Source organism: Sinorhizobium sp. CCBAU 05631 (assembly GCF_002288505.1).
GTDB classification, from domain to species: domain Bacteria; phylum Pseudomonadota; class Alphaproteobacteria; order Rhizobiales; family Rhizobiaceae; genus Sinorhizobium; species Sinorhizobium fredii_C.
Map to the genome: position 1 here is coordinate 398,409 of NZ_CP023064.1, position 56,882 is coordinate 455,290.

Below are 56,882 nucleotides of genomic sequence, written 5' to 3' on the forward strand. Positions count from 1 at the left end.
CCCTTCGGCAGCACCATCCGGACTATTTCGCATAAGATTTCCTAGTGTGCGGAGGAACCGGCAGAGACGTGCGGCGCAGTTGGGGTCATGCAAATGCCACAAAACTGGGGACCCTCGGAACCGGATCGAGAACGATCTTAGCCGCCCGTTGGCAAAATACGCCGATCGCTCCGTCGCGCCGATATTGGTTGCACCTTCGGAACGGGCATTCTCCAAGGACCTGAATGAGAAGGTTCGCCGCGACCAAAGCAGATCTGCGAGGTTTATGCGATGCATTCCATCCAAGACTGTCTTCCAGTCTCCATCATCATCGCCAATTACAACTATGCCCGTTTCCTGCGGCACGCGATCGACAGCGCGCTCGGCCAAGACTACGGCGAGGTGGAGGTGATTGTCGTCGATGACGCGTCGAGCGACAATTCCGCCGAGGTCATCGCTTCTTACGGCCCCCGCATCAAGGCATGCTTGAGAGAGGCGAACGGCGGTCACGCCGCAGCGTTCAACACGGGCTTTGCGGCAAGTCGCGGAGCGATCGTTCTGTTCCTCGACGCGGACGACTATCTCTACCCGAACGCCGTTTCGGAAATCATCGGTCAATTTGATGGCGACGTGGTGCAAATGCAGTTCCGCCTGCACATCGTAGACGAGCGGCAGCGTGTCCAGGACGTTTTCCCGCCGCCGGAAGTGCCCTTCGATTCCGGCGACGTCATCCCGCAACTCTTGCGCCGGGCCCGCTACCAGACGACGGTGACTAGCGGACTGGCCTTCACCCGGTCGGCGCTCGAGAGCATCATGCCGGTACCGGAACAGGAATTCCGCCAGGGTGCGGACGGTTACCTGGTCACGCTGGCACCACTTCACGGGAACGTCGGGTCGATCGATACCTGCCTTGGTGCCTACCGCATGCATGGAAGCAACCATTCGGTCTTCGCCGAGAAGCTTGGCCAGAGGGCCCGGTGGCGCGTCGAGCACGACTTTCACCGCTTGCACGCTCTTTCGCACCAGGCCGAGGAGGTTGGCCTCGAAGTCCCGCCGGACGCCAATCTGCGCGATCCGACGCACATCGAGGAACGTCTGGCGTCGCTCTGCGTGGACCATCGGCGCCACCCGGTGGCGGAGGATTCGCGGCTTTCGCTTGCCGCAGCCGGTGCTGCCGCCAGCATGGAAATGAATGTCTCGCTCCGCCGCCGCGCCATGCTGGCGGCCTGGTTCCTGTCGGTCGGGCTCCTGCCGCGGCGCATGGCGCAGGCGGTGCTCTCCTGGAAACTGGTCGCCTCATCGAGGCCCGCTTTTCTCACCCGGTTGTCGAAAACCATTCGCTATGTGATGGGATAGTTCGGTCCCCAGCGCGGAGCGCAGGCTGGATCTGCAACAAAAGCAGTAGCTAATACAACCCTCTCTTAATCGAGCGCAATGTGGTAGATTGCGCTGGGAGCAACGTCGGCTTGTGGAGAAGCCCGATGACGCCGGGCCTGCCCGAGCTCATGCACGTTGCATCAGCCTCTCCGCCAGCCGATCGGGCGGGACCTCCATGAGGAGGACTCGTCAAGAGCTCGGATTGGGAGGTGTTCAATGGTGCGCAAATTCTGTCTGGCCTTCGCCGTCACGGCATCGGCACTCGCGATCAGCGCGTCAGCCTGGGCCGACATCACGATCCTCGTGCCTTCCGGCAGTGAGGGTGACGGCCTCAGGGCCGCAGCCGCCGACTATGCGAAGCTGAAGAATACGAAAGTTGAGACGGTGCAGGCGCCCTATGCCAATGTCTTCGAACAGGGCGCCAATGCCGGAGCGACCAAGTCCGGCGTTTTCGATATCGTCCTGATGGACGATCCGTGGATTCCGTTCTTTGCGGAGAACGGCCATCTCGAAGACCTGACGTCCTATTTCAAGGGCGCCGGGGTGGAGGGGCCGGACAGTGATTTCCTCTCGAAGTCGCTGGCGATCTGCCGCAACCCCTATAATTCGGGGCCTTACGTGTGCCTGCCCTATGTGGGCAACGCCCAGATGTTCTTCTATGACGCCGCCAAGTTCAAGGAAGCGGGCGTCGAAGCCCCGAAGACCTGGGACGACGTGCTGAAGGCCGCGAAAGCGCTCACCGAGCAGGGCGGCGGCCGCTATTTCGGCTATGTCTTCCGCGGCGGCCAGGGCAATCCGGTCGTTGCCGACTTCATGCCGATCTTCTGGTCCTACGGTGCCGACATGTTCAATGCGGACCGGACCAAGGTGACGATCGACACGCCGGAAGGCGCTGCCGCCATGAAGGTCTTCATGGCGCTCCGCGACGTCTCTCCCAAGGGCGTCGAGAGCTATAACGCCAACGAGGTCGGCACGGCCCTTGCGGCCGGCACTGCCGCCTCGTCGATCAACTGGCCCAACTGGGTAGCGACGTTCGAGGATCCGAGCCAGTCGAAGATGGTCGGCAAGATCTCCTACAGCCCGATCCCGGCCGGCACAAAACCGGGCAGCTCGGAGATCGGCCACTGGACGATGGGTATCATGGCGGCGTCCAAGAACAAGCAGGAAGCCTTCGACTTCATGATGTGGGCGACCACGGCCGAGCAGATCAAGATCTCCGCCGAACGGGGGAATCCGCCGGTCCGCACCTCGGTCTTCACCGATCCGGAACTCACCAAGCAGGAGAAGTTCCGCCACTATCCGGTGCTGATGGAGGCGATCCAGGCTTCGACGCCGCGACCGCGTCACCCGAAATGGCCGGAAATCGAGAATGCCTTCGGCATCGAGCTTTCGAAGGCGGTCGCCGGCACGATCACGCCGGAGGAGGCGCTGAATAACTCGCAGGCCGCGGTCGAGCAGATCACCGGCCTCAAATAGGCGGTTTGCCCGCTCGAGCGGCCGCAAAAAAATCACTGCGGCAGCCGGTGTCGAGGTATGCAGGGAGAAGGTCTGCGGAGGGACCGATGGTGCAAACCGGCAAAAGCGCGTCGGTTCGACGGAGAGGGCCGCTGGAGCAATGGACGGAGCGCCATCTGCGCTACCTGATGCTCGCGCCGACGGTGCTCATCCTGCTGGCCCTGACGATCTTTCCGAGCGTCTACATGTTCTATGCGGCGGTCCACCGGATCAGCCCCAATCCCGACCTCCCCTGGGAATTCGTCGGCATCGGCAATTTCGCGCGGCTCATTTCCGATCCGCAGTTTCACGTGGCGCTCCGCAACACCGCAGTGTTCACCATTGTTGCCGTGACGCTCGAATTCCTTCTCGGCCTCGGGCTCGCTCTCCTTCTCGATAGATTCATCCGCCGACTCAGCTTCTTGAAAACGGTGCTGATGATCCCGATGATGCTGCCGCCGATCGCGGTCGCGATCACCTGGAAGCTCATCTACGAGCCGCAATTCGGCGTTCTGAACGAGATCATGTTTCGTCTCGGTCTTCCATTGCAGGCCTGGGCCGGCGACGTAAACCTCGCCATGTTCTCGATCATCGTCGCCGATGTCTGGCAATGGACGCCGTTCATCTTTCTTCTGATGCTGGCGGGGCTCGCAAGCCTGCCGGTCGAGCCGTACGAGGCGGCCGCCCTCGACGGCGCCTCGTCCTGGCGGCAGTTCTGGGATCTGACGCTACCGTTCCTCAAGCCGGTCATCGCCATTGCGCTGCTCCTGCGCGTCATGGATGCGCTGCGCCTTTTCGACCTCGTCTTCATCCTGACGGGGGGCGGCCCAGCAGACAGGACTAAGGTTCTGAGCCTCTACATCTACCAAGTCGCCTACCGCTTCGCCGATCCCGGCTACGCGGCGGCGATGTCGCTCTTCGTGCTGTTCGTCACCATCATGCTCAGCACCTGGTTCATGAAGCGCATGCGGCTGGCGGAGTGAGAGGATGGCGACGATCAGAACACGCAGCCGCACCCGGGAGATGCTTCTTCGCCTGTCGGCCTATCTGGCGATTCTCGTCGCGCTAATCCTGACGCTGTTTCCGGTCTACTGGATCGCAGCGAACTCCTTCAAGTTCGACATCGACATCTTCGCCGTGCCGCCGGAATGGGTGCCGCGCAACCCGACCCTGAAGCACTATGACGAAGCTTTCGTCCAACGCCCCTTCCTGCGCTATGCCCTGAACAGCTTCCTCGTCGCGATAGGCACGACCGTGATTTCGGTGACCTTTGGCACCATGGCCGGCTATGCGCTGGCGCGGTTCAGCTATCCCTGGCAGTGGCGCAAGCAGATTTCCTTCTGGATACTTTCGACGCGCATGATGCCGCCGATCGTCAGCATCATTCCGCTCTACCTGTTCTTCAACTATTTCGACATGCTCAACACCAAGTCGGCACTCGTCATCGCCTATACCGCCTTCAACCTGCCGTTCGCGACCTGGATGATGAAGAGCTATTTCCAGGATCTTCCGGTCGAGCTGGAGGAAGCGGCGATCGTCGACGGCGACACGCGCTGGGGCGCCTTCCTGCATGTCGCCCTGCCGCTCGCCCGGCCCGGACTTGCGGCGACTGCTATCTTCTGCCTGATCATCTCGTGGAACGAGTTCCTGCTGTCACCCGTCATCACGCTGACAGAGCAATCACAGACGCTGCCGATCGGCATTGCCGGCCGGGTGACGCAGTACAGCACCTATTGGGGCGAGATCAGCGCCGCGGGCTTCATGGCCTGCGTACCGATCGTCATCTTCGCCTTCCTCGTCCAAAAGCACCTCGTCCGGGGACTTTCCCTCGGCGCCGTCAAGGGTTGAGACCTGTGGCCTCCGTCCGGTTCGACAATGTCACAAAGAAGTTCGGCGAGTTCGTCGCCGTCCACGATTTCAACCTCGAGATCCGCGACAAGGAATTTCTCGTGCTGCTCGGACCCTCGGGCTGCGGCAAGACGACGACGATGCGGATGGTCGCGGGCCTCGAGGAGGCGACAACCGGGGATATCTACATCAACTCGGACCGGATCAACGACGTGCTGCCGAAGTATCGCGACGTCGCGATGGTCTTCCAGTCCTATGCGCTCTATCCTCATCTCTCCGTCGAGGACAATATCGGCTATCCGTTGAAGATCCGCAAAGTGCCGCCGGAGGAATATAAGCGCCGCATCGGCGAGGTGGCGCGGCGGGTCGAGCTCGATACGATGCTCAAGCGACTGCCCAAGGAGCTATCGGGCGGCCAGCGCCAGCGCGTGGCGCTCGCCCGCGCCATCGTGCGCACGCCGCGCGTCTTCCTCATGGACGAGCCGCTGTCGAACCTCGATGCGAAGCTCCGCACCCAGATGCGCGCCGAGCTGAAACACCTGCAGCACGAGCTGCAGGTCACGACGATCTACGTGACCCACGACCAGATCGAGGCGATGACGCTCGCCCATCGCGTCGCCGTGATGAACCGGGGCGTCATCGAGCAGCTTGGCACGCCCAGGGAAATTTATAACGATCCGCGCACCCTCTTCGTCGCCGGCTTCATCGGCTCGCCGGCAATGAATCTTATCCCAGGCGAGGTGAAGGATGGTGTGTTCGCCAGCGCCGGCCTGAGGGTCGGCGGGGCGGGCCGCATCAGCATCGCGCGCGCCGTGCTCGGCGTGCGCCCGGAGGACGTTCATGCGGCGAGCGCCGAAGATCCGGACGTCAATCTTGTCGCGCGGATTTATTCGGTGGAGCTGACCGGCGAGAACACGCTTGTCAGCCTGCAACTCGGCGGCCGGCTCATGACGCTGCGCGCCGATAAGAACTTCGCCGGCCAGATCGATCAGCGCCTCGGCGTCAGGATCGAGACAGACCGCATGTTCCTGTTCGATGCGGAGACAGAGCGACGTGTCGATTTCTAGACTCATAGGACATTGTAAGGGAGGTGCCGCGATACGTCGCCTTCGCCTTGCGGGAACCGCGGCAATCGCTCTCCTCACGGCATCCGCAGCGCTCGCGACCGGGGCCGGGCCTATCGCCGGCAATCCGCTCATCGCGGTTTCGGCTGGTCCCTTCGTCTTCGGCCGCGACGACGGCCCTGACAACGAACGCCCGCGGCGCGTGGTGCAGGGACGGCCATTCGCGATCAACCGCACCGAGATCACCAACCGGCAATATGAAGCCTTCGTGGCGGCGAGCGGCCACCGTCGCGCCTTTTATGCCGATCACCCGCTCCTGGGACTTCCCGATCGGCCGGTCGTCGGCGTCAGCTGGGGCGATGCGATTGCCTTCTGCCGCCACTACGGCCTCGCTCTGCCGTCGGAGCAACAATATGAGAGAGCGGCGCGGGGCGTGGAAGGTGATGCCTTTCCCTGGCAGGAGGGGCCTCGCGACGAGGCGCGGGCCAATGTCGGTGCCGATGTCTGCTGCTCCGGTGATGAAAGGGATGGCTATCCGATGACGGCGCCGGCAGAGTCCTTCGCCGCGGGCGCCAGCCGGGAAGGCGTGCTCAACCTCGTCGGCAATGTCTGGGAATGGACGAGCGACGTTTATGCGCCTTACGTAGGCGTATCGACTACCGCTGCGGGACGCCACCGCGTGCTCCGTGGCGGATCCTGGAACAGCGACGCACGCCACCTGACAACCACTTACCGGCTCGCCTATGATCCCGACTTCCGTTTCGCAGCCAATGGCGGCTTCCGATGCGTCCGCTCCTCGCCCTGATCATCGCTGCCGGGGGCCTGCTTCTGGCACATAGCGCGGTTGCCGAGCCTGTGGCGGCAGCGGGCTACCGCTTCGAGACGGTTCATGTCCCCGGCGCCGCCTTTGCCGGTCTTGCGCGCGACGGCGATACGTTGCTCGTCACCAATCTTGCGAAGGGCCGCCTTTATCGCCGCGACGCAAACGGGTACCTTGTCGCCTTCGGTCCCGTCTTTCCCCATGGCCCCGACGTGGTGGGCGACCCGACGGGGCCCTATCGTGCCGTTCGTGTCGGTGGCGAGTTCATCGTGGCCCAGGGATGGACGCCGACCAACGCCGATCAGAACCCGCTCGATCACAGCCTGGTCGCGATCGATGACGCAGGCAAGACACGGGTCATCAGCAATGATTTCTGGAACCCGTTCGATTTCGTCGCCGTCGACCAAGGCTTCTACGTCGTCGACGCGGCGCGCAACAGCGTCGAGCATGTAAGACGCGATGGTCGAAGGAGGACGCTTATCAGTTTCCGCCGATTGCCTCAGGCGGCAGGAACCTTGCAGAGCCTTTCGCCGACGGAATTCGCGGCGGGCAGCGGCTACGAGGTCGATGCCGTACCGACCGGCATAGCTCTTCACAGAGGGCGCCTCTATGTCGCGCTCTTCGGCGGCTTTCCCTTCCTTGCCGGGGCAGGGAAGGTCGTTTCGATCCCCACCGTGGGCGCCTCCGAACCGCGCCTCGAGGCTGACGGACTGAACGCGCCGGTGGCGATTGCCATTGCGGGTGACGGAGGCATGCTCGTGCTCGAACACGGGACCTACGATCAGAAGCAAGGCTTCGCAAAAGGCAGCGGCCGACTGCTGAGGATCGATGCTGAAACGAAGAGCAGAAGCACCATCTTCGACGGCTTGACACGGCCGGTCTCGGTGCTCGTGTTGGACGAGCGGCAAGTTATCGTTTCCGATCTTGCCGGCAACCTGCACCTTTTGGCGCGTCAGTAGCGCGCCGACAGCCCTGTTCTTCCCCCGATGCTGCTCCATATCTCCAGCGGCACCACAGGAAAGCAGGAGAGAAGACATGCGCATTGAACCGGCCTTCCTGTTCGATCTCGACGGCACGCTCGTCGACAGCGTCTACCAACATGTGCTTGCCTGGAAGGAAGCGCTCGAGGGCGAGGACATCGACCTCTCGGTCTGGCGCATCCACCGCAAGATCGGCATGAGCGGCGGCCTCTTCACCAACCAACTGCTGCGCGAGACGGGCGTGGAGATCAGCCCGGAACGGGTGGCGCGTCTGCGACAACGCCATGCCGAGGCTTACAAGCGGCAGGCGGATCGCATCCGGCCGCTGCCGGGCGCGCTCTCTCTTTTGCAATGGCTCACTGACACAAAGATTCCCTGGGCGATCGCCACCAGCGGCCGGATGGAGACGGCTGCCGTCAATCTCGCTGCTCTCGGCGTCGACCCGGCCGTCGTGCCGGTTGTGACCCGGGACCTGGTCAAATACGCCAAGCCCGATCCGGATCTCTTCGTTGCGGCCGCCGAGCGGCTCAGCGCCCCGATCGAGACGGCGGTCGTCGTCGGCGACAGCATCTGGGACATGCTGGCGGCGGTTCGCTGCCGCGCCTTGGGCGTCGGGCTATTGAGCGGCGGCTATGGGCTTGAAGAGTTGCGGCACGCCGGCGCGTTCCGCATCTATGAGGATCCCGCCGACATGCTCATGCATATCGACGAGGTCGGCGGGCGTCGGTGATCGACGCCTGGAGCTCAGTGTTTGGTGGTCGTTTCCTCGCGGACCGCTTCCTCGTGGTACCAGCAGCCGTCAATGGCAGCCGCGCACACGTCCGACGAAGCGAGATCCGCTTGGCGCTGTGCTTCGGAACGACGATCTTCGGCCTTGCGCGAGATGCGTGTCGGGAACTGATAGATCGTCGCACTCTTGCCGTGGAAACTCGTGGCCATGCTCTGGTCTCCGGTGAGTCCTGTCGAGAAAAGATAGTACGCCGCGGCAGAAATTGCACATCATTTACGCGAATTGCCGAAAAATCGTTCAATTGAATGCCGGAATCGCAAGCACAGCACCCTCATTGCGCTTGAGGGAGCGTATTCAGTGCGATTTTTTAGGCAGCTGCGCGCAACTGACGCATTTTGGAGCAGGTGGTCCTTCGCCGCTCATGGCGGACCCTTGAACGTCAAGCGCAGGAGAGGCGCGGGATATCCAGCAAAATCAAGGCGGTGGAACGAAGTCAGCGCCTCGGGGGTCGATTTGTCGTTCGCCGCGACCCTGACCGGCAGCCACTTGGAATCCAGTTTGAGTCCCCTGCGGGTCAAAAAAAGATTCGCACCCACCACCGAGTTGGCACGCTTGATGCTTGAAGGGAGTCGATCCCTGGTGGTCTGGCACGTTTTCCGTGCAAGGCCGCGCCAGGAATTGCTCAAACCTCGCAGCACCACGTTAGAGAGATTCGCTAATGACCAAGTATAAGCTCGAGTACATCTGGCTCGATGGCTACACGCCCGTACCAAATCTCCGCGGCAAGACGCAGATCAAGGAATTCGACGCGTTCCCGACGCTCGAGCAACTGCCGCTCTGGGGCTTCGACGGCAGCTCGACGAAACAGGCCGAAGGCCGCAGCTCCGATTGCGTGCTGAAGCCGGTCGCCGTCTACCCGGATCCGGTCCGCACCAATGGCGTGCTGGTCATGTGCGAGGTCATGATGCCGGACGGCAAGACGCCGCATCCGTCGAACAACCGCGCCACCATCCTCGACGACGAAGGCGCCTGGTTCGGTTTCGAGCAGGAATACTTCTTCTACAAGGACGGCCGTCCGCTCGGCTTCCCGGAGCAGGGCTACCCGGCACCGCAGGGCCCGTACTACACCGGCGTCGGCTACAAGAACGTCGGCAACATCGCGCGCCAGATCGTCGAAGAACACCTCGACATCTGCCTGGCCGCCGGCATCAACCATGAAGGCATCAACGCCGAAGTGGCCAAGGGCCAGTGGGAATTCCAGGTCTTCGGCAAGGGCTCCAAGAAGGCTGCCGACGAAGTCTGGATGGCTCGTTACCTGCTGCAGCGCCTGACGGAAAAGTACGGCATCGACGTCGAGTACCACTGCAAGCCGCTTGGCGACACCGATTGGAACGGCTCGGGCATGCACTGCAACTTCTCGACCGCCTACATGCGCGAAGTTGGCGGCAAGGACTATTTCGAGGCGCTGATGGCCGCCTTCGAGAAGAACCTGATGGAACACATCGAGGTCTACGGCCCGGACAACCACTTGCGCCTCACCGGCAAGCATGAGACGGCGCCGTGGAACAAGTTCAGCTACGGCGTTGCCGACCGCGGCGCGTCGATCCGGGTTCCGCACAGCTTCGTTAACAACGGCTACAAGGGCTATCTCGAAGATCGCCGCCCGAACTCCCAAGGCGACCCCTACCAGATCGCTTCGCGCGTGCTGAAGACGATAGCGTCCGTTCCGGCGCAAGTCTCGAAAGTAGCTTAAGCGTAAGACTCCCAAGACCTTGGGCGCCGACCTCGGTCGGCGCCTTTTTTCGTTCGGCTATGATAGATTCATTCGGTTCCGCCGCGCCTCGCAAGGATCCAGTCCACCGCCGCCGCAACGTCGGGCACCGTGGCGCTCGGCGCCGGCGCGAAGCGCGTCTCGTCGCGCTCGCGATATTTTCCCGTACGCACGAGCAGCGCGTGAGCGAGACCGGCGCTCAATGCACCGGCGACGTCTGTTTCCGCATCGTCCCCGACCATCACCGCTTGCGTCGACGCGCAGGGTATGGTGGCAAGGGCTGCGTGGAAAAAGCCGGGTGCTGGCTTGCCGAGGACGATGGCATGCTTCTGGCTGGCGAATTCCAGCGCGGTAACGAATGGGCCAGCATCGAGGCTCAACCTGCCGTCGGCGTCCCGGAAAGAGCGGTTCGGCGCCAGCGCCACCAATTCGGCGCCATCGACCAATTGCCGGAAGGCTGCATTCAGCGCCGCATAGTCAAAGGCGTCGCCGGCATCGCCGACAACGACCGCCATGCGGCCGCCGGCCGGCAGATGCTGGAACTCGCAAACGAGATCGGGATGGACGAGAAGATGAGCGTCGCGCTCGTGCCTGCGAAGCCAGTCGCAAGCAGCCGCGGCCGGGGTGAAGAGCTCGTCGTCTGTTACTGGAAGGCCCAGTTTCGCGAGCCGGGCAAGGATCGCCGGCTTGCTTGAACGGGTCGTGTTGCTGACGAAGCGTATCGGGAGCCCGGCCTCGCGCAGACGGGCCACGGCCCCTGCCGCGCCAGGCACGGCCTTCTCGCCATCGTAGATGACGCCGGCAAGATCCAGGAGCACAGCGCTGATCATCCGATGAGGATGACATGGGTGCGCTGCGGGTCAAGCTCTGGTGGCTTTGCCGCCAGCGACGGTCCCGGTGCTCCAGAAAGTTGCCGTGACAGCCGGACGACTGCTTCCGCCTGAAATTGGTTGTGTTTCTCCGAGCCTCAACTCACCGAGACATTGACATTCGTCCCAATCTCCCAGCATTTTAGCCGCGGGGATTCATCAGACACTTCATCAATGCACAAACTGAGACTAGCGGTTGCAGCACTTGTGTTGCTGGCAAGCGGGCTGCCAACTGCGGCCGAGCTATTGCCGCGCGCGGCGTCTGCCGAGGGTTCCGTCATTTCCCGCAAGTCCGGTGAGGAAATTAGCTTCATCGACATCGAAGGCTGGCGCAGCGTGGAGGTCAGTCAGGACCTTCTTGCGGGCGACATACTGCGCACGAACGCCGCCGGTAGCCTTGCTCTGTTGTTCTCCGATGACACGCAGATGCGTATGGGGCGCAATACGACGCTTCTCGTCAAGAAAATCGGTCAGGGCTCCGACAGCGAACTTGAACTCAAGTCCGGGACCGTGTGGGCGCGAGCCAAGCGTGGGGGCAGCGGCCTCACAGTCGACACACCCTCAGCTGCCGCCGCGATCCGCGGGACGGATTGGACGCTTAGCATAGGTGAGAACGGCGCTACCACTCTCTCGGTGCTTGAGGGAAGCGTCGAACTCAAGAACGCGCAAGGATCGGTCGTCGTAAATCAGGGGGAGGGCGCGTTTGCGGCAATCGGACAAGCGCCCCGCAAATATGTCCTCGTCAATCTCAAGGAGCGCGAACAGGTACTTCTCTATTCGGAGCTGCGTGGCGTCTTCGCAGGTTTGCCGACAAGCGGGATGAGCGGCCGCCAGACTCGTGCCGAGCGGGCGCGCGTTCTGGCCATTCCTCCTGCTCGACGGAGCAGCGAGGATTGGGTCTCACTTGCCGAGGCCTCGCTATCGCATGACGGCCGGGCAGCTGCCAGAGAGGCTCTAGTTGGACTGAGGCGGCCCTTGCCGGCCCAGTTGGAGGCGCGTGCCAAGCTGGTCGAGGCGATGATCGCCGGACTGGAGCAACGCTATGGTGATGCGAACCGGCTGTTCGCCGCCGCCTTGCCAGCGCTGCCGCGCAATCGCAGAGCATCTGCGATTTACGGTCGCTGGTTCGCGGAATCCTTGGCTGAACCGGACCGCGATCGACCACCGCCGGCGGACAACGTCTATAGCGACGATCCGACGACGGCGCTGATGCGGGCTGCAACTGTGTCCCATGCGCTCGGCGCGGCCGAAGCGATCGAGATATTGAAGGCGGCCGAGCGCCGTTTTCCGAACGACGCGCGCCTGCCGGCAATGCGCGCGGATCTCGCCTTCCAACTCGACCGCCGCGACGAAGTGAAAGACGCGCTCGCCCGCGCGAGCGCCATCGATCCCAACGAGCCGGCCTATCTGCTCGCCAATGCGCGCTTCCGCGCAAGCATTTCCAGCGACCTCGATGGCGCACTTCGGGACCTGAAACACGCCGCGAAGATCGCTCCTGGCAACGATGCCATCTGGAACGAACTCGGCATCGTCCTAAGCGATCGCAATGCTATAGTGGAGGCCGATGCCGCCCATCGGCGCGCGGTCGAACTGAACCCGGAAAATGCCGCCTTGCACGCAAACTATGCGCGCTTCCTGATGGACAACGATCAGATCGCAGCGGCAAAGGCGGAGGTCGAAAGGGCGGAGGCGCTTGACCCGCAATCCTATGCGGTTTTGGCGGCCAAAGGCCGATATCTCTTGCGAATAGGAAAAACCGAGGAGGGCGAGAAAACGCTACTCGAAGCCTCCGCCGTCAACCCGACCTACGGGGACAGCCTCATCGGTCTGGCGATCGGCAGCTATCAACTGGGGGCGGAGGAGGAGGCCGCCCAGGCGCTCGACAATGCCGACCGGTTTGATCCGGAAAACCCGTCAATTCCCTTGATCCGCTCCGGCATCGCCCTCGACCAGTATCGCGCCGACGATGCGATCGTCGAGGCGCGCGAGGCACTGCGGCGCCGCCAGGCTCGCGGCGGGTACTACGGCGGTTACGATGCCAATCGCCAGGTCTCGTCCTTCCTCGGCATCGCCCTCGACAATGTCAGTCTTAACGAATGGAGCCAGTATTACGCGGACCGCTCCTATGATCCTTTCAGATCGACCACCTATCTCGACGAGGCAGCGTCCGGCCGGATCAGTCCTTTTGAGGGATTTTCCCCTCTGCTTTCTCCGAGCCAGCGGACCGAGGCAGGCAGTTCAAGCGCTTCGTCGAACTTGCAGGCGCTATTGCTCGATCCTCTTGCGGTGGCGTCCGCCACCACCCGCAACTCACTCGAACGAACCAGCTTTTTTGAAACGGCCATTGGGGGCGGCCTGATCTTGCAGGATGGCGAGCTTGGCTGGAAGAGCGACATGCTCGTCCAAGGTACGACCTTTGCACCGCTGCCGATAAGCTATTATCTGCAGGCGGAGGCACTGCGGCCGGATAGCCCGCGCGCGAACGATCGCGATGATATCACCGGCGCAAATTTCTCTGTCGGCATACATCCGACCTTGGAGGACAATGTTTACCTGTTCGGCGGTTTCGTCGATCTCGAAACGGGGTTTCCCGGGCAGACTTGGTTTCCGACGCCCTTCGACATCAGAGAAACTCGATTTTCCGACCTTGGGATCGCGTGGAGTCATACCTTCGGCGATCGCAATCTGCTGCAGGCGTTCGCCGTCCTCGGCGACACGCATGTGGACCAGAGTATCGATCTGGTCGACGATATCGGACCATACCGCGTTGAGCAAGAAACGGAAAAGGAGACCGCAACGATCGGCGTCAGCCATCTGTACGGGATCGGACCCGTCACGCTGCGATACGGCGTCGAAACCGGCCGGTTCTATACGCGCGACTCCGCAATCTATACGGATCTGCTCACGGGAGGCGTGTTCTTCGTCGATCGACTTTCCGAGAAGGGCAATGCAACGCGCGGCTATGGCGACGCCATGTGGGAAATTTCCGAGGATCTCACATTCCAGGGCGGTGTTTACCTCAATTGGTTGGACGACGTAACCGATGATTGTCCCTGCGTCGATCCGCGTGTCGGCGTCGCCTGGTCGCCGGTAGAAAATCACTGGCTGCGCGCATTTTATCGCGAAGATACGCAGTCTTCATCGAATTACACCCTCGCCCCGGTGTCGACCGTCGGATTGACGCCACTGGAACTGCCGTTGTTCATCGGCGGCAGCGCAAGGACAGCGGCGCTGCGTTGGGAGGCGGAGTGGTCGGAGCGGCTCTTCACGTCGGTCGAGTACCAGCACCAGCGTTTCGACGGGCTTTCGTTGGATGTCCCCGAGTTGCTCGGCAGCTTCGACACGACGACCGGCGAGATCGACCGCATCAATATCAGCGGCAACTACTGGATCGGCGAAGGTCTCGGTGCCTTCGGATCGTTCACCTGGAACCACAGCGTCGACTTGACGCCCGGTAGCGGCGGGGAGTTCGGCGTGCCACTTGTGCCGGATTATCGGGCGCAGGTCGGGCTGACGATCGTTCACCCTTCGCGCGTCAAGGCCACTATAGCTCAGACCTTCGTCGGGGAACGGGTTGGCGCGCCCTTTGGCATCGAGCTGTCATCATACACGACAAGCGATGCTGCGATTAGTTGGGAGTCGCCGGGCGGACACCTGGAACTCGGTCTGCAATTGCTAAATGTGTTCGATGACGACTTCGATCTGGCTTTTGGCATTCCCGGCCCAGGCCGCACTGTCCTGGGCACCGTCAGGGCGAAGTTTTAGCGACTCGATCACCCGGAGTCACGCACGGCGTGTCGATCAAGCGTAGTTCGGCGTCATCAGCCGCGGCGGGTGTCCGGGAAGTTGGCCGGGTTGATGCCGAGGGTGTGGAGGTCGCGGGCGTTCGGGCGGCGGTGACCTTCGACTGCCGCGGCTGCGGCGGTCGCTGCGCCGAGGACGGCGAAGGCGCGACCGATGAAGCCCATGCGGTTCTTGCTAGTCATTGTCTTTGCTCACTTTCTTTCTCAATTCGATGAGCAAAAGATGGGGCCCGTCGGGCTTTTTTGCAATGCACAAATCCTCACCCCAGCCATGCAACGAAAGCAGGCCCGGCTGGCGGTCTGCCAACCGGGCCCGCGCCAAAGCGCCTTGGGAGGCGAAAGCGATCAATCTTCGCTGGCAGCAAGCTGGGCGAGTACCTCGCCGCGGCCGCGGGCTCTGAGGATCAGCGGCACGATGAAGGCCAGCGCCGCAATCACCAGCAGGACAGCGGCGATCGGCGAGGTGAAGAGCACGGTCGCGTCACCTTGGCTGATCGACAGCGCCCGGCGCAGCTGCTGTTCGGCGAGCGGCCCGAGGATCAGGCCGACGACGACAGGCGCGATCGGATAGCCGAAGACGCGCATGACGTAGCCGAGCAGGCCAAAGGCGAGGAGCATGCCGAGTTCGAACACCGAGGGGTTGGCGCCGATGGTGCCGAGCGTCGCGAACAGCAGGATGCCGGCATAGAGCCAGGGTTTCGGGATCGTCAGCAGCTTCACCCAGAGGCCGACCAGGGGCAGGTTCAGGACGAGCAGCATGAAGTTGGCGATCAGCAGGCTGGCGATCAGGCCCCAGACGAGCTGCGGGTTGGTGGCGAACAGCAACGGCCCCGGCTGCAGGCCATATTGCTGGAAGCCGGCCAACATGATCGCCGCCGTTGCCGACGTCGGCAGGCCGAGCGTCAGCAGCGGCACGAGCGTACCGGCTGCCGAGGCGTTGTTGGCGGCCTCCGGGCCGGCGACGCCCTCGATCGCGCCATTGCCGAATTCTTCCGGATGCTTGCTCAGCCGCTTTTCGGTCGCATAGGAGAGGAAGGTGCCGATTTCGGCGCCGCCGGCCGGCATCGCGCCGATCGGGAAGCCGATAAAGGTGCCGCGCAGCCACGCCTTCCAGGAGCGCGCCCAATCCGAGGCGCTCATCCAGACCGAACCGCGCACCGCCTCGACCCTGTCGGGACCCTTGTCGCCCTGGGCGGCGATGTAGAGCGTTTCGCCGATCGCGAACATGGCGACCGCGAGCGTCGTCACCTCGATGCCGTCGAGCAGGTCCGGAACGCCAAAGGAGAGACGCGCCTGGCCGGTCAGCTGGTCGATGCCGATGCAGGCGAGCGTCAGGCCGACGAAAAGCGAGGTCAGGCCACGCAGCGTCGAGTCGCCGAAGGCGGAAGAAACGGTGACGAAGGCGAGCACCATCAGCGCGAAATATTCGCGCGGGCCGAAGACGAGGGCCAGCTTGACGATGTAGGGGGCGACAAAGGCGAGGCCGAGTGTCGCGATGAGGCCGGCGACGAAGGAGCCGATCGCTGCCGTTGCCAGAGCGGGGCCGCCGCGGCCGGCGCGTGCCATCTTGTTACCTTCGAGCGCGGTGACGATCGAGGAGCTCTCGCCGGGCGTGTTCAGCAGGATGGACGTCGTCGAGCCACCATACATGCCGCCGTAATAGATGCCGGCGAACATGATCAGCGAGCCGCCGGGGTCGAGCTGATAGGTCACCGGCAGAAGGAGCGCGACGGTGAGCGCCGGGCCGATGCCCGGCAGCACGCCGACGGCCGTGCCGAGGGTGACGCCGATCAGCGCGTAGAGCAGGTTCATCGGTTGCGCAGCAACCAGCAGCCCCTGCAAAAGGAAGTCAAGAGTACCCATAATTGTCGGCCTTTCTAGAAGAGCAGGCGTTCAAGCGGTCCTGCCGGCAGCGACAATTGCAGGACTTTGGCGAAAATCGTCCAGACGAGGAAACTGGCGACGATGCCGAAGGGAATTGTCAGCCAAAGTTGCCGTTTCCCGAAGCCGCGCGCCGTCATGGCGAAGAGGATGCCGGTGGCAATCGAAAAGCCGAGCGTGTTGAGCAGCAGCATCTGCGCCGCAAGCCCGCCGACTACCCAGGCGACCGGTCCGAACTGCTGCGGTTCACGCTCGGCAAAGTCGCCCCTGAAACCCTCGACGGCCGTCCAGATGGCAAGCACGATCAAACAGCAGGCGATCGCATAAGGCACCGTGGTCGGGCCGACCTGCGAGTAGCCGGCAAGGCCGGTGAGCCGGGAAACGTCCCAGAAGATCACGCCGGCAATCGCAGCCAGCACAACGGCGATGATGAGCGCCGCCCGATCGGGGCGGCGCGTTTCGACGGAAGGGCTATCTCCCCTGCTCATTTGACCAGTCCGATGTCCTTGAGGACGGCTTCCGTGGCCGCGACGTCCTTGGCGAGCTGCTCGTTGAAGGCGTCGCCAGCGAGATAGGTGTCCTGCCAGCCCTTGGTCTTCAGCACTTCCTGCCAGCCAGCGGACTTGGCGAGCTTCTCGATATCGGCGGAGACGGCAGCCTTCTGCTCGTCAGTGAGGCCCGGAGCGGCGGCGACCATGCGCCAGTTCTCGACGACGACGTCGAGGCCGGATTCCTTCAGCGTCGGGGCATCGATGCCGGGGATGCGCTCGGCGCTCGTCACAGCGAGGAGGCGGAGCGTGCCGGCCTTGACCTGCGACTCGAATTCACCATAGCCGGAGATGCCGGCCGTCACCTGGCTGCCGAGGATCGCGGCAAGCGCCTCGCCACCGCCGGAATAGGCGATGTAGTTGATCTTGGTCGGATCGACGCCGGCCGCCTTGGCGATGAGGCCTACGGCGATGTGGTCGGTACCGCCGGCCGAGCCGCCGCCCCAGGATACGGCGCCCGGATCCTTCTTCAGGGCTTCGACGAGATCGGCCATCGTCTTGATCTCGGAAGCGGCCGGAACGACGATCGCCTCGTATTCGCCCGTCAGGCGAGCGATCGGCGTGACGTCCTTGAGGGTGACCGGCGAGTTGTTGGTGAGGATGGCGCCGACCATGACATAACCGCCGACGAGCAGCGCATTCGGGTTGCCCTTCTGCTGGCTGGCGAACTGGGCGAGGCCGATCGTGCCGCCGGCGCCGGGTACGTTCTGCACCTGGACATTGCCGGAGATGCCTTCCTGCTGCATGACGGTCTGCAGCGAACGGGCGGTCTGATCCCAGCCGCCGCCGGGATTGGCCGGCGCGATGATCGTGTAGTCGGCGGCATAGGCCGGAAGCGCCAGCGCGCCGGCGAGAATGGATGCGAGGAAGAAGTGTTTCAAGGTCGGTCCTCCGTAGGCGCGGTTCGTCCGCGCGTTGATCGTTGTCGCGAACGGAAGAAACGGGCGGCTGACCTTGAAAGCGGCAGCCTCCGACCGGATTGGCAATTTCCTCCCGATGCGCTGCTGGCATTCCGCCTCCACGGGTCGCCAGCGGCCCTAAACCAACATAGAAAGCTGACATTAACCTGACATCAACCGGCTGGCTCGTAAACGGTTTGTTTCGGCTCCACAAATATCACTGGAGGAAGAATATTCACTGGAGTCTGAGCACCTCGTTCCAGCGGGCGATCAGCCGGGCGCGTTTGACTTGGTCGAGATAGACCATGAGTCCCGGACTGACCGGCACCGGCTTCAACTGGCCGCCGAGCATTTCGTGCATGGTGTTGGCGGTGTTCTCGCCGGCGACCTCGGGACTCACGGCCGGGATCTCAAGCTCGCGCGCCATGATCGTCTGACCTTCCTTCGACATGAAGAATTCGAGATAGCGGCGGCCGAGATCTGGAGAGGCGGCGGCCTGCGGAACCAGGCCGATTCGCGACATCACCACGGTATAGTCCTTCGGCAGCACGATGCCGACATCCGGATGCCTGGAGGCCCAGTCGGCGGCATAGGAGCCGAGGATATTGTAGCCGAGCACGAAGCGCCCGTCCGCCACCCGCTCGAGGATCGCCTGGCTGGTCGAATAGAGCTTGACGCCCGCAGCACCCATTGCCTGGATGACGCTCCAGATGTCGCCGAACTGTTCCTGGTCGCGCGCCATGAACAGGAAGCCGACGCCGGATCGCTCGATATCATAGGTGCCGATCCGGCCGAAGATCTCGCTTCCCTGACGCTTCAGATAGTCGACGAATTCGGCGCGCGTCGCCGGCGGCTTTTCTTTTGAAAAACTCGGTTTGTGATAGACGAACACGGCCGGCTCGAAGGTTAGCGCATAGGCCGTGTTGCGCCAGTTCGCCCAGGCCGGCCAGCGGCCGCTCATCGGCAGGTCGCTGCGCTGGGCATAACCGTCATTGCTGAGCTTCACCTGCAGGTCCATCGCGGAGGAGAAGGCGAAATCGGCTGTCCTCTGGCCGGCATCGGTCTCCTTGACGATCCGGTCGTAGATCTCGCCGGTCAGCATGTCCTCGTAGCGGACAGCGACATCCGGATTGGCCTTCTGGAAGCCGACGATCATCGGGCGCGCCAGCGGCTCGTCGAGCGAGGAATAGACGACGAGAACGGGCGCCGCCGCATCGCCGGAAACGGCCGGGAAGAGCACCGGCGCGGCGCAGGCGAACCCGACGAAAAACAACCAAAAAGCGAAGGAAATCAAGAACTGCATAATTTCACAATGCCTCACCCGCACGCCGTTCACAAGCAAGGTCGCGGCCGATAAGGTGAAGCGGGGGAGAGTGACGATTTGCGTATCTTGCTTGTTGAAGACAATCAGGCCCTGGCAGAGGGTCTCTCGGCGCTTTTGCGCGGCAGCGGCTATGCCGTCGACGTGGTGAACGACGGCGCCTCGGCGCATGCCGTCACCGCCGCCGAGAGCTTCGATCTGGTGATCCTGGACCTGAACCTGCCGGAGATGGACGGGCTCGACGTGCTGCGCGCCATGCGGGCCCGGCAGAACCGGGCGGCCGTCCTGATCCTGACGGCCCGCGGCTCGCCCGAAGAAAGGATCAAGGGCCTCGATCTTGGCGCTGACGACTACCTGATCAAGCCTTTCGACATCGGCGAGTTCGAGGCGCGCGTGCGAGTCCTGCTCCGCCGTCAGGCCGGCCTGCGCAGCTCGATCGTCAGCTACGGCAATGTCTCGCTGGATCTGAACGCCCGCAGTTTTTCCGCCGGCGGCGTGCCGATCGAGATTCCGGCGCGCGAGCTCGGGCTGCTCGAGCTTCTCTTCATGCGCGCCGGCAAGGTGGTCGCCAAGGACGCGATCGTTCAGTCGCTGACCGGCCTCGATGACGATCTCAGCCCCAATGCGATCGAGCAATATGTCAGCCGGCTGCGCAAGCGCCTGGCGCCCTACGGGCTGACGGTGCGCACGGCCCGCGGCATCGGTTACTACCTCGACAAGGCGGCGGGCCCCGAATGAGGACGGCCGTCTATTCGCTGAGAAGAAGGCTGCTCGGCTGGCTGCTGATCTCGACCGCGGTGATCGGGGTCATCGCCTTGATGGATACCTATCGGGAAGCGGTCAAGACGGCGAATGTCGTTTCGGACCGCGTGCTCGCAGGCTCGGCGCTGGCGATCGCCGAGCGTGTGGTCGTCGCCGAGGACGGCACGCTTCAGGTCGACATACCCTATGTGGCGCTGGAAATGCTGACCTCGGCCGCGCAGGACCGCGTCTTTTACCGGGTGGATGGCCCTCCGGGGGAGTTCATCACCGGCTACCAGACGCTGCCGTCGCTTCCCGAGGCCGCCGGCCAGTCGACGAGCTTTGCCGATGCGGTCTTCCGCGGCGAGCCCATCCGGCTGGCGGTGCTTCGCCGCTCCGCCTCCACCGGCGTCAATTCCGTTCCCTTCGTCGTCACCGTCGCCGAGACGACGATTGCGAGACGCCAGCTGACGCAGACGATCCTGCTGCACTCGGCGCTCCGCCTCGGCTTGATGATCGCCGGTGCCGCCCTGATCGTCTGGGTGGCGGTGACCTTTTCCTTACGGCCGCTCTACCGGCTCGGCGACGCGATCGCCGAGCGCAGCCCCGACGATCTCCATCCGATCGGCGAGCGTGTGCCGAGCGAGGTGCAGGGGCTGGTCGACACGGTCAATTCCTTCATGGTGCGGCTGCAGTCGGCGCTCGATGCGCTGCGCCATTTCACCGGCAATGCCAGCCACCAGCTGCGCACGCCGCTGGCCATAATCCGGACGCAGCTGGCGCTCGCCCGCCGGGCGGCGACGTTGGAAGAAGCGCTCTCGGCCGCCGCGAAGGCCGATGAGGCGGTCGCCAATGCCGAGCGCATCCTGGCGCAGTTGCTGCTGATGGCGAAGATCGATGCGGCGGCCAAGGAGGAGGCGCGCGGATCGGAGCGGATCGAACTTGCTCGGCTGGCACGCAGCGTCACCGCCGAGCACGTGCCGGCGGCCGGCGAGGTGGGCATCGATCTCGGTTTTGCCGGCGAGGGGGAGCATTGGATCCGCGCCGAACCGCTGCTTGTCGGAGAGCTCCTGAAGAACCTCATCGGCAATGCGCTGCTCTATGCCGGGCGCGGGGCGGAGGTGACGGTGCGCGTCTCAAGGTCGGATGACGAGATTGCGCTTGAGGTGGTAGACAACGGGCCGGGTATCAGGCCGGAGCTGCGCGAGGCGGTGCTGAAGCGCTTCCGGCGCGGCGGCAATGCGGCGCCCGGCACCGGGCTCGGCCTGCCGATCGTCGAGGAAATCGCCACGCTTTATGCCGGAACGATGCGCCTCGAGGACGGCGAGGGCGGTCGCGGTCTGAAGGTGGTCGTGACTTTTCCGGCAGGGTGAAGAGCCGCAGCCGCGAAGCCGTTACGAGCGCTCTTCGCTTTCCTCGCGGTCGCGGGCTTCGAGAAGAGATGCGGCGTCGCGGGTTTGAACCCGCAGCAGCTCGTTCCAGAGCTGGCGAGCGAAACGCGATTGAACCTGGTTCGCAGGCTTGCGCTGCGATGACATGACAAATCTCCGATAGGTTTGGAATGCCGTTCATATAGTCTATCGACGAGCCGATGGCCACGGCAGAGTCTACCGAGCTGCTTTGCAAGGGAAGCATATGTCGAGTAGCAAGAATATCGATAGATCCGCGTAGCAGACAACAAAAATGCCGGGATGAATTTCTTCATCCCGGCGAGCGGCTGCACTGGGAGGCAGTTTCTTTACGTCTTTTTCCGGCCTTTCTGGCGATAGACGTCGACGACGACGGCGGCAACGATGATCACGCCCTTGACGATCTCCTGGTAGTACGCGTCGACCCGCAGAAAGGTGAAGCCGGAGGTCATGACGCCGAGGATGATTGTGCCGATAACGGTGCCGGTGATGCGGCCGACGCCGCCGGTCAGCGACGTGCCGCCGATGACCGTCGCGGCGATCGCGTCGAGTTCGTACATGACGCCCATGCCGGCCTGGGCGGTCTGTGCCCGGGCTGCGGTGACGACGCCCGCAAGGCCGGCCAGCATGCCGGCGATGGCGTAGACCTTGATCAGATGCGCTTCGACATTAATGCCGGAGACGCGTGCGGCCTGGACGTTGGCGCCGATCGCATAGGTGAACTTGCCGTAGCGGGTGTAGCGGAGCGCAATATGGAAGATCAGCGCGACCACGAGGAAGACGATGACCGGCCAGATGCCCGTGCCGATGAAATTGAACTGCTCGGTAAGTCCGGAGACCGGCTGGCCCTTCGTGTACCACTTGGAGATGCCTCGCGCTGACACCATCATCCCGAGGGTGGCGATAAAGGGCGGGATCTTGGTCTTGGCGATCAATTGCCCGTTGATATAGCCGGCGACGAGGCCGATGCCGACACCAAGCCCGATCGGCACGATGGCCGGCAGGTCGGTCAGCGAGGGATAGAGCGCTCGCGGCCAGGTGGAGGCTTGCGCGACGCTCGCCGAAATCATTGCCGTCATGCCGACCACGGAACCTGAAGAAAGGTCGATGCCGCCGGTGATGATGACCTGCGTCACGCCGACGGCGATGATGCCGATTACCGATACCTGGAGGATCATGATCGTCAGGCGCTGCGGGTTCATCAGGAAGCTCTGGCCGACGAGAAGCCAGCCGAGAACTTCATAGACGAGCGCGATGCCGATCAGCACCAGGAAGATGTTGAACTCGGGCGGCAGGCGCCGTCTCGACCCGGCAATCGGCGAACCCGCGCCCTGTGCAGCGATATTGGTTTCCATTGTCTTTCCTCCCTGCGGTCGGCATCCGCGCTAGCGCGCGGCAAGTTCCATGACCTTGATTTGGGTGGCTTCTGCCCTGTCGAGGAAGCCGGTGACTCGGCCCTCATGCATGACCATGATCCGGTCGCTCATGCCGAGCACCTCGGGCATTTCCGACGAGATCATGATGACGGCGACACCGTTGCGGGCGAGTTCGGTCACCAGGCGGTGAATCTCGGCCTTGGCGCCGACGTCGATGCCGCGGGTCGGCTCGTCCAGGATCAGAATATGCGGATTGGTCAGCAACCAGCGGCCGATCAGCACCTTCTGCTGGTTGCCGCCCGAGAGGTTCTCGATGCGCTCCTGCAGGTTCGGCGTCTTGACGCGCAGCTTGCGGCTCATCTCCTCGCAGGCGGCGGTGACGTCCTTCTCGGAGACGAAGCCGCGCTTGACGAACTTGTCCTGCAGCACGGCGATCTGCATGTTTTCAAGGATGTCGAGGATCAGTAGGCAGCCGGTGTCCTTGCGGTCCTCGGTCAGGAACGCCATGCGGTTCTTGATCGCCGTATTTGGGTTGTCAATCACCACGTCCTTGCCGTCGATCGAAATCGTGCCCGAGCTTGCCGGGGTGACGCCGAACAACGTCTCGGCGACATTCGATCGGCCCGAGCCGACAAGGCCGGCAACGCCGAGGATTTCGCCGGCGCGCACGTCGAAGGAGACGTCGTGGAAGACGCCGTTTAGCGTCAGGTTCTTGACCGACAGCACGACGTCGCCGATCGGCACCTCTTCCTTCGGGAACATCTGGGTGATCTCGCGGCCGACCATCATGCGGATGATGTCGTCACGGGTGACCTGGCTGGAGGCGTGCGTGCCGATATATTTGCCGTCGCGGAAAACCGAGAATTCATCGGCGATCTCGAACAGCTCGTTCATCTTGTGGGTGATGTAGACGATGCCGATGCCTTGCGAGCGGAGATCCCGGATGATTTCGAAAAGATGCGCCACCTCGCGTTCGGTGAGTGCGGAGGTCGGCTCGTCCATGATCAAGACGTCGGATTCGTAGGAGACCGCCTTGGCGATCTCGACCATCTGCCGGTTGGCGACCGACAAGTGGCGGACTTCGATTTCCGGATCGATGTCGATCTTCAGCCGCTCGAAGAGCTTGGCAGTCATGCGGCGCATCTCGCCGTGGTCGACGAAGCCGAAGCGGTTCTTCGGCTCGCGGCGGATCCAGATGTTCTCGGCGACCGTCATGAACGGCATCAGGTTCAGTTCCTGATGGATCATGGCGATGCCGTTTTCGAGCGCGTCGAGCGGCGATTTCAGCTGGACGTCGGCGCCGCGGAGCTTCACCTCGCCGCGGTCTGGGTGATAGATGCCGGCGAGGATCTTCATCAGCGTCGACTTGCCGGCACCGTTCTCGCCCATCAGCGCGTGCACGGTGCCGCGCTTCAGCTTGAACTGAACGTCGTCGAGCGCGACGACGCCCGGGAATTCTTTGCGCACGCCTTCGGCGGCCAGGAGATATTCGGCATTGGGTACGGCACCGCTGGCGCGCACGGCTGCCATCGTTGTGGGACTGAGCGTCATGGTCATTGCCTCCCCATCTTCCGGCCTCGACCGGAACGTCCACGCAGCGGGCGGAACAGCCCTCTCATAGGCCCAAGCGGGCTTCAGGCGGGACTCGCCTCGAATGGGAGCGCGGCCGAAGCCGCGCTCCCACGACGAACGATCAGTTCTTGGCCTGGTACTTGGCTAGGTTTTCCTTGGTGACGAGCTCGAAGGGGATGTAGACCTTCTTCTCGACCGGTTCGCCCTTGGCGAGCTTGAGCGCGGCATCGACCGAGCCCTGGCCCTGGCCGGCGGCGTTCTGGAATACGGTCACGTCGAGGTCGCCGGCAGCCATGGCGGCGAGCGCGTCCTGGGTGGCATCGACGCCGGCGATGACCACCGAATCCATCGACCGGCCGGCAGCCTTCAGCGCCTGAATGGCGCCGATCGCCATTTCGTCATTGTTGGAAATGACAGCGTCGAACTCGAGGCCTGCGGAAAGCCAGTTGGTCATCAGGTCGGCACCCTGGGTGCGCGACCAGTTGGCGGTCTGCTCTTCGACGATCTCGATGCCCTTGCAGGCGTCGGTGGCGAGAACGTCGTGAACGTCCTTGGTGCGCATGCGGGCGGCCTGGTTGGAAAGTTCGCCCATCATGACGACCGCCTTGCCTTTGCCGCCGAGCATCTTGCAGACTTCCTGCGTCTCCAGCGTGCCGGACTCGACTTCGTTCGAGGCGACGAAGGCTTGCTTGTCCGGGAGCGAATCGACGTTCACCGGCTCGCGGTTGACGTAGACGAGCGGAATGCCGGCGTCTGCGGCGATCTTCGACATGGCGGCGGTCGCATCCGTGTCGACCGGGTTGACGATGATCGCATCGACGCCGGCAGCGATGAAGTTCTGGATCTGGCTCTGCTGCTTGGCGACGTCGTTCTGCGCGTCTTCGATCTGCAGCTCGACGCCGTTCAGCGTCTTGGCATAGTCCTGCATGCCGTTGCGCAGGACCGTCAGGAAGTTGTCGTCGAACAGCGCCATCGAAACGCCGATCGTCTCCGCATGCGCAGCCGTCGACATCATGACAGCGATCGCAGTGCCCAGAATGAATTTCTTCATGTCTACTTTCTCCTCCACTCCGGTGCCGGCCACACCCTTTCTTGCCGGAAACTCGATTTTCGTTGATCGAGCTCATCTCTTGTCGGAAGTAGCACTCCCGCTGCGCTTCCGATGAAAACGGAACAAACCAACCAGTAGTTTGCCAAGACGGAATATGTATTCCATTTTATCCGGACGCCGTCAAGTGCATCTTGCGGCGCCCGGGCCAATTTCCGCGCCCTCTCTCCCGTCAAGCGATCAGGCGCGAGATTGCAGGTAATCCATGCTCTTACGAACGGCCGTGGCCGGCTCGCTCAAGGCATGGACGGAAGGCGCGAAGGGCTCGAACGAGAAGGGACCTTCGTAGCCTTCGGCGCGAAGCCGACGGATCTGTCCCGCATTGTCCAGCCGGTCTGCAGCGTCGACTAGAATCCTGTGCGGGTCGCGCATTTCGGAGACCGCAACAGCCTCGTCGCTGACACCGGAAATGTGGACGAGGCCGGTCAGTTCCGGGAAGAAAGCGTCCTCGCCGGCGAGGTGATGGTGGAAGGTATCGTGGACGAGCCGGAAGGTCTCGCCGCCGATTTCCCGAATCGCCTCGGCGGCCTCGGTCTTGGATCGCAGCGAGCAGATTTCGAAGCCGAGCGGCTCGACAAGGCCGATGACGCCGGCCGCATCGAGCAACGGCTTCAGGGCTCGTAAAGTCCTGCGAAGGTTGGCCTGGCGCTCGCCGTCCGTCTGACCACTGCCGTCATTGACAGGCACCAGCACCAGAGCCTCGGCGCCGCAATCGCGCGCATAGGAAATGAGCTCGCGCGCCTCCGCCTCCCGTGCCTCGTTCCATTCGTTGAAGCGCTGCAGGGCGTTGATCGAAATGATCGTCAGTCCGTCTCTTTCCGCAAGCGCCTTCACCTTAGAGGGCGTCGTGCCGTCGAGAATGGCATTGCCGAAAAGGTCGTTGCGAATTTCCACCGCCGAGACTCCGAGCGATCTCGCCAGCGCGAAAAAGGCATCGAGCGGCAGCGCCGGAGCGGCCATATGGTTGAGGGCGAAGGGAAGGGCGGTCAATGGATGTCCTCCAGGAATGTTTGGAATGGCTGTCGCCGTTGTTCGGAACGTTTGTTCCATTTCGGCGACAACATTCCCCGTGAAGACGCGTCCAGTCAAAGTCCTAGTCGTGCAGCGGCATTGCATTCCTGCAAGATTGCGCCGCGGCGATGAGAGGAATCTGTCAAAGCGCCGGAGCGATGCGCCGGCGATCGGTTTCAGGCTTCGACAGTCAAGCCTAGATCGAACCAGGCAAATTCCGCCCGCGTGGGTTCACTTGACCCCGTTGGCCTCGGCAACGAAATCCGAGAGCATCGGCACATAGTCCTCGCCCCGCCCGGCCCCGACTGCCTGGGCGAAGGCGTTCCTGACGGCCGCGCCGATCGGATTGGCGACGCCGGCGGCATTGGCGAAGGCGGCGAGATAGCTCATGTCCTTGAAGCCGTTGCGGATGGCGAACTTGTGGGCATTCGGGTCGCGCTCCAGCACCCAGCGGAAGAAGGTCTGGTAGAAGGGGCAATCCATGCGGCCGCCGCGGATCACGCTGTCGAAGATCTCCGGCTCGAGGCCGGCCTTTCGCCCGAGCATCAGCGCTTCGGAATAGAGCGCCGCATAGCCCATCGACAGGAAGTTGTTGAGCAGCTTCATCGTGTGGCCGGTCCCCGTCGGGCCGGTGTGAATGATGCGGCCCGCAAAGCACTCAAGCACCGGCCAGACGCGACGCACGTCTTCGTCCGCCCCGCCGACCATGATATCGAGCGTGCCGGCGGCGGCGTCCGCCGGGGTGCGGCTCAGCGGCGCATCGACGAGCGTAATGCGCCTCGGGGCCAGGTCCGCAGCGAGCTTCGTCGTCACCGAAGGATCGGAGGTCGAGCAATCGACGATCGTCAGCGGCCTCCCCGCGGCGGCAATGCCGTCCGCGCCTTCGACGACGGCCAGCACTTCAGGCGAGCCGGTCACACAGAGCACGATGACTTCGCAGTGCTCCGCCATCTCGCGCGGCGTCCTCACCTCCTTCGCGCCTTCTGCAACGAGCGTCTCGACCGGCGCGCGGTTGCGGTACGCCATGACCGAGAGCGGCCAGCCCTTTTTCAGGATGTTGGCGGCCATGCCCTGGCCCATCAGCCCGAGCCCGATGAAACCCACATTCGCCTTTGTCATGTTCGCCTCCATGGTGCTGACGCCATGGTGCACGATTGGCGCGGGATCGCCAGACCGAAATTCTGGCCGCTCCGCCTGCTAATCTCTCAAGGTGACCCACACCGGCGCGTGGTCGCTGGCATTTTCCCACGCGCGCACGTCCCGGTCGATGCCGGCGCCGGTCAGCCGGCGCCTGAGTTTTCGACTGAGCAGGATGTGATCGAGCCGCAGGCCGGCGTTTCGCTGCCAACGATTGCGGCGATAGTCCCAGAAGGTGAAAAGCTGCTCGTCCGGGTAGATCTTGCGCAGCGCATCGAGCCACCCCTGCTCGCGCAATTGCCGAAAGGCGGCGCGGCTTTGCGGCTGGACGAGGGCGTTGTCGTCGTAGGAGCGGGTCGGATAGATGTCGCGCGGTTCCGGGACGACATTGTAGTCGCCGGCAAGCACGACCGGCAGGCCGGTCTCGAACAGCTCGGCGGCGTGGCTGGCGAGGCGCTGGTGCCAGGCGAGCTTGTAGTCGAATTTCGGCCCCGGCTGCGGATTGCCGTTCGGGGCGTAGAGCGAGGCGATCAGGATGCCGTTCACGGCCGCCTCGATATAGCGGCTCTGCGTGTCGGATCGATCCCCGGGCAGGTCCGTGCGTGTCAGGACCGGTTCGCCGTCGCGGGCAAGGATTGCCACGCCGTTCCAAGCCGATTGGCCTCGCCACACGGCGCCATAGCCGGCGGCCTCGATCGCCTGCTTCGGAAACTGCCCGTCCGTTGCCTTGAGCTCCTGCAGGCAGACGACATCCGGCTCGGCCGCTGCGAGCCAAGCCAGCAGGTTGGCCAGCCGCTTGTTGACGCCGTTGATGTTGAAGGTGGCAATCTTCATGCGGGCTCAGCGGACCAAGTCGCCGGCCCAGCGCGTGACAGCGTCAGCGAGCGTTTTCAGATGATCGGCCGCGGAGAAGCCGGAGATGCTCTTGCGCGGTTTCAGGTCATGGTCGCCGTCCTCCAGCCAGAGAACTTCGATCTGGTCGGACAGCGTATAGCCCCGAACCTCTTCGCGCGTGCCGAACTCGTCGCGGGTTCCCTGGCAGATCAGCGTCGGCGTCTGGAGCCCGGCGAGATGCCTGGTGCGGAGCTGCTCGGGTTTGGCCGGCGGGTGGAAAGGATAGCCGAGGCAGATGAGCCCGGCGACTTTACCCCCGGCATGAAGCTCGTCGGCGACCATGCTGGCGACGCGTCCGCCCATCGACTTGCCGCCGATGATTAGCGGGCCCTTCGCGCCGAGTTCGGCGACCGCGGCGCGATATTCCGGATTGAGCGTTTCGGCGCGGGGCGGGGGCTTGCGCTCGCCGGTGCGCCGCGCCGCCATATAGCCGAATTCGAACCGGACGACGCGGAAGCCTGCCTCCGCGAGCGCCCTGGCCGTGGCGCTCATCGAGGCCGAATCCATCGGCGCGCCGGCGCCATGGGCAAGAAGAATGGTGACCGGCGCGTCCTCCGGTCCGTCGAACAGGAACTTTCCGACCATTCAGGCAGCCGTCCTCTGGATGATTCCGTTTATCAGGCGATCTCAGGATAAGATCATGCGGCGATCCAAAGCGCCACAGGCCGCACCTGTTCAGGCGCTGGGCGCCGTCGGGAGAAGGTGAAGGTTCACGAACTGCACGCCGCGCTCGGCGGTTCGCGCCCATTCGGAATCCCTGTCGAGTTCGAGATAACGCTTCCACCAACGGCGTGCCTCGCCGAGATCGCCGGCATCGAATTCGAGCTTTGCCAGGTTGAAGATCGCATCAGCGTAATCGCCGCCGACGTCGATCGCCTTTTGAAGGTATCTGCGGGCGGTGTCGATGCGGCCGCGCTCGCCCATGAGCCCGGCGAGGTTGAACCAGGCCTCGGCAAATGAGGGGTCGAGCTTAAGCGCCCGGGCGTAGTCATGCGCGGCATCCAGTTCGTGGCCGGCAGCGCGAAGGCAGTTGGCACGGTTGAAGGCGGCGACGGAGTCGGTGCGGTCGATGGCGAGGTAACGCTGATAGATGGAGGCTGCTTCGTCATATTCGCCTTCTTGCTCGGCCTCCTCGGCTTGCGCGAAGAGCTCCTCGAGTTCCGCCTCCTCGACGGCGCCGAGGTCGAGCAGCAACTGCCCATCGAGTTCGCTCAGGCCCTCGGCCCGCCGGGCATAGATCGTCCTCGAGCCTTCGTGATGGAGCGACAGCGCCGTCAGCGAAGCGACATGGCTGGATCGCTGGACGGAGCGCGCGATCGTCCCCCAGCCAGCGCCGCTTGAGATCAGTCCGGCATACTTGCGGGCGAGGATCACGTCGCGGAAGGAGTAGGGTTCGCTGTCGTGTTCGAAGGCGTCGAACAGCGACAGCAGGTCGAAGAGGCGAGGCGCGATCTTCGCGTGGTCGATCAGCGATTGCCGCGGCAGCGCCGACGTTTCCGGCGCGGTCGCCAGGCCCAGGAGCCGAAGGAAGCCGTTTTCGCTGAGCAGGCGCCGTCCGAAGACGGCCTCCCGTTCGAAACGCGCCTCGATGTCCGCATCGGTTGCCTTCAGGAGTAAGCCGCGGCCGAAGACCACATGGGTAGTTTGCCGGGTGACGCCGCGTCGCAGATGTCCGCCCTGGCGTTCGACCTCCCGTGCGATTAGCCGCCGCGGATAAGCGGCGAGCGGCCCGACGATGCCGAATGTCTTGCCGGCGACCGCCATCAGGCCTTCTTCTGTGCTGTCGTCTTCTTTCCTGTGGCGGGCTTGGCGGCAGCGCTCTTCGCTGCGGGCTTGGCAGTCGGCTCGGTTTTGCTCTTGCTTTTGGCCGGCGGCTTCGCCTGTGACAGGCTTGCCTTCAATGCATCCATCAGGTTGATGACGTTGCCGCGGTCAGGCGGCGCCGCGATGATCGGCTTGTGACCCTTCAATTTTTCGCGGATCATCTGCATCAGCGCGATCTCGTAGCGATCCTCGTAATTCTTCGGATCGAAGGTCGTGGTCTTTTGCTGGATGAGCGCCTCGGCGAGTTGCAGCATTTCCGGGTCGGGACTGCCGACCGGAATGTTGCCGAAATATTCGGCCGTGCCGCGCACCTCGTTCGGGTTCCTGAGCGTGCAGACGAACATGCCGGTCTCGCGTGGGCCGATAGTGATCACTCGTTCACGGCTCGAGAGTACCAGGCGGGCGATGGCGAGCTTGCCGCTCCGCCGCAGGGCCTCCCGCAGGACGATGAAGGTCTCCTCGGCCATCGCCCCGTCCGGCGCCAGATAATAGGGCGCATCCTGGTAGATCACGTCGACGGAGCCTTCCTCGACGAAGGCCTCGATGTTCATCGTGTGGTTCGATTCGATCCTGACGCTGTCGAGGTCGGCCTCGTCGATGACGATGTATTTCTTGTCCTCGTATTCGTAGCCCTTCACCAGGTCGGATCGTTCGACAAGGCCAAGCTCCGGATCGACCGGCTTCATGTTGATCCGGTTGTGGGTATCCTTGTGCAACTGATTGAATGTAATGCGTTCGCTGCTGCTGGTGGCCGGATAAAGCCTAACCGGGCAGCTCACGAGACTGAGTCTGAGATATCCCTTCCAACTTGCCCTGGGTGCCATGGTGGTCTCCTACGCGGCACTACGATTACTTTTCCGTCCCGGACTGAGGCGGCAGTTCCCTGGCGAAGTCGCCGATGTCGGCCCAGGGATCGCCGGATGTGGCCAGAAGGCCTGGCAGCGAAGAATAGTTCAAATCCCCCGGAGCGTCGATAGCTTCGAGATCGGACCAACTGAGCGGCGTCGAGGCCGGCAAGTTGGTACGGGCGCGCAGCGAATAGGGTGCGGCCCAGGTGTGGCTGCGCGCATTGCGGTGGAAGTCGATGAAGATGCGCCTTACGCGATTGCCCTTGCCCATGGTGGTGGTGAAGGTCTCCGGCGCGGTCGCCGCCAGGCGGGCGGCGATCGCGCTTGCCGCCTGGTGGAACTTCTTCCAGTTAAACTTCGGTCTGACCGGCAGGACGACATGGAGGCCGTTGCCGCCCGAGGTCTTGACGAAGGGGACGAGGCCGACCGCCTCGAGTTCGGCCTTGATGTGAATGGCCGCTTCGACCACTACCCGCCAGGCGACACCTTCGCCGGGGTCGAGGTCGAAGACCATGCGATCGGGCTTGTCGAGCAGCATGCGCGTCGTACCCCAATTGTGGAATTCGACGACGCCGAACTGCGCCAGCGCCAAATAGGATTTCGTATCCTCGACGGAAAGATAAGTTTTGGTTTCGCCGTCCGAGTTGGCGGTTTGGAAGGTCGCGACCGAAGGCGGCATGCCGGTGAAGGGGTGGCGCTGAAAGAAGCAGTCCGCCGTTTTTCCCGTCGGGCAGCGCACCAGAGAGACGGGTCGGCCGAGGATGTGCGGCAGCATGAAATCGCCGATCATGGCGTAGTAGACGGCGAGGTCGAGCTTGGTCGGGCCGGACTTGCCGAACAGGCGCCGGGTCGGATTGGTGATCGAGATGCTGGCCAGGTCCGCGTCGGAAATCAGCCGTTTTTGCCGCGGTGAAACTGGCGTCGAGAGGTCGACGTCACGGAGGCCCCGGAACACCGCATGGCGCAGAATATTGTCGGCTGTTCGATTCCCGTAGTGAATGCGCGCCCTCAATACCGGTCGGACCCAGATGATCTCCTTCGGAGCACCCTCGAGCTTCGCCGCACCTGCCCTCAGCGGCTCCAGCCGCGCCAGCAATGGTTTCAGCGTTTCGGCGTCAAAGCCGGTTCCGACCTTGCCGCGATATTGCAGTTCGCCGTCGACCCATTCGCCGAGCGCGAGCGCGGCAAGGCCTTCGGCGGCTTCCGACATGGTATAGCCGGCGATGACGAAATCTTCCGCCTTCAGCGCCTTGGTCTTGGTCCAGGTCTTGGAGCGGCCGCTCTGGTAGGGCGCCGAGGCGCGTTTGGAAATGACACCCTCGAGCCCCAGTTCCGAGGCCTGCTGGTAAAAGGCGCGCCCGTCGCCGATGACGTGATCGCTCAACTGGATGGCGGAGCGGCTCGACAGTTGCGCCGCGAGCACCTGCTTGAGCAGAGCCTTGCGCTTCTCGAGCGGGACAGCGGCGAGGTTCCAGCCGTCGAGATGCAGAAGATCGAAGGCATAGAACACCAGCCGGTTGCCTGCGCCGGCGGAAAGCGCCTCCTGAAGGAGCGCAAAACGGCTGATGCCCTCCTCGTCGAGCACGACGATTTCGCCATCGATGACGGCTTCGGGGCATGGCAGCCGGCGAAACGCCTCGGGCAGATCGCCGTAGCGTCGCGTCCAGTCGAGGCCGCCGCGGGTGATGAGGCGGACCTCGCCGCTGGATAAGTGCGCCATCGTACGGTAGCCGTCGAACTTGATCTCATGCAGCCATACCTCGCGCCCGGGGGCACTGTCCGGCGGTGCGGCGGTTGGTATTGCGAGTTGCGGTTCGATGCGTGTCGGCATCGGCGCCTTCGTCGCGCCGGGAAGAGCGCCCGGCTTGAGCTTCACCGTCTTGGCGGCTGGCGTCGGCTTTTCAACGAGCTCCTCGATCCGCCGCCCCGATTTGGCGCTTTCCGGCCGGGCGGCAAGAATATCGATGGAGGGATCGGCGGCCGGATCGCGTTCCTTAAAGAGAAGCCAGTTGCGATCGTCCTCTTCGCCGGGCCTCGCCTTCAGCCGCGTCAGCATCCAGCCGCCGTTGAGCTTTTCGCCGGCCAGGCGAAACTTGAAAGCGCCCTTGCGCAGGCTCTCCTCGACATCGTCCATCGGCGCCCACACACCGGTGTCCCAGACGATCATCGGCCCGGCGCCATATTGGCCCTCCGGAATGACGCCTTCGAAGTCGATATAGTCAATCGGATGGTCCTCGGTCTCGACCGCCAGGCGCTTGTCGGCCGGGTTGAGCGAGGGGCCCTTGGGGACCGCCCAGCTCTTCAGCACGCCGCCGACTTCGAGCCTCAGATCGTAATGGTCTGCAGTCGCATGATGCTTGTGCACGACGAAACGGTTGCCGCCGCCGGCCGGGCGCCCGGCCGGCTCCGGCGTCTTCGAAAAATCGCGCTTCTTGCGGTAGGCCTCAAGCTTCGACGTCGCCATGCGACCAAGCTATGGCTTATCCATCGAACCCGCAATATCGGCTGACGCGAGCCGGAACGAAGTGCCCCGGCTCGCGTGGCTCAGCTCAAGCGCACCGACCCGGCGTGCCGAGCGCCATATGGCGGTTGACGTCCTTGTAGAGCAGATAACGGAACTTGCCCGGACCGCCGGCATAGCAGGCCTGCGGGCAGAAGGCCCTGAGCCACATATAGTCGCCGGCTTCGACCTCGACCCAATCGGCGTTGAGGCGGTAGACCGCCTTGCCCTCGAGAACGTAGAGGCCGTGTTCCATCACATGGGTCTCCATGAAGGGAATGATGCCGCCCGGCTCGAAAGTGACGATCGTCACATGCATGTCGTGGCGCATGTCGGACGGATCGACGAAGCGGGTCGTCGCCCAGCGGCCGTCCGTATCGGGCATCGGCGTCGGGGTGATTTCACGTTCGTTGGTGACGATCGGTTCGGGGAGAGGGATTCCATCGACCTTTTCGTAGGCTTTGCGGAACCAGTGGAATCGGGCCGGCGTGGAACCGTCATTGTGGAGGCTCCAGTCGGCGCCGGGCGGGATGAAGGCGTAGCCGCCGGGCTGCATCCGGTGGGTCTCACCGCCGATCGTCAGCCGGAACTCGCCGTCGACCACGAACAACACGGCTTCTGCGCGCGGATCGCTTTCAGGTTGGTCGCTTCCCCCAGAAGGCCCGACCTCCATGATGTATTGCGAGAATGTTTCGGCGAAGCCTGACAGAGGACGCGAGAGGACCCACAGACGGGTATTCGTCCAATGCGGCAGGTAGCTGGTGACGATGTCGCGCATCACCCCCTTCGGAATGATCGCATAGGCTTCGGTGAACACCGCCCGATCCGTCAGCAGGTTCGTTTGCGGCGGATGCCCGCCTTCGGGGAAATAGTAGTTGCTCTTCATCTTTCTCGCCTATCGGGGTGGCTGGTGAGCCGGGCTCTGCCGATCCCGGCGGTGGTAAATCGCTGTGGCGCCGTTTGTCGGCAGGCCAGGGGGTTTTACTAGCGCTCCTCCGGTCTGTGCCCGCCGATGGCGTGCGTCAACGCGTCGGCTGTCCGGCGGACGACAGGCCCGATGATCGTGAGCTTGGCGTCGTCGATGCGGACCGTCGGGCCGGAGATCGAGATGCCGCCGATCGCCTCGCCATATTCGTTGAAGACGGGCGCCGCGATGCAGCGCATGCCAAGCGTATGCTCCTCGTCGTCGATCGACCAGCCGCGAAAGCGGATCTCCGTGATATCGGCGAGGAGCGCCGGGAGCGTATCGAGTGTGCGCTCGGTGAAGTGCGCAAGCGTTCTGCCGTTAAGTGCCTTGGCGATCTCGGTGTCCGACCATGTGGCGAGGATCGCCTTGCCGATACCGGATGCATGGATCGGCCCGCGGCGGCCGGGGCGGAAGAAGGCGCGCATCGGCGCGTGGCTCTCGACCTGGGATATGAAAACCACGTCGCCGTCGTCCTCGATGCCGATATTGGCCGTCTCGCCGCTCTTCTCCATCAGTTGCTTCAGGAAGGGCCGGCTGATCGTGCCGAGCTTGCGGAAGCGCAGGAAAGCATTGCCGATCTCGAAGGCCTTGACGCCGACGGTCCAGGTGCCGGTGTCGCCGTCGTTCGTCACCATGCCGTGACTGGCAAGCGAACTGAGCAGCCGGTGCACCGTCGAGGGCGCCATGCCGGTCCGCTCCGAGAGAGAAGTCAGGGTCGAGCCGTCACCCTCGGCGACGATGGCAAGCAGCGACAGGCTCCGGTCCAGAACCTGGACGGAGGAGGGGGCGGCATTCTCTGCCGCCTTGCGCCCGCGCTTGCCTTTGGCTGTCGACTCCATCAGTCCGACTCCAAATCGCTTCTCATCATCAATGCTCTATCGCGATTGCGTCTGATTTTCTCATATTTGTTGAAGATGTTTATTTCCACATGATGGGAATGATTTCCATAAATTTGTTGATCGCCGCGGCATATGGGTTAGCATCCCACTCAACAGGAGGAGTTCCCATGGCCAAGATGCGTGCTGTCGATGCAGCGGTTCATGTTCTGGAAAAGGAGGGGATCGATTGTGCCTTCGGCGTCCCGGGGGCGGCGATCAATCCGCTCTATTCGGCGCTCAAAGCGCGCGGATCGATCCGCCATATTCTCGCCCGTCACGTCGAAGGCGCCTCCCACATGGCCGAGGGCTACACGCGGGCAAAGCACGGCAATATCGGCGTCTGCATTGGCACGTCCGGCCCGGCCGGCACCGACATGATTACCGGCCTCTACTCGGCCTCGGCCGATTCGATCCCGATCCTCTGCATCACGGGACAGGCGCCGCGGGCGCGTCTCGACAAGGAGGATTTCCAGGCAGTCGACATCGCCAAGATCGCGGCGCCCGTCGCCAAGTGGGCGGTCACGGTCATGGAGCCGGCGCTCGTTCCCTTCGTCTTCCAGAAGGCGTTCCATCTGATGCGCTCCGGCCGTCCCGGTCCGGTTCTGATCGACCTGCCGGTCGACGTCCAGCTTGCCGAGATCGAGTTCGATCCGGAGACCTATGAGCCGCTCGCGCCCTACAAGCCGGCCGCGACGCGCGTCCAGGCCGAAAAAGCGCTTGCCATGCTGAACGCGGCGGAACGGCCGCTGATCGTCGCCGGCGGCGGCATCATCAATGCGGATGCGTCGGACCTCCTCACCGAATTTGCCGAGATCACCGGCGTTCCGGTCATCCCGACGCTGATGGGCTGGGGCGCGATCCCCGACGACCACCCGTTGATGGCCGGCATGTGCGGTCTGCAGACCTCGCATCGCTACGGCAACGCGACGCTGCTTGCCTCGGATTTCGTCTTCGGCATTGGCAACCGCTGGGCCAACCGCCACACCGGTAACGTCCCGATCTATACGGAAGGACGCAAGTTTATCCATGTCGATATCGAGCCGACGCAGATCGGCCGCGTCTTCGCGCCGGATTTCGGCATCGTCTCGGATGCAGGCGCCGCCCTCAAACTCTTCCTCGACGTTGCGACCGAATGGAAGACTGCCGGCAAGTTGCGAGACTGGTCTGCCTGGGCGGCGGAATGCCGCGAACGCAAGCGCACCATGCTGCGCAAGACCCATTACGACCAGACGCCACTGAAGCCCCAGCGCGTCTACGAGGAGATGAACAAGGCCTTCGGCCGTAACACCTGCTACGTCTCGACCATCGGCTTGAGCCAGATCGCCGGGGCGCAGTTCCTGCATGTCTACAGACCGCGCAATTGGATCAACTGCGGTCAGGCGGGTCCGCTCGGCTGGACGCTGCCGGCAGCGCTCGGCGTCCGCGCCGCGGACCCAAACCGCCCGATCGTCGCGCTTTCGGGCGACTACGATTTCCAGTTTCTGATCGAGGAACTCGCGGTCGGGGCGCAGCACAAGCTCCCCTACCTGCATGTCGTCGTCAACAACTCCTATCTCGGCCTGATCCGTCAGGCCCAGCGCGGCTTCGACATGGACTTCGAGGTAAGCCTCGCCTTCGACAACATCAATGCCAACGGCGACGCCGAGAAGGGTTACGGCGTCGATCACGTCGCCGTCGCCGAAGGCCTCGGCTGCAAGGCGATCCGCGTCAGGAACCCCAATGAGTTCGCCGATGCCTTCGAACGGGCGCAGGCGCTGATGGAGGAACACCAGGTGCCGGTCGTCATCGAATTCATCCTCGAGCGCGTCACCAACATCGCCATGGGCGCCGACATCAATGCGGTCGTCGAGTTCGAGGAGCTTGCCGAACGCGGCGAGGACGCGCCGACCGCAATCGCCGCCCTGCTCGATTGAAACCATCAACAGCAGGATGAGGGAGGTCTTCCGGCCGCATCCTGCTTCCCCTTCCAGAGGAGTAACCGCATGCCGAGATTTGCGGCAAACCTGACCATGCTGTTCAATGAGGCGCCGTTCCTCGACCGCTTTGCGCTCGCTGCGAAGGCAGGCTTCGAAGGCGTTGAATTTCTGTTTCCCTACGAATTCGAGAAGATGGCCTTGCGTGCCGAGCTTCAGCGTTACGGGTTGACGCAGGTTCTTCACAACCTTCCTGCCGGCGACTGGGCGCGCGGCGAACGCGGCATCGCCATCCTGCCGGACCGGATCGACGAATTCCGCCGGAGTTTGGCCAGCGCCATCGACTATGCGACGGCGCTTGATTGCAAGCAGGTCAATTGCCTCGTCGGCATCGCGCCGGACGGCGTGCCGGACCGCGTGCTGCGCACGACCCTTGTTGCCAATCTGAGGCTCGCGGCGAGCGAACTCGGCAAGCATGGCATCCGCCTGCTGATCGAACCGATCAACCGCTTCGACATTCCCGGCTTTTATCTCAATACGGTCGGGCAGGCGGCCGCGATCATCGAGGAGGTCGGCAGCGATAACCTGTTCATACAGTGCGACCTTTACCACCAGCAGCGGACCGAGGGCGAACTGATCGGCACCTATAAGCGCTATTCGGACCGGATTGCGCATGTCCAGCTCGCCGATAATCCGGGCCGCAACGAGCCGGGCACCGGCGAGATCAACTACCCCTTCGTTTTCGATGCGCTGGAAGCCGCCGGCTACGAGGGCTGGATCGGTTGCGAATACAAGCCGCGCACGACCACGACGGAGGGGCTCGGCTGGCTCGGGGCCGAGCGCAAGCGCAACCGATCCGCAGACATCATCAAGATCAGGAGCTAAGCAAAAATGGCATCTATCGGCTTTATCGGACTGGGCATCATGGGCACGCCGATGGCGCGCCACCTGCAGGATGCAGGCCACACCATCATCACGTCGAAATTCGCGATCCCGCCGCGTCAGGAACTGCTTGATCATGGCCTACAGTTCGCCGAAACGCCGAAGGCGCTCGCCGAGACCGTCGACACGATCATCCTGATGCTGCCGGACACGCCGGAAGTGAAGGATGTTCTCTTCGGCGAGAACGGCGTTTCCTATGGCCTCGGCAAGGGCAAGCTGGTCATCGACATGAGCTCGATTTCGCCGATCGAGACGAAGGAGTTCGCCAGGCGGATCCGCGAAACCGGGGCGGAATATATAGACGCGCCGGTTTCGGGCGGTGAGGTCGGTGCCAAGAATGCTACGCTCAGCATCATGGCCGGCGGCACGCCGGACTCCTTCGAGCGCGCCTTGCCGCTGTTCAAGCTGATGGGCAAGAACATCACCCTCGTCGGCGATTGCGGGGACGGCCAGGTCACCAAGGTTGCCAACCAGATCATCGTCGCGCTGACAATCGAGGCGGTTTCCGAGGCGCTGGTCTTCGCCTCCAAGGCGGGCGCCGACCCGGCCCGCGTCCGCGAGGCGTTGATGGGCGGCTTTGCCTCTTCGCGGATTCTCGAGGTTCACGGCGATCGGATGATTAAGCGGACCTTCGAGCCGGGCTTCCGCATCTCGCTGCACCAAAAGGATCTGAACCTGGCGCTGCAGGGGGCGAAGAGCCTTGGCATCTCGCTGCCGAACACGGCGGCGACGCAGGAGCTCTTCAACAACTGCGCCGCCAATGGCGACAGCGGCCTCGACCATTCGGGTCTGGTTCGGGCGCTTGAGCGCATGGCGAACCACGAGGTCGCCTGAGATCCAAAGAAAAGCGCATGATCGGCCGGGCGGGCGTCCCCATCCACTGCGGCAATCATGCATCCGGGCGGCGGAAGGAGGAGCCGCCGCCCGGGCCTTTGCCAACGGGAGGAAAAATGGCCCCCATCGCCGATCCGCGTCGATTTCTGGAAGCGCTGTTCACATCGGCCGTCGCCGCCGCCGATCCGGCGCGCGTCCTTGCCGCCAACCTGCCGGAACGGCCAAGAGGCCGCACCGTCGTCATCGGCGCCGGCAAGGGTGCTGCACAGATGGCGCAGGCCTTAGAGGCGCTGTGGCAAGGACCGCTCAGCGGCGCCGTCGTGACGCGTTACGGTTTCGGGGTTCCTTGCAGACACATCGACGTGCTCGAAGCCTCGCATCCCTTGCCGGACGCAAGCGGGTTGCAGGCCTCGAAACGACTGCTTTCCGAGGTCAGCGGCCTCACCATGGACGACCTCGTGATTGCGCTGATCTGCGGTGGCGGTTCGGCGCTGCTGCCTGCGCCGCCGCCCGGGCTCTCGCTCGAGGACGAGATCGCCGTCAACCGCGCCTTGCTTGCTTCGGGCGCGCCGATCCGGGCGATGAATGCCATGCGCAAGCACGTCTCGTTGATCAAGGGCGGGCGGCTGGCCGCCGCGGCCCATCCGGCACGCGTCGTGTCGCTCGTCGTTTCCGACATTCCCGGTGACGATCCGGCATTGGTGGCCTCCGGCCCGACGATTGCCGACGGAAGTACGCGCGCGGATGCCCTGAAGGTCGTCGATCGCTATCGCCTGGCTCTGCCGGAAAAGGCAATCGAGTGGCTGGCGAGCGAAGCGGCGGATGCGCCAAGACCCGCCGATCCGCGCTTCGCCCGAAACGAAGTCCGGCTGATCGCATCGGCGGGCGTCTCGCTGGAGGCCGCTGCGGCAGAGGCGCGCGCAGTCGGCGTCGAGGCGATCATTCTTTCGGATTCGATCGAGGGCGAAGCGCGCGATGTCGGGCTCGTCCATGCCGCGATCGCCCGAGAGGTGGCGACCCGCAGCCGACCATTCAGCAAGCCGGTCGTCGTGCTTTCCGGCGGCGAAACCACCGTCACGGTGAGAGGCGAGGGCCGAGGCGGCCGCAACGGCGAGTTCCTGCTGTCGCTCGCACTCGGCATCGACGGCATCGGCGGTGTTTCGGCGCTCGCTGCCGATACGGACGGCATCGACGGTTCGGAAGACAATGCCGGCGCCTTTGCCGACGACACGACGATCTTCCGGCTGCTGATGCGGCGGATCGATGCGGCGGCGTTGCTTCAGCGCAACGACAGCTGGTCGGCCTTCGATGCGCTCGGCGACCTCTTCAAGCCCGGGCCGACCGGCACCAACGTCAACGACTTTCGGGCGATGCTGATCCAATGAGCGCGGCCGGGAGCAAACGACAACAAACGGGAGGAAATGCGATGAAATCCCTGCCGATCCGGCCCCTGTCGCGGGCCGAATTCGCCCCCTTCGGCGACGTGATCGAAGTCGACGAGGCAAAAAGCTTCCCCATCAACGCGGGCAAATGCATGCGCTACCACGATCTCGCAACGGTCGAGACGACCGGCCCGGGGGCGCGCGCTTTGATCAGCCTGCTGCGCGGCGAGCCTTACGAGATTCCGCTGCCGCTCAAGATGGTGGAGCGCCACCCGCTTGGCAGCCAGGCCTTTGTGCCGCTGACGGAGAACGCCTTTCTTGTCGTGGTCGCTCCGGATGAGGGCGGCAGGCCGGGCGAACCGATCGCCTTCGAAACGGCGCCCGGCCAGGGCGTCAACATCGCCCGCAACGTCTGGCACGGCATTCTGACGCCGCTCTACGGCGTCTCCGATTTCGTCGTCGTCGACCGCGGCGGCGAAGGCTGCAACCTCGAGGAACATTTCTTCGCCACGCCCTACCGGCTCGAATACGCGTAGCGGCCATTGTCGCCTGCGCCCTTGTTGCGGGGCCATCAAGCTCTTAGGTTCGGGCGATCGAGTCCGTGATCCATTGAGCAATGCTGCAGACGGCCAGAACAATGTGGGGAGAAACCGGGTGGGGCATTCCGACCTCGGTCGCCCTGCATCTGGCGCTGGCCTTCCTGCTTCTCGTTCGGCTGCCGGAGCATGCGCCGCCTGCAAAAGAGCAAAGCATCAATGTCGAGCTTGTTCCGCCGCCGAAGCCTGAGGAAAAGCCACAGGAAAAATCGAACCAGCCAAGGCCTCAGTCATCCCGGGCGCAGCCACAGGTGTTCGAATCCGCTTCGTCTGAGGTTGACAAGGAAAAGCCGCCGCAGCCGCAATTGCCGCCCACCGCGCCAAGCAGGATCGAGAGGCCTAAGACACCGGCTGGGCAGGCAAGTGCTCCCTCTGCCAGGAAGGACAACGCCGACAAGCCATCCGAAACTAGAACGGCATTGGCTGAGTTGCGCGTCGAAGCCAAGGACGCGGTAAACAAGTCGGACGAGGCTGCTCCAGCGCGTCAAGGAGCGCCTGTTCCCAGGGAGAAGCCGCTGCCGGAAGAAGCGAAGGCGGATGCGGCGCAAAAGCCGGCAGAGACCGCCTCCGAGCGCCAGTCGAGCAATCTGGTCGAGGCGAAGGAAATCTATTCCAAGGATGCCCTGTCGGACCCCCGCGTTAAACAGGCGATGGGACGGCTGCCGCCGAAGAGGCGGATCGTGCAGCTTTGCACCATCGAGGCGCTCGAACAGGTGCGCCGAGAGAGACCTGATGCCTTTCCGGACATGCTTGTCCCGTTTGGACCGATCGGCGGTATGGTTTCGGCTTCGGGTCTCAATGCCAGCGGCGGCGCCTTCCGCAGCCGGGGAAAATGGTACACGATCGACTTCAAATGCGAGGTCAACTCGGAGACGACGTCGGTCGCCTCCTTCAGCTTTGCGATCGGTAAGGCGATTCCCAGGGGCGAGTGGAGCACGCGCCAACTGCCGAAGGAGTGAGAGCGCGGTGCGTCTTTCAGATAATGGCGAAATGAGCTTGACGGATTCCTTCCACCCGCACCCATCTACCACAGATCATACACACAGCATTCCTGTGACGAGCACAGGAATGAGGATCGAGGAAGGCCTGCCGGGTGGTTGCGGGCCTCAGCGCATCATCGCCAGCGCCGTGGCGAAGAAGTCGTCGCCGCCGAAATTGCCGGACTTCAGCGCCAGCAGCATGTCGCCCTGGGCATTGCCGACGGTGCGAAGAACCGGCACGCCGGGAGCGATCTCGGGGCCGATCAGGAAGGCGGGGATGGCCAGCCGGTCGACCGTTGCGCCGGAGGTCTCGCCGCCGGCGACGACGAGGCGCTTGACGCCGCGCGCCACCAGTTCGCTGGCGACGGTTGCGGTCGCCGCTTCGATGGCGTGACCGGATGCCTCGCGGCCGTATTGCGCCTGCAGACGTGAAACCACATAGGGCGAGGCGCTTGCGGCGATGACCACGGGCCCATCAGAAATCCGCCCGCCGGCCCAGGCGATCGCCGCGGCAATTTCGTCGGACCCTCGCAGCAGTTTCTCGGTGTCGAGCCGCAGCACCGGCAGGGAGCGTTCGGCAATATCGAGCTGCCGCAGCGTTGCTGCCGAGCAGCTGCCGGCGACAATGGCGGCCAGTCCCCCGACGGGGCGCACGGCATCCGTCATGGCTGTGCCTGCCGAAGAAGCGCGACCGGAGCGCACGATGGCGCGGGCGAGGCCGAGCCCAAGGCCGGAGGCGCCGGTCGATACGGGCGTCCGCAGCGCCACCTCGCCGAGCGTTTCGAGGTCGCGCTCCGAGATCGCGTCGGCAAGGGCGGCGGAAGTTCCTTCCGCTCCCAGGGCATCGAGCCGGGCCGTTACGGCGGCGGGGCCGGCCATGATCGTCGCCAGGTCGACGAGGCCGATCTTGCCCTGAGACTGCCGGCCCATGACGCGAACCAGATTGGCGTCATGCATCGGATTGAGCGGATGGTCCTTGAGGGGGCTTTCGTCGAGCGGCTGTCCGTTGACGAAAAGATGGCCGAGATAGACGGTCCGGCCGGTTTCCGGAAAGGCCGGGGTGACGAGCGCGATGCCGCCGCCCGCGGCTTTCGCCAGCGCCTCGGTCACCGGGCCGATATTGCCCTCATCGGTGGAATCGAAGGTCGAGCAGATCTTGTAGAGAACATGGGCGGCGCCGCGGTCGCGCAGCCACCGTTCCGCCCTGCTTGCCGCAACAACAGCCTCGTCGGCGGCAACAGAGCGGATTTTTAGCGAGACGACGACCGCATCGACATCCGGCAATGCGAGCGCCGGATCGGGAATGCCGACCGTCTGCACCGTGCGCAGGCCGTTCTTCGTCAACGTATTGGCGAGGTCGGAGGCGCCCGTGTAGTCGTCGGCGATCGACCCCAAAAGGATAGTCATTGGTCAGCTCCGTGCAAAGGGTTTGAGCCAGGCAAGGCCGTCGAGCGTTCCGCCGCGCGGGGTGTATTCGCAGCCGACGAAGCCGGTGTAGCCGAGCCGGTCGATCTCGGCGAAGAGATAGGGGTAGTTCAGCTCTTCGCCGTCCGGCTCCTGCCGCGACGGCACGCTGGCGATCTGGATGTGGCCGGTGATCGGTATGAGACGTCGGAGCGCCATCGCGACATCGCCATGGATGATCTGGCGATGGTAGATGTCGAACTGGAGCTTCAGGTTGGCGAGGTTCAGCTCGGTGATCAACCGTTCGGCGGCGCCGAAGTCGTTGAGGAAATAGCCGGGCATGTTGCGGCCGTTGATCGGTTCGAGCAGCAGGTCGAGATCTTTCTCAGCGAGGCGCTCGGCGGCGTAGATCACGGAACGCTGATAGCAGGCTACGGCCTCCTCGTCGGAGGGATCTGCGAGACCCGCCATCAGATGCAGCCGCTTGACGCCCGTCGCTGCCGCATAGTCGAGTGCGCGCTCGACATCGACTTTCAGCGCCTCGAAGCGGCCGAGAAGGGCGGCGATGCCGCGCTCGCCCGCCGCCCAGTCGCCGGGCGGCAGGTTGAAGAGTGCCTGCTCAAGCTTGTTGCGAGTCAACCGTTCGGCGATCGCCTCCGGCGGTGCCTCGTAGGGGAAGAGATATTCGACGGCCGTAAAACCCGCTTCCGCGGCGGCGTCGAAGCGGTCTAGGAACGACCACTCGTTGAACATCATCGTCAGATTGGCGGCGAAAACGGGCATGTCGAACGTCCTTTATCCCTTGTCCATGCCGGGCAGCTTGGCGCCGGAAAGCTGGGCGTAGAGCCGCGCAAGCGAGGAATCGTCGTCGCGCCCCATGCCGGCGCCGGAAGCGGCGAGATACATTTGCAGGGCGGCCGCCACCAGCGGCACCGGGTAGCGCTCGGCGCGCGCCATGTCCTGGACGATGCCGAGGTCCTTGACGAAGATCTCGATGGCGCTGAGCGGCGTGTAGTCGCCGGCGAGCACATGCGGGACGCGGTTCTCGAACATCCAGGAATTGCCGGCCGAGGCGGTGATCACCTCGTAGACCTTGGAGAGATCGAGGCCCTGCTTGGCGGCAAAGGTGATCGCTTCGCAGGCGGCGGCGATATGCACGCCGGCCAGAAGCTGGTTGATTATCTTGAAGGCCGCGCCGGTACCCGCAGCGTCTCCCAGCTCGTAGACCTTGGCGGCCATTGCGTCGAGCGCAGGGCGGGCTGCAGCGAAGGCGTGCGGCGAGCCCGACGCCATGATCGTCAGCTCGCCCTTCGCGGCGCGGGCGGCGCCGCCGGAGATCGGCGCATCGAGATAGTGCAAGCCGAGCGCTTCGAGCTGCTCCGCCAGGCGGCGTGCAATTGCCGGATCCATGGTCGCCGACGAGACGAAGACCGCGCCGGGCTTCATGGCCGCTGCGATGCCGTCTGCGCCGAACAGGACGGCCTCGGTCTGGGCGGCATTCACGACCACCGAAACGGCAATATCGGCATCGGCCACGGCTCCGTGCAGCGTATTCGCACCGCGGCCGCCTTCGGCGGCGAAGCGTTCGACCGCTGCTGCAGCAATGTCGTAGCCGACGACATCGAGGCCGGCGCGCTTCATGGACTGGGCCATTCCGAAGCCCATCGATCCGAGACCGATCACCGCCGCGGTGACGCGTTCGGGACTTTCAGCATGCGATGACATGAATAGACTCTCCATCCCTGATGTGGCAGGCGGGCACCGCCGGACCGAATCCGGCGGCGCGGTTGGAGCTTACCGGTTCACGGTCTTTGCGGGAACCGCCAGCACAGCCAGCGAACCGATGACCAGCGCCGCGGCAAGGAGATACATGCCGGCGCTGTTGCTGCCGGTGAAGTCCTTGAGATAGCCGACCAGGAATGGCCCGAGGAAACCGGCGAGATTGCCGACCGAGTTGATCCAGGCGATGCCGGCCGCTGCTCCGGTGCCGGCGAGAAATGCCGTCGGCAGGGACCAGAAAAGCGGTGCGCAGCTGATGGCTCCGGCAGCCGCGAGCGACAAGCAGACGATCGCGAGCGTGGTGCTCGTCGCCGTCGTCGCCGCGACGAATCCGCCGGCGGCGATGAGGGCCGGGACGACGAGGTGCCAGCGCCGTTCGCGCAAGCGGTCAGATGAGCGCCCGAGCGCAAGCATGGCGATGAAGGTGCAGATATAGGGGATGGCGGAAATCAGGCCGATATTCAGGTTGCCGGTGACCCCGGTCGCCTTGACGAGGGTCGGCATCCAGAAATTTAGGCCGTATTGTCCGAGCACGAAGCAAAAATAGATGAGGCACATCAGCCAGACGCGGCGGTCGGTCAGCGTGCCGGCGATGCTGTGTGGGCTCGACAATTTGGTCCGGTTCTCGGCGTCGATATTGGCGCTCAGCACCTTCTTCTCTTCCTTCGTCAGCCACTTGGCGTGGCCGATGGCGTCATCGAGATAGAAGAACGTGGCGACACCGAAAACGACCGCAGGAATGGCCTCGATCAGGAACATCCACTGCCAGCCGGAAAGGCCGTGCGTTCCGTGGAAACTGTCCATCAGCAGGCCGGAAAGGGGATTACCGAAGATGGAGGATATCGGGATCGCCGACATGAAGGTGGTGATGATCTTGGCGCGACGATGCGCCGGATACCAGGCCGTCAGGTAGAGAATGATCCCAGGGAAAAACCCTGCTTCGGCGACACCCAGCAGGAAGCGCAGGATGTAGAACACGGTTTCCGAGGTGGTGAACATGAAGGCAGCGGAGATGACGCCCCAGGTGATCATGATGCGGGCGATCCAGACCCGGGCGCCGACCCTGTTGAGGATGACGTTGCTCGGCACCTCGAACAGGAAATAGCCGATGAAGAAGATACCGGCACCGATGCCGTAGGCCGCTTCCGAAAGGCCGAGCTCGCTCGACATCTGCAGTTTCGCGAAGCCGACATTGACGCGATCGAGATAGGCGACCACGTAGCAGAGCATGAGGAAAGGGATGATGCGCCAAAAGACCTTGCTATAGGCGCGGTCCTCCACCGATCGAGCTGCATAGGCGCCGTCGATCGGCGCCTGGGTTTCCAGGGTCATGATTTTCCTCCTCCAGGAGTTTCGCCGGCGCCTCCCCTAGGCAATCCGACGATACGGCGCCAAGGATTGGCAGCGCTGCCACGTTTCCCTAGCGCAATTTGGCAGCGCTGCCAAGTTAAAAATGGTAGCGCTGCCAAAACAAATGGCATATCTGAAAAAGCCAAGGCGGTCCGTCAGCGATGAGGAGCGATGGGGCGGCCGCAGCGGGAGAGTGGAGTCGGACGTGGATTTCGATTTCAAGCACAGCACGGTCACGCTTGCCGAGGTCGCCGCGGCCGCCGGCGTAGGCGAAAGCACGGTTTCGCGCGTCCTCAGAAACGAGGGTTCGTTTTCGCGCAAGGCGAGGGAGCGCGTGATGGAGGCCGTCGAGCGGCTCGGCTATGTGCCGAACCGGATTGCCGGAACGCTTGCTTCCGCCGGATCGCGGCTCGTCGCCTTCGTCATTCCCTCGCTCTCCAACATCGTCTTCCCCGACGTGCTGCGCGGGGCAAGCGGCGTCCTGGAGGCGAACCGGCATCAGGCCGTTTTTTCGGTGACCGACTACGATCCGCAGCGCGAGGAGGCGCTTGTCGCCGCCATGCTCGCCTGGCGGCCGACGGCGGTGATGCTCGCTGGCTTCGAACATTCCGAAGGCACTCTGAAGATGCTGCGCGCCAGCGGCTGCCGGGTGGCTGAAGTGCTCGATGTCGACGGCACGGCCGTCGATCTGGCAGTCGGCTTTTCCAATCGTACAGCTGGGCGTGCCAGTGCCGAATTCCTGCTGAAGCGGGGCTATCGCCGCATCGGCTATGTCGGCCATGACCTCGAACGCGATACCCGCGCCGGCAAGCGCTTTGCCGCCTTCCGCGAAACGCTCGGCTATTCTGGCTCGCCGCTGATCGGGCGGGAAATCTGCTCGGGTGCGTCGTCGGTGGAGAGCGGACGACTGGGGCTGGAGCGGCTGCTTGCCCGGCACGCCGATCTCGATGCCGTCTATTTTTCGAACGACGACATGGCGCTCGGCGGCTACTTCCATTGCCTGGCGCGCGGGATCGCGATTCCTTCGCAACTGGCGATCTTCGGCTATAACGGCCTCGATATCGGAAGGGTGACGCCGCAGCCGCTCTCGACCATTCGCACGCCCCGTGTCCAGACGGGGCAATTGGCGGCCGAGCTTGTCGTTGCCAACGCGCCCCCCCAGGTGGTCGATCTCGGCTTCGAACTGGTCGACGGCGCAACCGCATAGAATTGAGAGGATTTGCCCCATGTCCGAGAGCCGACTGCGTGAGGAAATCTGCCGCTACGGTCGATCATTGTTCGAACGCGGGCTGACGCCTGGCTCCTCCGGCAATATCTCGCTGAGGCTCGACGATGGTGGCTGGTTGGTGACGCCCACCAACGCCTCGCTCGGTTTCCTCGACCCGGGCCGCATCTCGCGGCTCGATGGCCGGGGCAATCTCGTATCCGGCGACAAGCCGACGAAGGAGATACCGCTCCATACGGCCCTCTACGAGTCGCGCGGCAGCGCCCGGGCGATCGTCCATCTCCATTCGACTCACGCGGTTGCGCTCACCATGCTGCCGGAGATCGATCCGCGCGCCGCGCTGCCGCCGATGACCCCTTACTACCTCATGCGCGCCGGCGAAACGGCGCTGGTGCCCTACTACCGTCCCGGCGATCCGGCGGTCGCCGACGCGATCCGCGGCCTTGCCGGCAAGTATTCCTCCGTGCTGCTCGCCAATCACGGCCCGGTCGTCGCCGGCGACAGCCTCGAAGCGGCGGTCTTCGCCACCGAGGAACTTGAGGAGACGGCGAAGCTCTATCTGCTGCTGCGCAACCTCAACCCGCGTTATCTTAGCCCGGACCAGGTGACCGACCTCGCCAAGACCTTCGGTCTCGATCTTCCGTCCCTCCATGATCACGAAGGGCATGACCACGGCTGAGCTTGCGCCTGCCAACGTCGGTGAATGTCGGTAGGAAACACGAAAACTGCCATTGCCGCCTACGAGCAAGGCGCCGATGCTCGTCTGAGCAGCCCCCGGGTTTATCGATGCGTCTCGTCCAGTTTGCGTGGCCGATGTACCAGCGTGACGAGCACGAAGGAAATGATCATCAACAGGTACCAGGCGCCGAGCTTGTTGATGGATACGGGCGCCCAGCCGTGCGATTGCGAGGATAGATCCACGCACGTGACCATGTGGCAATGTTCTCTGCGAACCAGATGAACAGCGCCACCAGCAGGAAGCCGAGCATCAAGGGCATGCGGTGGCGAAAGCGGAAGACGCGATAGTGCACCACAGTGCGCAGATAAATTATCGCAGTCGCCGCGAACAGCCCGTAGCGAACGTCTATGGTGAAGTGGTGGCTGAAGAAGTTGACATAGATCGCGACTGCCAGAAGCGCGGTCGACCAGACCGGCGGATAATGGGTGTAGCGCATGTCGAAGATGCGGCTGATGCGGGCGAGATAGGAGCCGACAGCCGCATACATGAAACCGGAGAAAAGCGGCACCGCGCCGATCCGGAAGATGCTTTCCTCAGGATACATCCATGAGCCTGCCGCGGTCTTGAAGACCTCCATGACCGTGCCGACGACGTGGAAGATCAGAATGACCTTCGCCTCGGACGAGGTTTCAAGCCTCGCTGCCAGCATTGCAAATTGGATGCCGAGCGCCGCCAGAAAGAGAAAGTCATAGCGGGCCAGGAGAGCATCTTCGGGCCAGAACTGATGAGAGGCGATGATCAGGGCGAGCAGCAGTCCGCCGAACAGGCACGCCCATGCCTGCTTCAACCCGAAGACGGTGAATTCAACCAAGGCACCTGCGAAGCCGTGCGCGGGCAGGGCGTCGAGGATTCGGTGAGCGGCCGCATCTATCTGCGCCTCAAGCGAAGTGAAGCGGCGTGCGGGCGCTACGTCCAAGGACGGTGTCGGACCATGGCCGAGATCGTCGAAGCGTTCGAATTTGGGCTGATCTGTCATGCGTGCTAGTTGCTGGAACTACGCTACAACCGATGAGGAGAGTTTTGCGCTTTTTTGTGTCCAAGAGGCTAGCGGACGCCTATTTCTAAAGACCCCATCTCGGGGCCCTCTGGCGCCTGTTCAATTTCGCATTGCACAACAGCAACCTATTCTTTTGATGCGTCGCCGCAACGAACTGGCCTTGACCGCCGCTCTCTTCCCGCCTCTATTCATATGACTGATCCGGTGGACCAACCAGTGGATCAGTCGAGGAGTGGCGCCGATGACTGGCAGTCCGATACTCACGCAGATGCCGAAAGTGGGGCGCAGCCTCGACCGCCGCACGGCGCGCGAGATGATTGCCGACAAGCTGATGGTGCTGGTGGCGACGAACATGCTCCGCCCGGGTGACGAACTGCCGGGCGAGCGGGAACTTGCCAACGTCCTACATGTCAGCCGTGAGACGGTGCGCGGTGCCATTCAGACGCTCGCGGCCCGCGGCATCATCGAGGTCTCCCAGGGAAGCCGCAGCCGCGTCGCCGATGTCGATCTCAGCGACGTCACCGTGACGATCGCTTCCCCCAACGCCATCGACAGCTATGATCTCGAGGACGTCCATGCCGCCCGCCAGCATATCGAGCTGAAGGTGGTGGGCGACGCCGCGGAAAACATCGACGAAGAGGCGCTGAAGAAGCTCGAAACCCTGCTCGAGGCGCAAAAACTCTGCGGCGACGATGCGATGCGCTTCCTAATCTGCGACCGCGAGTTCCACGTGGCGATCTACAGGGCCTGCGGCAATCCGCTGCTCTCGGATTTTGTGACGGACCTTTATACTTACATGATGGACTACCGGCGCAGCGCCATGTCGCGCCCGGGCGCGATCGAGGCCAGCTACAAGGATCACAGCGAAATCGTCGAGGCGCTGCGGCGGCACGACCGCGAAGCGGTCGTCGCGGCCTTTCACCAGCACCTCATGCGCATTTATCGGACGACGAAGGAACTGCTCGTCGACGGAAACGGCAGGAAACAGAAACAGAAGGGTACGCGCAATCCGGAGTGACCGGATGTGGCCGAACGAGGAGGTGCACCGCGAATGCATGTCATGATCATCGGTGCGGCCGGCATGATCGGCCGGAAACTTGTCGAGAAACTCGCGGCGGAGCCGGACGCCCTCGGCTATGAGATTGGCCGGCTGACCCTGGTCGACGTGATCGAGCCGCCGGTCCCCGCGGCCTATTCCGCGATCTCGACGGCGCTGGCGCTCGATCTCTCGACGGAAGGCTGCGCCGGGCAGCTCGTCGCGACCCGGCCGGACGTTATCTTTCATCTCGCGGCGATCGTTTCGGGCGAGGCGGAGGCGGATTTTGACAAGGGCTACCGCGTCAATCTCGACGGGACGCGGGGGCTCTTCGAGGCGATCCGCAGCGAAGGTCAGCGCGAGCGCTATGTCCCGCGCGTTATCTTTGCTTCCTCGATCGCCGTCTTCGGCCGGCCCTTCCCGGAGAGGATCGGCGACGAGTTCTTCACGACACCGCTGACGAGCTACGGCACGCAGAAGGCGATCTGCGAATTGCTGCTTGCCGATTATTCGCGCCGCGGCCTCTTCGACGGCATCGGCATCCGCCTGCCGACCATCTGCGTCCGGCCGGGCAAGCCGAACAAGGCGGCCTCCGGCTTCTTCTCCAACATCCTGCGCGAGCCGCTCGCCGGGCAGGAGGCCGTTCTGCCGGTCGACGAAAGCGTCCGGCACTGGTTCGCAAGCCCGCGCTCGGCGGTCGGTTTCTTCGTCCATGCCGGTCGAATCGATACGAGCCGGATCGGGCCGCGGCGCAACCTGACCATGCCGGGATTGTCGGCGCTGGTCGGCGAGGAGATCGAGGCGCTGAAGCGCATTGCCGGCCCGAAGGCCGCGGGGCTCATCCGCCGCGAACCGGATCCGGTCACCGCCGCGATCGTCGCCGGCTGGCCGACGAATTTCGACGCGCGACGCGCGCGCGAGCTGGGCTTCACGGCCGAAAGCAGCTTCGACGAGATCATCAGGATCCATGTCGAGGATGAACTCGGAGGGAAGATCTGACATGGCACAAGGCAACAGATCGGGCGAGGGAAAGATTGCGCTGGTGACGGGCGGAGGGTCCGGCATCGGCCTCGGTATTGCCCGGCGGCTGAGTGGCGAAGGCTATCGCCTCGTTATCACCGGACGCCGTCCGGACGTATTGGAGAAAGCGGCTGCCGAAATCGCCGCGGAAAGCGGCGGCGTTGTCCGGGCAATCGCCTGCGATGTCGGCGACCCCGGTCAGGTTGCGGCACTGTTCGACGCGATCCGGGCCGAGTTCGGCCGGCTCGACCTGCTCGTCAACAATGCCGGTTCGAGCGTGCCGCCGCTGCCGCTCGAAGAGGTCACGTTCGCGCAATGGAGCGGAATTCTTGCCGCGAACCTCACCGGCGCCTTCCTCTGCACCCAGCAGGCTTTCCGGCTGATGAAGGCGCAGGAGCCGCGCGGCGGCCGGATCATCAACAACGGCTCGATTTCGGCGACGACCCCCCGGCCTAATTCTTCGCCCTATACAGCGACCAAGCACGCCATCACCGGGCTTACCAAGTCGACGGCGCTCGATGGCCGGCCCTTCGACATCGCCTGCGGCCAGATCGACATCGGCAATGCCGCAACCGACATGACGCAGAAGATGTGCAGCGGCGTGTTGCAGGCCAATGGTGAGATCGCGGCGGAGCCGACGATTCCCGTCGAGCATGTAGCCGATGCGGTCGTCTACATGGCGAGCCTACCGCTTTCGGCAAACGTCCTGACGATGACGGTGATGGCGACGAAGATGCCGCTGGTCGGCCGCGGATAGATCAAAGCTTTCGCCCGTCCACGAGGAGGGATGGTGGCGAAGCCAGGAATGAGTTCTGGGAGGAACGTGAATGGCAGGCGTGGATTTTGTCGACGTCCGGAAATCCTTCGGGCAGTTTCCGGTCATCAAGGGCGTCAACATCGAGATCGAGGACGGCGAATTCGTCATTCTCGTCGGCCCGTCCGGCTGCGGAAAATCGACCTTGCTCCGGATGTTGGCGGGCCTCGAGAACATCACCGCCGGCGAGATCCGCATCGGCGACCGGGTCGTCAACCGGCTGCCTCCGAAGGATCGCGACATCGCCATGGTGTTCCAGAACTACGCGCTCTATCCGCATATGACGGTCGCCGACAACATGGCTTTCTCTCTGATGCTGGCGAACAAGCCCAAGGCGGACATCGACAAGCGTGTTGGCGTTGCGGCGGAAATCCTCGGCCTCTCGAAACTGCTCGACCGTTACCCGCGCCAGCTTTCCGGCGGCCAGCGCCAGCGCGTCGCCATGGGCCGTGCGATCGTCCGCGACCCGCAGGTGTTCCTGTTCGACGAACCGCTCTCGAACCTCGATGCGAAGCTGCGGGTTGCCATGCGCGCCGAGATCAAGGAATTGCACCAGCGGCTGAAGACGACGACGGTCTATGTCACCCATGACCAGATCGAGGCGATGACCATGGCCGACAAGATCGTCGTCATGCATGACGGCATCGTCGAGCAGATCGGCGCACCGCTCGAGCTCTACGACCATCCGGCCAATCTCTTCGTCGCCGGCTTCATCGGTTCGCCGGCAATGAACATGATTCGCGGCCGGCTTCACTCCGAAGACCCGACGGCCTTCATGACCGCCGACAGCACGGCGCTTCCCGTCGCCCGGCCTGCTGCGGCCGCCCGCGGCCGCGATCTCGTTTATGGCCTTAGGCCCGAATACATGTCGCTCGACCCGAACGGTCTTCCGGCCGAGGTCGTGGTGATCGAGCCGACCGGTTACGAAACTCAGATGATCGCCAGGCTCGGCGGCCACGAGGTGACCTGTGTGTTTCGTGAGCGGGTGACTGCCAAGCCCGGCGAAACGATCCGCCTGGCGATCGATGGCGCCCATGTTCACCTGTTCGACGCCGAAACCGGACGGCGACTATTCGACTGATGCCCGAGCGGACGGGGAAGGGGAGGAGCCTTCCTCGATGCCGCGCGGGTGATGCCAGGCAATGCCAGGCATCGGGGTCGCCGCATTCGCCAAGCGGGACGGCGAATGGCGGAAGAAATGCTCCCGCTGTTTTAAGGAGGAGTACCAAATGCCGATAAAGAGACGTGACTTTCTCGCAGGTTCCGCGGCGATTGCCGGTATAACGGGGCTTTCGCCGCTCGGGATCCGCCCATCCTTCGCGCAAGCCGCCGAGCCGAGCTACAAGCCGGAAGAAGGCGCAAGCCTCAGGCTTCTGAGGTGGACGCCCTTCGTCAAGGGCGACGAGGACGCCTGGCTTGCCAACACCAAGAAGTTCACCGAGGCAACCGGCGTCGAGGTCCGCATTGACAAGGAAAGCTGGGAAGACATTCGCCCGAAGGCGGCCGTCGCCGCGAATGTCGGCTCCGGCCCGGACATGGTGATGTGCTGGTTCGACGATGCGCATCAATATCCGGACAAGCTCGTCGACGTCACCGAACTCGCCAATTACCTCGGCAACAAATATGGCGGCTGGTACGACGGCGTGAAGGGCTATGCGACTCGTGACGACAAGTTCATCGCCATGCCGCTGACGGCGATCGGCAACGCCGTCTGCTACCGCGACAGTCATATGAAAGCGGCGGGCTTCAGTGAATTCCCCAAGGACACGGCAGGCTTCCTCGAGCTCTGCAAGGCGATGAAGGCCAAGGGCACGCCGGCCGGCTTCCCGCACGGTAAGGCGGTCGGCGACGGCAACAACTACGCCCACTGGCTGCTCTGGAGCCACGGCGGCAAGATGGTCGACGAAGGCGGCAAGGTCACCATCAACAGCCCCGAGACGCTGGCGGCGATCAACTACGCCAAGCAGCTCTACGAGACCTTCATTCCGGGCACGGAAAGCTGGCTCGACATCAACAACAACCGCGCCTTCCTCGCCGGCCAGGTATCGCTGACGGCGAACGGCGTCTCGCTCTACTATGCTGCCAAGAAGGACGCGGCGCTCGCCGACCTGGCGGCGGATATCCGCACCACCAACTTCCCGATCGGCCCGGTCGGCCAGAGCGTCGAGCTTCACCAGACGAGCTCGATCCTGCTCTTCAGCCACAGCCAATATCCGGAAGCGGCCAAGGCCTATATCAAGTTCATGATGGAGTCCGACCAGATGAATGCCTGGATACAGGGCTCGAGTGCCTATTGCTGCCAGCCGCTGAAGGCCTTCGCCAACAACCCGGTCTGGACCTCCGACCCGATCCATGCGCCCTATGCCAAGGCCTCCGAGACCCTTCGGCCGAACGGCTATGCCGGTCCGCTCGGCTATGCCTCGGCAGGCGTTATGGCGGATTACGTCCTGGTCGACATGTTCGCAGCCGCAGTGACCGGCCAAATGACGCCCGAGGACGCCGTTGTCGAGGCCGAACGACGGGCGAACCGCTACTATCGCGTCTGATCCCTCGTGGCGGCTGTCGGCCGCCGCGACCACCGATGACGCCGGCGGCGAGGCCGCCGGCTCTGCTTCTGAACCCATTTCCTGGTCGGAGAAATTCGATGTCCATCACGTCGTCCGGAAAGGCGCCATCTGCCATGGCTTCGCTGATGCAGAACAACAATGTGCTCGGCCTGCTGTTCATGTTGCCGGCCGCCGTCTTTCTCATCTGCTTCCTCACCTATCCGCTGGGGCTCGGCGTCTGGCTCGGCTTCACCGACACCCGCATCGGCCGCGATGGCATCTTCATCGGCCTAGAGAACTACGCGTTCCTGGCACGGGATTCGGTCTTCTGGCTCTCGGTCTTCAATACGCTGCTCTATACTTTCGTGGCGTCGATCCTCAAGTTCGCGCTCGGCCTGTGGCTGGCGCTGCTGCTCAACGAAAACCTGCCGTTCAAATCCTTCTTCCGCGCCATCGTCCTTCTTCCCTGGGTGGTGCCGACGGTGCTTTCGGCGCTCGCCTTCTGGTGGATCTACGATTCGCAGTTCTCGATTATTTCCTGGTCGCTGATGCAGCTCGGGTTGATCGACGGGCCGATCAACTTCCTCGGCGATCCGACCAATGCGCGCGCCTCGGTGATCGCCGCCAATGTCTGGCGCGGCATTCCCTTCGTGGCGATCTCGCTGCTTGCCGGGCTGCAGACAATCCCCGCCTCGCTGCAGGAGGCCGCCTCGCTCGATGGCGCCACCAGCTGGCAGCGCTTCCGCTACGTCACGCTGCCGATGCTGACCCCGATCATCGCCGTGGTGATGACCTTCTCGGTGCTCTTCACCTTTACGGATTTCCAGCTCATCTACGTGCTGACCAAGGGCGGGCCGGTGAACGCCACCCATCTTATGGCGACGCTCTCCTTCCAGCGTGGCATTCCGGGCGGCCAGCTCGGCGAGGGCGCGGCGATCGCCGTCGCCATGGTGCCATTCCTGCTCGCCGCCATCATGTTCAGCTTCTTCGGCCTGCAGCGTCGCAAGTGGCAGCAGGGCGGACAGGACTGAGGAGGAAAAGATGAACACGACCACGAGAATACCGGACGAGGTCCTCACCGATACCGCCGAAGGGATGAGCTATCTCAACCGTCTGCCGCGCCGGATCGTTACTCTCTACCTGCCGATGGCGGTCTTCGTCTTCGTGCTGCTGTTCCCGTTCTACTGGATGGCGATCACGGCGGTGAAACCGAATTCACAGCTCACCGACTACAACAATTACAGTCCCTTCTGGGTCGTTGGCCCGACGCTCGACCACATCAAATACCTGCTGTTCGAGACCTCCTATCCCGGCTGGCTATGGAACACGATGCTGGTCGCCGTCGGCTCGACGATCCTTTCGCTGGCGGCGTCGATCTTCGCGGCCTATGCGATCGAGCGGGTGCGCTTCACCGGCTCGCGGCCGGTCGGGCTGATGATCTTCCTCGCCTATCTGGTGCCGCCGTCGATCCTGTTTATTCCGCTCGCCTTCATCGTCTTCAAGTTCGGCATCTATGATTCCAAGCTGGCGCTGATCTTCACCTATCCGACCTTCCTCATCCCGTTCTGCACCTGGCTGCTGATGGGCTATTTCCGCTCGATCCCCTTCGAGCTCGAGGAAAGCGCGCTGGTGGACGGGGCGACGCGCTGGCAGATCCTCGTCAGGATCATCCTGCC

The 56,882-nt window shown here is 63.5% G+C and carries 52 protein-coding genes and 1 pseudogene (2 of these 53 cut by a window edge); 28 read left to right on the top strand and 25 right to left on the bottom strand.

The window, feature by feature from the left end; genetic code table 11:
• From SS05631_RS21450 to SS05631_RS21490, 9 genes are all read left to right on the top strand, one after another.
• A protein-coding gene (locus tag SS05631_RS21450) for a GntR family transcriptional regulator (RefSeq protein ID WP_037419018.1) crosses the window boundary here: on the top strand, positions 1 to 35 show its final stretch. Its footprint begins 679 nt before the window's first position; 35 of the gene's 714 nt are visible here — the last part of the coding sequence; the start codon falls outside the window, past its left edge; its stop codon occupies positions 33 to 35.
• A 235-nt stretch (positions 36 to 270) separates the two neighbouring features.
• On the top strand, positions 271 to 1,335 hold the full coding sequence (locus tag SS05631_RS21455) for a glycosyltransferase (RefSeq protein WP_037419021.1): 1,065 nt from the start codon (positions 271 to 273) through the stop codon (positions 1,333 to 1,335).
• Between the two features lie 237 nt (positions 1,336 to 1,572).
• Entirely contained in the window at positions 1,573 to 2,832 is a 1,260-nt protein-coding gene (locus tag SS05631_RS21460; RefSeq protein ID WP_037419024.1) for an ABC transporter substrate-binding protein, read from the top strand.
• 86 nt (positions 2,833 to 2,918) lie between these two features.
• Positions 2,919 to 3,833, top strand: a complete 915-nt coding sequence (locus tag SS05631_RS21465) for a sugar ABC transporter permease (protein ID WP_037419026.1) — start codon at positions 2,919 to 2,921, stop codon at positions 3,831 to 3,833.
• 4 nt (positions 3,834 to 3,837) lie between these two features.
• Entirely contained in the window at positions 3,838 to 4,698 is an 861-nt protein-coding gene (locus tag SS05631_RS21470; protein WP_037419029.1) for a carbohydrate ABC transporter permease, read from the top strand.
• 5 nt (positions 4,699 to 4,703) lie between these two features.
• On the top strand, positions 4,704 to 5,765 hold the full coding sequence (ugpC, locus tag SS05631_RS21475; RefSeq protein ID WP_037419032.1) for a sn-glycerol-3-phosphate ABC transporter ATP-binding protein UgpC: 1,062 nt from the start codon (positions 4,704 to 4,706) through the stop codon (positions 5,763 to 5,765).
• A 64-nt stretch (positions 5,766 to 5,829) separates the two neighbouring features.
• Positions 5,830 to 6,567, top strand: coding sequence for an SUMF1/EgtB/PvdO family nonheme iron enzyme (locus tag SS05631_RS21480; RefSeq protein ID WP_037419108.1), 738 nt, complete (start codon positions 5,830 to 5,832; stop codon positions 6,565 to 6,567).
• Positions 6,546 to 7,541, top strand: coding sequence for a ScyD/ScyE family protein (locus SS05631_RS21485; protein ID WP_037419035.1), 996 nt, complete (start codon positions 6,546 to 6,548; stop codon positions 7,539 to 7,541). The genes SS05631_RS21480 and SS05631_RS21485 overlap by 22 nt, the downstream gene beginning before the upstream one ends.
• Positions 7,542 to 7,617: 76 nt before the next feature.
• Positions 7,618 to 8,292 (top strand): HAD family hydrolase, encoded by a 675-nt coding sequence (locus tag SS05631_RS21490; RefSeq protein ID WP_037419041.1) that lies wholly within the window; start codon positions 7,618 to 7,620, stop codon positions 8,290 to 8,292.
• A 14-nt stretch (positions 8,293 to 8,306) separates the two neighbouring features.
• Here the strand turns inward: SS05631_RS21490 and SS05631_RS21495 are convergent, their stop codons facing one another.
• Positions 8,307 to 8,501, bottom strand: a complete 195-nt coding sequence (locus tag SS05631_RS21495) for a DUF2735 domain-containing protein (RefSeq protein ID WP_037383898.1) — start codon at positions 8,499 to 8,501, stop codon at positions 8,307 to 8,309.
• A gap of 509 nt (positions 8,502 to 9,010) precedes the next feature.
• Here SS05631_RS21495 and SS05631_RS21500 point away from each other — a divergent pair.
• On the top strand, positions 9,011 to 10,045 hold the full coding sequence (locus SS05631_RS21500; RefSeq protein ID WP_037419046.1) for a glutamine synthetase beta-grasp domain-containing protein: 1,035 nt from the start codon (positions 9,011 to 9,013) through the stop codon (positions 10,043 to 10,045).
• 68 nt (positions 10,046 to 10,113) lie between these two features.
• Here SS05631_RS21500 and SS05631_RS21505 read toward each other — a convergent pair whose 3' ends face one another.
• Positions 10,114 to 10,893 (bottom strand): TIGR01458 family HAD-type hydrolase, encoded by a 780-nt coding sequence (locus SS05631_RS21505; protein WP_037419050.1) that lies wholly within the window; start codon positions 10,891 to 10,893, stop codon positions 10,114 to 10,116.
• 213 nt (positions 10,894 to 11,106) lie between these two features.
• Here SS05631_RS21505 and SS05631_RS21510 point away from each other — a divergent pair, with 213 nt between their 5' ends.
• Entirely contained in the window at positions 11,107 to 14,697 is a 3,591-nt protein-coding gene (locus SS05631_RS21510; protein WP_037419052.1) for a FecR domain-containing protein, read from the top strand.
• A gap of 56 nt (positions 14,698 to 14,753) precedes the next feature.
• Here SS05631_RS21510 and SS05631_RS21515 read toward each other — a convergent pair whose 3' ends face one another.
• The 5 genes from SS05631_RS21515 to SS05631_RS21535 form a co-directional block, all read right to left on the bottom strand.
• On the bottom strand, positions 14,754 to 14,918 hold the full coding sequence (locus SS05631_RS21515) for a hypothetical protein (protein ID WP_083854030.1): 165 nt from the start codon (positions 14,916 to 14,918) through the stop codon (positions 14,754 to 14,756).
• A 162-nt stretch (positions 14,919 to 15,080) separates the two neighbouring features.
• On the bottom strand, positions 15,081 to 16,598 hold the full coding sequence (locus SS05631_RS21520; protein WP_037419055.1) for a tripartite tricarboxylate transporter permease: 1,518 nt from the start codon (positions 16,596 to 16,598) through the stop codon (positions 15,081 to 15,083).
• Positions 16,599 to 16,612: 14 nt separating this feature from the next.
• On the bottom strand, positions 16,613 to 17,104 hold the full coding sequence (locus SS05631_RS21525; RefSeq protein WP_037383908.1) for a tripartite tricarboxylate transporter TctB family protein: 492 nt from the start codon (positions 17,102 to 17,104) through the stop codon (positions 16,613 to 16,615).
• Positions 17,101 to 18,045, bottom strand: coding sequence for a tripartite tricarboxylate transporter substrate binding protein (locus tag SS05631_RS21530; protein ID WP_037419110.1), 945 nt, complete (start codon positions 18,043 to 18,045; stop codon positions 17,101 to 17,103). The genes SS05631_RS21525 and SS05631_RS21530 overlap by 4 nt, the downstream gene beginning before the upstream one ends.
• A 253-nt stretch (positions 18,046 to 18,298) precedes the next feature.
• Positions 18,299 to 19,366 carry an ABC transporter substrate-binding protein gene (locus SS05631_RS21535; RefSeq protein ID WP_037419059.1) on the bottom strand — a complete coding sequence of 356 codons (1,068 nt, stop codon included), beginning with the start codon at positions 19,364 to 19,366 and terminating at the stop codon, positions 18,299 to 18,301.
• Positions 19,367 to 19,444: 78 nt separating this feature from the next.
• On the opposite strand from SS05631_RS21535, the gene SS05631_RS21540 reads away from it, so the two are divergent.
• Positions 19,445 to 20,122, top strand: coding sequence for a response regulator transcription factor (locus SS05631_RS21540; RefSeq protein WP_037419062.1), 678 nt, complete (start codon positions 19,445 to 19,447; stop codon positions 20,120 to 20,122).
• The gene (locus SS05631_RS21545) at positions 20,119 to 21,498 is read left to right on the top strand and encodes a sensor histidine kinase (protein WP_037419064.1); all 1,380 of its coding nucleotides are present in this window, start codon (positions 20,119 to 20,121) and stop codon (positions 21,496 to 21,498) included. Before SS05631_RS21540 ends, SS05631_RS21545 begins: the two co-directional genes overlap by 4 nt.
• A 21-nt stretch (positions 21,499 to 21,519) precedes the next feature.
• On the opposite strand, the gene SS05631_RS31455 is transcribed toward SS05631_RS21545, so the two are convergent.
• The 13 genes from SS05631_RS31455 to SS05631_RS21605 all read right to left on the bottom strand — a co-directional run bounded on the left by SS05631_RS31455 (position 21,520) and on the right by SS05631_RS21605 (position 35,610).
• The gene (locus SS05631_RS31455; RefSeq protein ID WP_162843166.1) at positions 21,520 to 21,663 is read right to left on the bottom strand and encodes a hypothetical protein; all 144 of its coding nucleotides are present in this window, start codon (positions 21,661 to 21,663) and stop codon (positions 21,520 to 21,522) included.
• Positions 21,664 to 21,863: 200 nt separating this feature from the next.
• Positions 21,864 to 22,889, bottom strand: a complete 1,026-nt coding sequence (locus SS05631_RS21550; protein ID WP_037419067.1) for an ABC transporter permease — start codon at positions 22,887 to 22,889, stop codon at positions 21,864 to 21,866.
• A 30-nt stretch (positions 22,890 to 22,919) separates the two neighbouring features.
• Positions 22,920 to 24,461: a sugar ABC transporter ATP-binding protein gene (locus SS05631_RS21555; RefSeq protein ID WP_037419112.1), complete on the bottom strand. Its 1,542-nt coding sequence runs from the start codon at positions 24,459 to 24,461 to the stop codon at positions 22,920 to 22,922.
• Positions 24,462 to 24,603: 142 nt separating this feature from the next.
• Positions 24,604 to 25,533 carry a sugar ABC transporter substrate-binding protein gene (locus tag SS05631_RS21560; RefSeq protein WP_037419068.1) on the bottom strand — a complete coding sequence of 310 codons (930 nt, stop codon included), beginning with the start codon at positions 25,531 to 25,533 and terminating at the stop codon, positions 24,604 to 24,606.
• Between the two features lie 237 nt (positions 25,534 to 25,770).
• On the bottom strand, positions 25,771 to 26,580 hold the full coding sequence (locus tag SS05631_RS21565; RefSeq protein WP_037419070.1) for a TIM barrel protein: 810 nt from the start codon (positions 26,578 to 26,580) through the stop codon (positions 25,771 to 25,773).
• Between the two features lie 252 nt (positions 26,581 to 26,832).
• Positions 26,833 to 27,720: an NAD(P)-dependent oxidoreductase gene (locus SS05631_RS21570; protein ID WP_083854034.1), complete on the bottom strand. Its 888-nt coding sequence runs from the start codon at positions 27,718 to 27,720 to the stop codon at positions 26,833 to 26,835.
• Positions 27,721 to 27,798: 78 nt separating this feature from the next.
• A complete protein-coding gene (xth, locus tag SS05631_RS21575) occupies positions 27,799 to 28,572 on the bottom strand; it encodes an exodeoxyribonuclease III (protein ID WP_037419073.1) in 774 nt (257 codons plus the stop codon).
• A 6-nt stretch (positions 28,573 to 28,578) separates the two neighbouring features.
• Positions 28,579 to 29,217 carry an alpha/beta fold hydrolase gene (locus SS05631_RS21580; protein WP_037419076.1) on the bottom strand — a complete coding sequence of 213 codons (639 nt, stop codon included), beginning with the start codon at positions 29,215 to 29,217 and terminating at the stop codon, positions 28,579 to 28,581.
• A 90-nt stretch (positions 29,218 to 29,307) separates the two neighbouring features.
• Positions 29,308 to 30,396: a tetratricopeptide repeat protein gene (locus SS05631_RS21585; protein ID WP_037419078.1), complete on the bottom strand. Its 1,089-nt coding sequence runs from the start codon at positions 30,394 to 30,396 to the stop codon at positions 29,308 to 29,310.
• Positions 30,396 to 31,280, bottom strand: coding sequence for a Ku protein (locus SS05631_RS21590; protein WP_037419080.1), 885 nt, complete (start codon positions 31,278 to 31,280; stop codon positions 30,396 to 30,398). The genes SS05631_RS21585 and SS05631_RS21590 overlap by 1 nt, the downstream gene beginning before the upstream one ends.
• A 25-nt stretch (positions 31,281 to 31,305) precedes the next feature.
• On the bottom strand, positions 31,306 to 33,768 hold the full coding sequence (gene ligD / locus SS05631_RS21595) for a DNA ligase D (protein WP_037419082.1): 2,463 nt from the start codon (positions 33,766 to 33,768) through the stop codon (positions 31,306 to 31,308).
• Between the two features lie 85 nt (positions 33,769 to 33,853).
• Positions 33,854 to 34,690, bottom strand: a complete 837-nt coding sequence (locus tag SS05631_RS21600; protein ID WP_037419084.1) for a bifunctional allantoicase/(S)-ureidoglycine aminohydrolase — start codon at positions 34,688 to 34,690, stop codon at positions 33,854 to 33,856.
• Positions 34,691 to 34,788: 98 nt separating this feature from the next.
• Positions 34,789 to 35,610 carry an IclR family transcriptional regulator gene (locus SS05631_RS21605; protein WP_037419087.1) on the bottom strand — a complete coding sequence of 274 codons (822 nt, stop codon included), beginning with the start codon at positions 35,608 to 35,610 and terminating at the stop codon, positions 34,789 to 34,791.
• A 167-nt stretch (positions 35,611 to 35,777) separates the two neighbouring features.
• Here SS05631_RS21605 and gcl point away from each other — a divergent pair, with 167 nt between their 5' ends.
• The 6 genes from gcl (at position 35,778) to SS05631_RS21635 (ending at position 42,275) form a co-directional block, all read left to right on the top strand.
• Positions 35,778 to 37,562: a glyoxylate carboligase gene (gene gcl, locus SS05631_RS21610; protein ID WP_037419090.1), complete on the top strand. Its 1,785-nt coding sequence runs from the start codon at positions 35,778 to 35,780 to the stop codon at positions 37,560 to 37,562.
• A 69-nt stretch (positions 37,563 to 37,631) separates the two neighbouring features.
• Positions 37,632 to 38,447, top strand: coding sequence for a hydroxypyruvate isomerase (gene hyi, locus SS05631_RS21615; protein ID WP_037419092.1), 816 nt, complete (start codon positions 37,632 to 37,634; stop codon positions 38,445 to 38,447).
• 6 nt (positions 38,448 to 38,453) lie between these two features.
• Entirely contained in the window at positions 38,454 to 39,338 is an 885-nt protein-coding gene (locus tag SS05631_RS21620; RefSeq protein ID WP_037419094.1) for a 2-hydroxy-3-oxopropionate reductase, read from the top strand.
• Positions 39,339 to 39,454: 116 nt separating this feature from the next.
• The gene (locus tag SS05631_RS21625; RefSeq protein ID WP_037419097.1) at positions 39,455 to 40,723 is read left to right on the top strand and encodes a glycerate kinase; all 1,269 of its coding nucleotides are present in this window, start codon (positions 39,455 to 39,457) and stop codon (positions 40,721 to 40,723) included.
• A gap of 41 nt (positions 40,724 to 40,764) precedes the next feature.
• Positions 40,765 to 41,256: an ureidoglycolate lyase gene (locus SS05631_RS21630; RefSeq protein ID WP_037419100.1), complete on the top strand. Its 492-nt coding sequence runs from the start codon at positions 40,765 to 40,767 to the stop codon at positions 41,254 to 41,256.
• An 80-nt stretch (positions 41,257 to 41,336) separates the two neighbouring features.
• Complete coding sequence (locus SS05631_RS21635; protein ID WP_037419103.1) at positions 41,337 to 42,275, top strand: DUF930 domain-containing protein; 939 nt, start codon at positions 41,337 to 41,339, stop codon at positions 42,273 to 42,275.
• Between the two features lie 147 nt (positions 42,276 to 42,422).
• Here the strand turns inward: SS05631_RS21635 and otnK are convergent, their stop codons facing one another.
• The 4 genes from otnK to SS05631_RS21655 all read right to left on the bottom strand — a co-directional run bounded on the left by otnK (position 42,423) and on the right by SS05631_RS21655 (position 46,811).
• Positions 42,423 to 43,703 (bottom strand): 3-oxo-tetronate kinase, encoded by a 1,281-nt coding sequence (gene otnK / locus SS05631_RS21640; protein ID WP_095678065.1) that lies wholly within the window; start codon positions 43,701 to 43,703, stop codon positions 42,423 to 42,425.
• A 3-nt stretch (positions 43,704 to 43,706) separates the two neighbouring features.
• Positions 43,707 to 44,483: a 2-oxo-tetronate isomerase gene (gene otnI, locus SS05631_RS21645; protein WP_037419124.1), complete on the bottom strand. Its 777-nt coding sequence runs from the start codon at positions 44,481 to 44,483 to the stop codon at positions 43,707 to 43,709.
• Between the two features lie 12 nt (positions 44,484 to 44,495).
• Positions 44,496 to 45,425: an L-threonate dehydrogenase gene (ltnD, locus tag SS05631_RS21650; RefSeq protein ID WP_037419127.1), complete on the bottom strand. Its 930-nt coding sequence runs from the start codon at positions 45,423 to 45,425 to the stop codon at positions 44,496 to 44,498.
• A gap of 69 nt (positions 45,426 to 45,494) precedes the next feature.
• Positions 45,495 to 46,811, bottom strand: a complete 1,317-nt coding sequence (locus SS05631_RS21655) for an MFS transporter (protein WP_037419130.1) — start codon at positions 46,809 to 46,811, stop codon at positions 45,495 to 45,497.
• Between the two features lie 223 nt (positions 46,812 to 47,034).
• Here SS05631_RS21655 and SS05631_RS21660 point away from each other — a divergent pair, with 223 nt between their 5' ends.
• Both SS05631_RS21660 and SS05631_RS21665 read left to right on the top strand, forming a co-directional pair.
• Positions 47,035 to 48,036: a LacI family DNA-binding transcriptional regulator gene (locus SS05631_RS21660; RefSeq protein WP_037419133.1), complete on the top strand. Its 1,002-nt coding sequence runs from the start codon at positions 47,035 to 47,037 to the stop codon at positions 48,034 to 48,036.
• 19 nt (positions 48,037 to 48,055) lie between these two features.
• Entirely contained in the window at positions 48,056 to 48,733 is a 678-nt protein-coding gene (locus tag SS05631_RS21665) for an aldolase (protein ID WP_037419135.1), read from the top strand.
• A gap of 101 nt (positions 48,734 to 48,834) precedes the next feature.
• Here SS05631_RS21665 and SS05631_RS21670 read toward each other — a convergent pair.
• Positions 48,835 to 49,643: pseudogene (locus SS05631_RS21670) on the bottom strand (DUF817 domain-containing protein).
• A gap of 388 nt (positions 49,644 to 50,031) precedes the next feature.
• On the opposite strand from SS05631_RS21670, the gene SS05631_RS21675 reads away from it, so the two are divergent.
• The 7 genes from SS05631_RS21675 to SS05631_RS21705 form a co-directional block, all read left to right on the top strand.
• Complete coding sequence (locus SS05631_RS21675; RefSeq protein ID WP_037419138.1) at positions 50,032 to 50,808, top strand: FadR/GntR family transcriptional regulator; 777 nt, start codon at positions 50,032 to 50,034, stop codon at positions 50,806 to 50,808.
• Positions 50,809 to 50,841: 33 nt separating this feature from the next.
• Positions 50,842 to 51,825, top strand: coding sequence for a D-erythronate dehydrogenase (gene denD / locus SS05631_RS21680; RefSeq protein WP_037419141.1), 984 nt, complete (start codon positions 50,842 to 50,844; stop codon positions 51,823 to 51,825).
• Position 51,826: 1 nt separating this feature from the next.
• Positions 51,827 to 52,603: an SDR family oxidoreductase gene (locus SS05631_RS21685; RefSeq protein WP_037419143.1), complete on the top strand. Its 777-nt coding sequence runs from the start codon at positions 51,827 to 51,829 to the stop codon at positions 52,601 to 52,603.
• 70 nt (positions 52,604 to 52,673) lie between these two features.
• A complete protein-coding gene (ugpC, locus tag SS05631_RS21690; protein ID WP_037419146.1) occupies positions 52,674 to 53,741 on the top strand; it encodes a sn-glycerol-3-phosphate ABC transporter ATP-binding protein UgpC in 1,068 nt (355 codons plus the stop codon).
• Between the two features lie 148 nt (positions 53,742 to 53,889).
• Positions 53,890 to 55,206, top strand: a complete 1,317-nt coding sequence (locus tag SS05631_RS21695) for an ABC transporter substrate-binding protein (protein ID WP_037419216.1) — start codon at positions 53,890 to 53,892, stop codon at positions 55,204 to 55,206.
• Between the two features lie 98 nt (positions 55,207 to 55,304).
• The gene (locus SS05631_RS21700; protein ID WP_037419148.1) at positions 55,305 to 56,237 is read left to right on the top strand and encodes a sugar ABC transporter permease; all 933 of its coding nucleotides are present in this window, start codon (positions 55,305 to 55,307) and stop codon (positions 56,235 to 56,237) included.
• 10 nt (positions 56,238 to 56,247) lie between these two features.
• A protein-coding gene (locus SS05631_RS21705; RefSeq protein ID WP_037419151.1) for a carbohydrate ABC transporter permease crosses the window boundary here: on the top strand, positions 56,248 to 56,882 show its 5' portion. It continues 265 nt past the right edge of the window; the window shows 635 of its 900 coding nt (coding positions 1–635); its start codon is at positions 56,248 to 56,250; the stop codon falls past the right edge of the window.

Bases quoted from the DNA above. Each gene is read 5' to 3' on its own strand.
- SS05631_RS21455 (WP_037419021.1), top strand. From the start codon at position 271: ATGCATTCCATCCAAGACTGTCTTCCAGTCTCCATCATCATCGCCAAT.
- SS05631_RS21460 (WP_037419024.1), top strand. From the start codon at position 1,573: ATGGTGCGCAAATTCTGTCTGGCCTTCGCCGTCACGGCATCGGCACTC.
- SS05631_RS21465 (WP_037419026.1), top strand. From the start codon at position 2,919: ATGGTGCAAACCGGCAAAAGCGCGTCGGTTCGACGGAGAGGGCCGCTG.
- SS05631_RS21470 (WP_037419029.1), top strand. From the start codon at position 3,838: ATGGCGACGATCAGAACACGCAGCCGCACCCGGGAGATGCTTCTTCGC.
- SS05631_RS21485 (WP_037419035.1), top strand. From the start codon at position 6,546: ATGCGTCCGCTCCTCGCCCTGATCATCGCTGCCGGGGGCCTGCTTCTG.
- SS05631_RS21490 (WP_037419041.1), top strand. From the start codon at position 7,618: ATGCGCATTGAACCGGCCTTCCTGTTCGATCTCGACGGCACGCTCGTC.
- SS05631_RS21495 (WP_037383898.1), bottom strand. From the start codon at position 8,501: ATGGCCACGAGTTTCCACGGCAAGAGTGCGACGATCTATCAGTTCCCG.
- SS05631_RS21500 (WP_037419046.1), top strand. From the start codon at position 9,011: ATGACCAAGTATAAGCTCGAGTACATCTGGCTCGATGGCTACACGCCC.
- SS05631_RS21505 (WP_037419050.1), bottom strand. From the start codon at position 10,893: ATGATCAGCGCTGTGCTCCTGGATCTTGCCGGCGTCATCTACGATGGC.
- SS05631_RS21510 (WP_037419052.1), top strand. From the start codon at position 11,107: ATGCACAAACTGAGACTAGCGGTTGCAGCACTTGTGTTGCTGGCAAGC.
- SS05631_RS21515 (WP_083854030.1), bottom strand. From the start codon at position 14,918: ATGACTAGCAAGAACCGCATGGGCTTCATCGGTCGCGCCTTCGCCGTC.
- SS05631_RS21520 (WP_037419055.1), bottom strand. From the start codon at position 16,598: ATGGGTACTCTTGACTTCCTTTTGCAGGGGCTGCTGGTTGCTGCGCAA.
- SS05631_RS21525 (WP_037383908.1), bottom strand. From the start codon at position 17,104: ATGAGCAGGGGAGATAGCCCTTCCGTCGAAACGCGCCGCCCCGATCGG.
- SS05631_RS21535 (WP_037419059.1), bottom strand. From the start codon at position 19,366: ATGCAGTTCTTGATTTCCTTCGCTTTTTGGTTGTTTTTCGTCGGGTTC.
- SS05631_RS21545 (WP_037419064.1), top strand. From the start codon at position 20,119: ATGAGGACGGCCGTCTATTCGCTGAGAAGAAGGCTGCTCGGCTGGCTG.
- SS05631_RS31455 (WP_162843166.1), bottom strand. From the start codon at position 21,663: ATGTCATCGCAGCGCAAGCCTGCGAACCAGGTTCAATCGCGTTTCGCT.
- SS05631_RS21550 (WP_037419067.1), bottom strand. From the start codon at position 22,889: ATGGAAACCAATATCGCTGCACAGGGCGCGGGTTCGCCGATTGCCGGG.
- SS05631_RS21555 (WP_037419112.1), bottom strand. From the start codon at position 24,461: ATGACGCTCAGTCCCACAACGATGGCAGCCGTGCGCGCCAGCGGTGCC.
- SS05631_RS21560 (WP_037419068.1), bottom strand. From the start codon at position 25,533: ATGAAGAAATTCATTCTGGGCACTGCGATCGCTGTCATGATGTCGACG.
- SS05631_RS21570 (WP_083854034.1), bottom strand. From the start codon at position 27,720: ATGACAAAGGCGAATGTGGGTTTCATCGGGCTCGGGCTGATGGGCCAG.
- xth (WP_037419073.1), bottom strand. From the start codon at position 28,572: ATGAAGATTGCCACCTTCAACATCAACGGCGTCAACAAGCGGCTGGCC.
- SS05631_RS21580 (WP_037419076.1), bottom strand. From the start codon at position 29,217: ATGGTCGGAAAGTTCCTGTTCGACGGACCGGAGGACGCGCCGGTCACC.
- SS05631_RS21585 (WP_037419078.1), bottom strand. From the start codon at position 30,396: ATGGCGGTCGCCGGCAAGACATTCGGCATCGTCGGGCCGCTCGCCGCT.
- SS05631_RS21590 (WP_037419080.1), bottom strand. From the start codon at position 31,280: ATGGCACCCAGGGCAAGTTGGAAGGGATATCTCAGACTCAGTCTCGTG.
- ligD (WP_037419082.1), bottom strand. From the start codon at position 33,768: ATGGCGACGTCGAAGCTTGAGGCCTACCGCAAGAAGCGCGATTTTTCG.
- SS05631_RS21600 (WP_037419084.1), bottom strand. From the start codon at position 34,690: ATGAAGAGCAACTACTATTTCCCCGAAGGCGGGCATCCGCCGCAAACG.
- SS05631_RS21605 (WP_037419087.1), bottom strand. From the start codon at position 35,610: ATGGAGTCGACAGCCAAAGGCAAGCGCGGGCGCAAGGCGGCAGAGAAT.
- gcl (WP_037419090.1), top strand. From the start codon at position 35,778: ATGGCCAAGATGCGTGCTGTCGATGCAGCGGTTCATGTTCTGGAAAAG.
- hyi (WP_037419092.1), top strand. From the start codon at position 37,632: ATGCCGAGATTTGCGGCAAACCTGACCATGCTGTTCAATGAGGCGCCG.
- SS05631_RS21620 (WP_037419094.1), top strand. From the start codon at position 38,454: ATGGCATCTATCGGCTTTATCGGACTGGGCATCATGGGCACGCCGATG.
- SS05631_RS21625 (WP_037419097.1), top strand. From the start codon at position 39,455: ATGGCCCCCATCGCCGATCCGCGTCGATTTCTGGAAGCGCTGTTCACA.
- SS05631_RS21630 (WP_037419100.1), top strand. From the start codon at position 40,765: ATGAAATCCCTGCCGATCCGGCCCCTGTCGCGGGCCGAATTCGCCCCC.
- SS05631_RS21635 (WP_037419103.1), top strand. From the start codon at position 41,337: ATGCTGCAGACGGCCAGAACAATGTGGGGAGAAACCGGGTGGGGCATT.
- otnK (WP_095678065.1), bottom strand. From the start codon at position 43,703: ATGACTATCCTTTTGGGGTCGATCGCCGACGACTACACGGGCGCCTCC.
- otnI (WP_037419124.1), bottom strand. From the start codon at position 44,483: ATGCCCGTTTTCGCCGCCAATCTGACGATGATGTTCAACGAGTGGTCG.
- ltnD (WP_037419127.1), bottom strand. From the start codon at position 45,425: ATGTCATCGCATGCTGAAAGTCCCGAACGCGTCACCGCGGCGGTGATC.
- SS05631_RS21655 (WP_037419130.1), bottom strand. From the start codon at position 46,811: ATGACCCTGGAAACCCAGGCGCCGATCGACGGCGCCTATGCAGCTCGA.
- SS05631_RS21665 (WP_037419135.1), top strand. From the start codon at position 48,056: ATGTCCGAGAGCCGACTGCGTGAGGAAATCTGCCGCTACGGTCGATCA.
- SS05631_RS21675 (WP_037419138.1), top strand. From the start codon at position 50,032: ATGACTGGCAGTCCGATACTCACGCAGATGCCGAAAGTGGGGCGCAGC.
- denD (WP_037419141.1), top strand. From the start codon at position 50,842: ATGCATGTCATGATCATCGGTGCGGCCGGCATGATCGGCCGGAAACTT.
- SS05631_RS21685 (WP_037419143.1), top strand. From the start codon at position 51,827: ATGGCACAAGGCAACAGATCGGGCGAGGGAAAGATTGCGCTGGTGACG.
- ugpC (WP_037419146.1), top strand. From the start codon at position 52,674: ATGGCAGGCGTGGATTTTGTCGACGTCCGGAAATCCTTCGGGCAGTTT.
- SS05631_RS21695 (WP_037419216.1), top strand. From the start codon at position 53,890: ATGCCGATAAAGAGACGTGACTTTCTCGCAGGTTCCGCGGCGATTGCC.
- SS05631_RS21700 (WP_037419148.1), top strand. From the start codon at position 55,305: ATGTCCATCACGTCGTCCGGAAAGGCGCCATCTGCCATGGCTTCGCTG.